The 57,340-nt window shown below is 65.6% G+C and carries 50 protein-coding genes and 2 tRNA genes (1 of these 52 cut by a window edge); 32 read left to right on the top strand and 20 right to left on the bottom strand.

What is annotated here, in order from left to right:
- Positions 1-872 carry the 5' portion of a prolyl oligopeptidase family protein gene (locus tag CXQ90_RS18720; RefSeq protein ID WP_104140859.1) on the bottom strand. Its footprint begins 1,477 nt before the window's first position, so the window shows 872 of its 2,349 coding nt (coding positions 1-872); the start codon lies at positions 870-872; its stop codon lies off the left edge, out of view.
- A gap of 61 nt (positions 873-933) precedes the next feature.
- Between CXQ90_RS18720 and CXQ90_RS18715 the strand changes: the two genes are divergently transcribed.
- Positions 934-2,910 carry an FAD/NAD(P)-binding domain-containing protein gene (locus tag CXQ90_RS18715; RefSeq protein WP_104140858.1) on the top strand — a complete coding sequence of 659 codons (1,977 nt, stop codon included), beginning with the start codon at positions 934-936 and terminating at the stop codon, positions 2,908-2,910.
- Between the two features lie 164 nt (positions 2,911-3,074).
- Here CXQ90_RS18715 and CXQ90_RS18710 read toward each other — a convergent pair whose 3' ends face one another.
- The 4 genes from CXQ90_RS18710 to CXQ90_RS18700 form a co-directional block, all read right to left on the bottom strand.
- Positions 3,075-7,652 carry an ExeM/NucH family extracellular endonuclease gene (locus CXQ90_RS18710; protein WP_104140857.1) on the bottom strand — a complete coding sequence of 1,526 codons (4,578 nt, stop codon included), beginning with the start codon at positions 7,650-7,652 and terminating at the stop codon, positions 3,075-3,077.
- 290 nt (positions 7,653-7,942) lie between these two features.
- The gene (locus CXQ90_RS18705) at positions 7,943-8,809 is read right to left on the bottom strand and encodes a VOC family protein (RefSeq protein ID WP_104140856.1); all 867 of its coding nucleotides are present in this window, start codon (positions 8,807-8,809) and stop codon (positions 7,943-7,945) included.
- Between the two features lie 105 nt (positions 8,810-8,914).
- Positions 8,915-9,046 (bottom strand): hypothetical protein, encoded by a 132-nt coding sequence (locus tag CXQ90_RS23065; RefSeq protein WP_258064597.1) that lies wholly within the window; start codon positions 9,044-9,046, stop codon positions 8,915-8,917.
- Positions 9,047-9,307: 261 nt separating this feature from the next.
- Positions 9,308-9,395 (bottom strand) — tRNA-Ser (locus CXQ90_RS18700).
- A gap of 114 nt (positions 9,396-9,509) precedes the next feature.
- Between CXQ90_RS18700 and CXQ90_RS18695 the strand changes: the two genes are divergently transcribed.
- The 8 genes from CXQ90_RS18695 (at position 9,510) to CXQ90_RS18660 (ending at position 16,497) form a co-directional block, all read left to right on the top strand.
- On the top strand, positions 9,510-10,493 hold the full coding sequence (locus CXQ90_RS18695; protein ID WP_104140855.1) for an NAD(P)H-quinone oxidoreductase: 984 nt from the start codon (positions 9,510-9,512) through the stop codon (positions 10,491-10,493).
- A 145-nt stretch (positions 10,494-10,638) separates the two neighbouring features.
- On the top strand, positions 10,639-11,247 hold the full coding sequence (locus CXQ90_RS18690) for a PadR family transcriptional regulator (RefSeq protein ID WP_104140854.1): 609 nt from the start codon (positions 10,639-10,641) through the stop codon (positions 11,245-11,247).
- A gap of 163 nt (positions 11,248-11,410) precedes the next feature.
- Positions 11,411-13,711, top strand: coding sequence for a carbon starvation CstA family protein (locus CXQ90_RS18685; protein WP_104140853.1), 2,301 nt, complete (start codon positions 11,411-11,413; stop codon positions 13,709-13,711).
- Positions 13,712-13,724: 13 nt separating this feature from the next.
- Positions 13,725-13,916, top strand: coding sequence for a YbdD/YjiX family protein (locus CXQ90_RS18680; RefSeq protein WP_104140852.1), 192 nt, complete (start codon positions 13,725-13,727; stop codon positions 13,914-13,916).
- Positions 13,917-13,927: 11 nt separating this feature from the next.
- Positions 13,928-14,383: a GNAT family N-acetyltransferase gene (locus CXQ90_RS18675; RefSeq protein ID WP_258064602.1), complete on the top strand. Its 456-nt coding sequence runs from the start codon at positions 13,928-13,930 to the stop codon at positions 14,381-14,383.
- A gap of 38 nt (positions 14,384-14,421) precedes the next feature.
- On the top strand, positions 14,422-15,099 hold the full coding sequence (locus CXQ90_RS18670) for a bacterial proteasome activator family protein (RefSeq protein WP_104140850.1): 678 nt from the start codon (positions 14,422-14,424) through the stop codon (positions 15,097-15,099).
- 7 nt (positions 15,100-15,106) lie between these two features.
- On the top strand, positions 15,107-15,550 hold the full coding sequence (locus tag CXQ90_RS18665) for a hypothetical protein (protein ID WP_104140849.1): 444 nt from the start codon (positions 15,107-15,109) through the stop codon (positions 15,548-15,550).
- 101 nt (positions 15,551-15,651) lie between these two features.
- Positions 15,652-16,497 carry an aldo/keto reductase gene (locus tag CXQ90_RS18660; protein WP_104140848.1) on the top strand — a complete coding sequence of 282 codons (846 nt, stop codon included), beginning with the start codon at positions 15,652-15,654 and terminating at the stop codon, positions 16,495-16,497.
- A 67-nt stretch (positions 16,498-16,564) separates the two neighbouring features.
- Here CXQ90_RS18660 and CXQ90_RS18655 read toward each other — a convergent pair whose 3' ends face one another.
- The 4 genes from CXQ90_RS18655 to CXQ90_RS18640 form a co-directional block, all read right to left on the bottom strand.
- On the bottom strand, positions 16,565-16,744 hold the full coding sequence (locus CXQ90_RS18655; protein WP_104140847.1) for a hypothetical protein: 180 nt from the start codon (positions 16,742-16,744) through the stop codon (positions 16,565-16,567).
- A gap of 39 nt (positions 16,745-16,783) precedes the next feature.
- Positions 16,784-17,761 carry a hypothetical protein gene (locus CXQ90_RS18650; RefSeq protein ID WP_258064596.1) on the bottom strand — a complete coding sequence of 326 codons (978 nt, stop codon included), beginning with the start codon at positions 17,759-17,761 and terminating at the stop codon, positions 16,784-16,786.
- A gap of 77 nt (positions 17,762-17,838) precedes the next feature.
- Positions 17,839-18,228 (bottom strand): hypothetical protein, encoded by a 390-nt coding sequence (locus CXQ90_RS22200; protein WP_146068932.1) that lies wholly within the window; start codon positions 18,226-18,228, stop codon positions 17,839-17,841.
- 349 nt (positions 18,229-18,577) lie between these two features.
- Complete coding sequence (locus CXQ90_RS18640) at positions 18,578-18,751, bottom strand: CsbD family protein (RefSeq protein ID WP_104140894.1); 174 nt, start codon at positions 18,749-18,751, stop codon at positions 18,578-18,580.
- 158 nt (positions 18,752-18,909) lie between these two features.
- Here CXQ90_RS18640 and CXQ90_RS18635 point away from each other — a divergent pair, with 158 nt between their 5' ends.
- Positions 18,910-19,173, top strand: coding sequence for a GlsB/YeaQ/YmgE family stress response membrane protein (locus CXQ90_RS18635; RefSeq protein WP_104140844.1), 264 nt, complete (start codon positions 18,910-18,912; stop codon positions 19,171-19,173).
- A 141-nt stretch (positions 19,174-19,314) separates the two neighbouring features.
- Positions 19,315-19,560 (top strand): hypothetical protein, encoded by a 246-nt coding sequence (locus CXQ90_RS18630; RefSeq protein WP_104140843.1) that lies wholly within the window; start codon positions 19,315-19,317, stop codon positions 19,558-19,560.
- Between the two features lie 731 nt (positions 19,561-20,291).
- On the opposite strand, the gene CXQ90_RS18625 is transcribed toward CXQ90_RS18630, so the two are convergent.
- Positions 20,292-20,912: a PAS and ANTAR domain-containing protein gene (locus CXQ90_RS18625; RefSeq protein ID WP_104140842.1), complete on the bottom strand. Its 621-nt coding sequence runs from the start codon at positions 20,910-20,912 to the stop codon at positions 20,292-20,294.
- A 255-nt stretch (positions 20,913-21,167) separates the two neighbouring features.
- Between CXQ90_RS18625 and CXQ90_RS18620 the strand changes: the two genes are divergently transcribed.
- A complete protein-coding gene (locus tag CXQ90_RS18620; RefSeq protein WP_104140841.1) occupies positions 21,168-21,722 on the top strand; it encodes a cysteine hydrolase family protein in 555 nt (184 codons plus the stop codon).
- A gap of 67 nt (positions 21,723-21,789) precedes the next feature.
- Here CXQ90_RS18620 and ftsW read toward each other — a convergent pair whose 3' ends face one another.
- Positions 21,790-23,013 (bottom strand): putative lipid II flippase FtsW, encoded by a 1,224-nt coding sequence (gene ftsW / locus CXQ90_RS18615; RefSeq protein ID WP_104140840.1) that lies wholly within the window; start codon positions 23,011-23,013, stop codon positions 21,790-21,792.
- A gap of 108 nt (positions 23,014-23,121) precedes the next feature.
- Between ftsW and CXQ90_RS18610 the strand changes: the two genes are divergently transcribed.
- Positions 23,122-24,393 (top strand): FAD-dependent oxidoreductase, encoded by a 1,272-nt coding sequence (locus tag CXQ90_RS18610; protein WP_308470563.1) that lies wholly within the window; start codon positions 23,122-23,124, stop codon positions 24,391-24,393.
- A 4-nt stretch (positions 24,394-24,397) separates the two neighbouring features.
- Positions 24,398-25,309 (top strand): RNA polymerase sigma-70 factor, encoded by a 912-nt coding sequence (locus tag CXQ90_RS18605; RefSeq protein ID WP_104140838.1) that lies wholly within the window; start codon positions 24,398-24,400, stop codon positions 25,307-25,309.
- A 69-nt stretch (positions 25,310-25,378) separates the two neighbouring features.
- On the opposite strand, the gene CXQ90_RS18600 is transcribed toward CXQ90_RS18605, so the two are convergent.
- A tRNA-Thr gene (locus CXQ90_RS18600) sits at positions 25,379-25,451 on the bottom strand.
- 362 nt (positions 25,452-25,813) lie between these two features.
- Between CXQ90_RS18600 and CXQ90_RS18595 the strand changes: the two genes are divergently transcribed.
- Complete coding sequence (locus tag CXQ90_RS18595; protein WP_258064601.1) at positions 25,814-26,473, top strand: HAD family hydrolase; 660 nt, start codon at positions 25,814-25,816, stop codon at positions 26,471-26,473.
- A 29-nt stretch (positions 26,474-26,502) separates the two neighbouring features.
- Here the strand turns inward: CXQ90_RS18595 and CXQ90_RS18590 are convergent, their stop codons facing one another.
- The 3 genes from CXQ90_RS18590 to tmk form a co-directional block, all read right to left on the bottom strand.
- Positions 26,503-28,077 carry an alpha/beta hydrolase gene (locus CXQ90_RS18590; protein WP_104140893.1) on the bottom strand — a complete coding sequence of 525 codons (1,575 nt, stop codon included), beginning with the start codon at positions 28,075-28,077 and terminating at the stop codon, positions 26,503-26,505.
- Between the two features lie 62 nt (positions 28,078-28,139).
- Positions 28,140-29,282 carry a DNA polymerase III subunit delta' gene (locus CXQ90_RS18585; protein ID WP_104140836.1) on the bottom strand — a complete coding sequence of 381 codons (1,143 nt, stop codon included), beginning with the start codon at positions 29,280-29,282 and terminating at the stop codon, positions 28,140-28,142.
- Entirely contained in the window at positions 29,279-29,935 is a 657-nt protein-coding gene (tmk, locus tag CXQ90_RS18580) for a dTMP kinase (protein ID WP_104140835.1), read from the bottom strand. Before tmk ends, CXQ90_RS18585 begins: the two co-directional genes overlap by 4 nt.
- A gap of 86 nt (positions 29,936-30,021) precedes the next feature.
- Between tmk and CXQ90_RS18575 the strand changes: the two genes are divergently transcribed.
- Both CXQ90_RS18575 and CXQ90_RS18570 read left to right on the top strand, forming a co-directional pair.
- Complete coding sequence (locus tag CXQ90_RS18575; protein ID WP_104140834.1) at positions 30,022-31,206, top strand: PLP-dependent aspartate aminotransferase family protein; 1,185 nt, start codon at positions 30,022-30,024, stop codon at positions 31,204-31,206.
- Positions 31,207-31,215: 9 nt separating this feature from the next.
- On the top strand, positions 31,216-31,572 hold the full coding sequence (locus CXQ90_RS18570) for a DUF2516 family protein (RefSeq protein WP_104140833.1): 357 nt from the start codon (positions 31,216-31,218) through the stop codon (positions 31,570-31,572).
- A 64-nt stretch (positions 31,573-31,636) separates the two neighbouring features.
- On the opposite strand, the gene CXQ90_RS18565 is transcribed toward CXQ90_RS18570, so the two are convergent.
- Complete coding sequence (locus tag CXQ90_RS18565) at positions 31,637-32,458, bottom strand: class I SAM-dependent methyltransferase (RefSeq protein WP_181038626.1); 822 nt, start codon at positions 32,456-32,458, stop codon at positions 31,637-31,639.
- Positions 32,459-32,602: 144 nt separating this feature from the next.
- Here CXQ90_RS18565 and CXQ90_RS18560 point away from each other — a divergent pair, with 144 nt between their 5' ends.
- A complete protein-coding gene (locus CXQ90_RS18560) occupies positions 32,603-33,349 on the top strand; it encodes a phosphoglyceromutase (protein ID WP_104140832.1) in 747 nt (248 codons plus the stop codon).
- A gap of 92 nt (positions 33,350-33,441) precedes the next feature.
- Here the strand turns inward: CXQ90_RS18560 and phoU are convergent, their stop codons facing one another.
- Positions 33,442-34,104 carry a phosphate signaling complex protein PhoU gene (gene phoU / locus CXQ90_RS18555; protein WP_104140831.1) on the bottom strand — a complete coding sequence of 221 codons (663 nt, stop codon included), beginning with the start codon at positions 34,102-34,104 and terminating at the stop codon, positions 33,442-33,444.
- A gap of 203 nt (positions 34,105-34,307) precedes the next feature.
- Here phoU and CXQ90_RS18550 point away from each other — a divergent pair, with 203 nt between their 5' ends.
- A complete protein-coding gene (locus tag CXQ90_RS18550; protein WP_104140830.1) occupies positions 34,308-35,591 on the top strand; it encodes a cell wall metabolism sensor histidine kinase WalK in 1,284 nt (427 codons plus the stop codon).
- Positions 35,588-36,268 (top strand): response regulator transcription factor, encoded by a 681-nt coding sequence (locus CXQ90_RS18545; protein ID WP_104140829.1) that lies wholly within the window; start codon positions 35,588-35,590, stop codon positions 36,266-36,268. The genes CXQ90_RS18550 and CXQ90_RS18545 overlap by 4 nt, the downstream gene beginning before the upstream one ends.
- 86 nt (positions 36,269-36,354) lie before the next feature.
- Here CXQ90_RS18545 and CXQ90_RS18540 read toward each other — a convergent pair whose 3' ends face one another.
- Positions 36,355-36,900, bottom strand: coding sequence for a hypothetical protein (locus CXQ90_RS18540; protein WP_104140828.1), 546 nt, complete (start codon positions 36,898-36,900; stop codon positions 36,355-36,357).
- Positions 36,901-37,228: 328 nt separating this feature from the next.
- Here CXQ90_RS18540 and CXQ90_RS18535 point away from each other — a divergent pair, with 328 nt between their 5' ends.
- From CXQ90_RS18535 to rlmB, 6 genes are all read left to right on the top strand, one after another.
- Positions 37,229-37,711: a CarD family transcriptional regulator gene (locus CXQ90_RS18535; protein ID WP_026266570.1), complete on the top strand. Its 483-nt coding sequence runs from the start codon at positions 37,229-37,231 to the stop codon at positions 37,709-37,711.
- Positions 37,712-37,842: 131 nt separating this feature from the next.
- Positions 37,843-38,625, top strand: coding sequence for a 2-C-methyl-D-erythritol 4-phosphate cytidylyltransferase (ispD, locus tag CXQ90_RS18530; RefSeq protein WP_104140827.1), 783 nt, complete (start codon positions 37,843-37,845; stop codon positions 38,623-38,625).
- A gap of 53 nt (positions 38,626-38,678) precedes the next feature.
- Positions 38,679-39,164, top strand: a complete 486-nt coding sequence (gene ispF, locus CXQ90_RS18525; protein ID WP_104140891.1) for a 2-C-methyl-D-erythritol 2,4-cyclodiphosphate synthase — start codon at positions 38,679-38,681, stop codon at positions 39,162-39,164.
- A 54-nt stretch (positions 39,165-39,218) separates the two neighbouring features.
- Positions 39,219-39,545 (top strand): hypothetical protein, encoded by a 327-nt coding sequence (locus CXQ90_RS18520; RefSeq protein ID WP_104140826.1) that lies wholly within the window; start codon positions 39,219-39,221, stop codon positions 39,543-39,545.
- Positions 39,546-39,575: 30 nt separating this feature from the next.
- A complete protein-coding gene (gene cysS, locus CXQ90_RS18515) occupies positions 39,576-41,030 on the top strand; it encodes a cysteine--tRNA ligase (protein WP_104140825.1) in 1,455 nt (484 codons plus the stop codon).
- 92 nt (positions 41,031-41,122) lie between these two features.
- On the top strand, positions 41,123-42,115 hold the full coding sequence (gene rlmB / locus CXQ90_RS18510) for a 23S rRNA (guanosine(2251)-2'-O)-methyltransferase RlmB (protein ID WP_104140890.1): 993 nt from the start codon (positions 41,123-41,125) through the stop codon (positions 42,113-42,115).
- A 523-nt stretch (positions 42,116-42,638) separates the two neighbouring features.
- On the opposite strand, the gene CXQ90_RS18505 is transcribed toward rlmB, so the two are convergent.
- The gene (locus tag CXQ90_RS18505) at positions 42,639-43,448 is read right to left on the bottom strand and encodes a carbon-nitrogen hydrolase family protein (protein WP_104140824.1); all 810 of its coding nucleotides are present in this window, start codon (positions 43,446-43,448) and stop codon (positions 42,639-42,641) included.
- A 115-nt stretch (positions 43,449-43,563) separates the two neighbouring features.
- Here CXQ90_RS18505 and glgX point away from each other — a divergent pair, with 115 nt between their 5' ends.
- Genes glgX through CXQ90_RS18490 form a run of 3 tightly spaced genes read left to right on the top strand, consistent with a single transcriptional unit; the run spans position 43,564 to position 46,541 of the window.
- Positions 43,564-45,681 carry a glycogen debranching protein GlgX gene (gene glgX / locus CXQ90_RS18500; RefSeq protein ID WP_104140823.1) on the top strand — a complete coding sequence of 706 codons (2,118 nt, stop codon included), beginning with the start codon at positions 43,564-43,566 and terminating at the stop codon, positions 45,679-45,681.
- Between the two features lie 6 nt (positions 45,682-45,687).
- The gene (locus tag CXQ90_RS18495; RefSeq protein WP_104140822.1) at positions 45,688-46,179 is read left to right on the top strand and encodes a ribonuclease domain-containing protein; all 492 of its coding nucleotides are present in this window, start codon (positions 45,688-45,690) and stop codon (positions 46,177-46,179) included.
- A 5-nt stretch (positions 46,180-46,184) separates the two neighbouring features.
- Positions 46,185-46,541 (top strand): barstar family protein, encoded by a 357-nt coding sequence (locus tag CXQ90_RS18490; protein ID WP_104140821.1) that lies wholly within the window; start codon positions 46,185-46,187, stop codon positions 46,539-46,541.
- Positions 46,542-46,575: 34 nt separating this feature from the next.
- On the opposite strand, the gene glgP is transcribed toward CXQ90_RS18490, so the two are convergent.
- Positions 46,576-49,194 carry an alpha-glucan family phosphorylase gene (gene glgP / locus CXQ90_RS18485; RefSeq protein ID WP_181038625.1) on the bottom strand — a complete coding sequence of 873 codons (2,619 nt, stop codon included), beginning with the start codon at positions 49,192-49,194 and terminating at the stop codon, positions 46,576-46,578.
- 130 nt (positions 49,195-49,324) lie between these two features.
- On the opposite strand from glgP, the gene CXQ90_RS18480 reads away from it, so the two are divergent.
- Genes CXQ90_RS18480 through CXQ90_RS18470 form a run of 3 tightly spaced genes read left to right on the top strand, consistent with a single transcriptional unit; the run spans position 49,325 to position 56,921 of the window.
- On the top strand, positions 49,325-51,397 hold the full coding sequence (locus CXQ90_RS18480; protein WP_104140820.1) for an alpha-1,4-glucan--maltose-1-phosphate maltosyltransferase: 2,073 nt from the start codon (positions 49,325-49,327) through the stop codon (positions 51,395-51,397).
- 6 nt (positions 51,398-51,403) lie between these two features.
- A complete protein-coding gene (gene treS, locus CXQ90_RS18475) occupies positions 51,404-53,200 on the top strand; it encodes a maltose alpha-D-glucosyltransferase (protein ID WP_104140819.1) in 1,797 nt (598 codons plus the stop codon).
- 1 nt (position 53,201) lies between these two features.
- On the top strand, positions 53,202-56,921 hold the full coding sequence (locus tag CXQ90_RS18470) for a 1,4-alpha-glucan branching enzyme (protein ID WP_104140818.1): 3,720 nt from the start codon (positions 53,202-53,204) through the stop codon (positions 56,919-56,921).
- Positions 56,922-57,340: the final 419 nt, after the last annotated feature.

The following is a 57,340-nucleotide window of genomic DNA, read 5'->3' as shown; positions in this document are numbered from 1 at the left end:
GCGCTGAGGTTGACATCCGTGGGCACATCGATGGCCACCCAGGAACCGTCCCGGAGCACCGACGTGCTCCGGTTGAAGAAGTCGATCCAGTCCACCGCGAACGTCCGTTCAAACCCGGGCGTGGAGTCGTGGGCCACGATGGCCATCATGTGGTCCTCGGGGATCTCGAAGATCCGGGGTGCATCGGCCAGCGACTGGCCCCGGCGCAGCTTCACGCCGGTGCGTGCGTAGGAGGACGCCGTCCGGGGCAAATCTTCGGCGGTACTGGCGATCAGCAGCGTGTCCGCGTCCAGCCACGAGGCGTTGCCCTTCGCCGTCGGCAGGTCAAAGCCGCCGGCGGCGGCGTCCACGAAACTGAGGGACTCGACGTCGAACTCGCGGTAGCGGTTGGCGTCGCCGCCGTCGGGGGAGAGCGCCACGAGGGCGCGCCGGTAGGGCTGGCCAGGCTCGGGACGGAGGAAGTTCGCCCCGTGGAAGACCCATTCCTCGCCCTCCGCGGCGGCGAGCGCGTCGACGTCGAGCAGCACCTCCCATTCGGGGGCGTCGTTGCAGTAGCTTTCCCAGCTGGTCCGGCGCCACAGTCCCTTCGGGTTCTGCCCGTCCTTCCAGAAGTTGTAGTACCAGTCGCCGCGCTTGTTCACCATGGCGATCTTGTCCGTCGAATCGAGCACCTCAAGGATCTCCCCTTCGAGGCGCGCATAGTCCGCGTCCTCCAGCAGATCCTCGGTGCGGGCATTCTGCTCACGGACCCAGGCCAGCTGCTGCTCACCGTAGATGTCCTCAAGCCAGATGTTTTCGTCGGTGGGCTCCGGCGCGGCTCCGGGGGGAACGGCGCCGGACGCGGGGGCGGAATCAGCTGCGGTGGTGGTCATCGCCCCATCCAAACAACATCCCGGCTCAGCTAGCAAGTCACATGCCGATACTCTGGATGCCGTGGTCACAACGCAAAGCATCCGAACGGCACTGATAGGCGCCGGTCCCAGGGGTGCCAGCGTGCTGGAACGGCTTCTCGCCAACTGGGCCGCCGCAGGTCCGTCCGGGTCCGACCCGGCTGCTCCTTCGGTCCCCGGAAGCGCTGAGGCGGCGCCCAGGCTGCACATCGATGTGATCGATCCCTACCCCGCCGGCCCGGGCCACGTCTGGCAGCCCGGCCAGTCGCGGCTGTACCTGATGAACACCCAGTCGTTTTACCCCACACTCATCCCGGAGGACCCCAGCCTCGCCGCCCCGGTGGCCGGCACCACGTTCGACCGCTGGCGGGCCCGCCAGCAGCACGACCCCCTCCCGTCGCTGACCGAGGATGAACGCGCGGAGCTCGCGGTGCTGGGGTCCCGCGACTTCCCCAGCCGCGCGCTCTACGGCCGGTACCTGCGCTCCACGTTCGAGGAGCTGCTGGCCGCACTGCCCGACGGCGTCACCGTCGCGGTCCACGAATCGTCGGCCACCGCAGTGCGCCCGGCGCCGGACGGCACGTTCGACGTCGTGCTGGCCGGCGGCGCTACCCTCGCCGTGGATTCAGTGGTGCTCGCACTGGGCCACCTGGCGTCCCGCCTCAGCCCCGAGCAGCGCCAGCTGCAGGCGGCGGCCGGCCAGCTGGGCCTCCGCTACCTTCCGCCTGCCGTCCCTGCCGACGTCGACTGGTCTGTCATCCCCGCGCAGGAACCGGTGCTGGTCCGCGGGATGGGGCTGAACTTTTTCGATGTCATGGGCCAGCTCACGGAGGGCCGCGGCGGGAAATTCGTGGACGCCGGCGACACCCTGGAGTACCTGCCCTCGGGCCAGGAACCGCTGATTATCGCGGCGTCCCGGCGCGGAACCCCGTACCGTTCCAAGGCCACCCTCGACGGCTACTATCCGGCGTTGGTCACGTTGAGGTACTGCACGGAGGGCGCCCTGAAGCGGTTTGCGGCGGCGGGAATCATCCCGGCCTTCGACCACGATCTCTGGCCCCTCCTGCACCGTGACGCGCTCTGGGCCTACTACACCACGCTGGTGCGCTCGCAGCCCGGCGTGGTGCAGGATCCGGCGACGTTCCTGGATGAGCTCGATGAGGCCCTTCACCCGCACGCGCACAGCACGGGCAGGTGGGAAGACGACTTCAACGCCGTCATTGCCGGGCATGTTCCCCCCGCCAACAGGCTGGACCTGCGCAGCCTCGCGGCGCCGCTGGCCGGCCGGTCCTTCGGGTCCCGGGCGGAGCTGGACGCCGCCGTCGTCGACTATCTTCTCGACGACGCCCGCCGTTCGGCGCTGGGCGAGGACGACCCCGTCAAGATGGCCATCGGCGCGCTGCACCACGGACGCGCCGTGCTGAAATCAGTGGTGGCCGACGGCGGCATCACCGACGAGTCGTGGGTCGCCGGGCTGCGTGGCTGGTTTGAGTCGTTCGTGGAAGGCCTGGCCAGCGGCCCGCCGGCGCTCCGGGCGGAGCAGCTGGCGGCGCTCGCCCGCGCCGGCGTGGTCAGCTTCGTGGGGCCGGACCCCAAGTTCAGGTTGGACCGGGGCAAGGGCGTCTTCACGGCGGCCTCGCCGTGGGTCCACGACGGCGCCGCGGAGGCGCGGACCATGGTCGAGGCCCTGGCGCCGGCCAACCGCGTGGCCGTTAACGAGTCGCCACTGCTGGAGCAGCTGCTGGCGGACGGTCTGGTGCGCCCGCGGACCATGATGACGGTCGAGGGTACTCCGGTGCAGGCCTCGGGGCTGGACGTCAGCCCACATCCCTACCGCCCTGTGGCCGCCAACGGCGACGTCGCCGAACGCCTTTTCGTGCTGGGCCTGCAGCTCTCGGCCGCGCAGTGGGGGACGGCCATTGCGGCCGAAGCCGTCCAGCAGGCCGGACCCGTCTACGCGAGCGGCCAGCGAACCCTGCGCGACGCGGACGAGATCGCCCGCGCCATCCTCGGCGCCTGAGCCAACCCTCTCCCGCTTCCTACCGGACGCGCCGGGACCCTCTGTCACTTCCTGCCGTCCGAATCAGAACCCGCTGGCTCCGCGCCAGGAGCGGAAACAGGAATGCTCCCCTGCTGCATGACCTGGGCCAGCAGCGGGGGAGCATTCCTATTTGGGGACGGAGACTAGCCTCTCAGGCATTTCCGGTACTCGCTCCACGCGACGGCGTACCGGATCCAGCCGGCGACGTCGTACCACTTGGCGGGCGGAACGGGCTCCGTGCATAACGGCGGGACCGGCCCGTCTGCAACGACCTGAACGGCGGCTTTGACCACTGTCCCCGACTCGGCCGCGGTGAGCGTCAGCGTGCCCGCCCCGGCGGCGGCCTGGGCCGGCACCGGGAGGTTTACTGTGGCGGCCCCGGAAGCCACGGCAACCGTGCCCAGCGGGGTGGACGTGCCGTCAGCGTCCGTGAACACCGCAGTCAACGACTTGTTGGCCGGGCTGCCCAGCGAGGTCAGATCCAGCTTCGAGACTCCGAGCGTCATGGCGTCGCCGCCCTTGACCGCCGCCGGCGTCGTGTTGACCACGGACACGGTGCGCCGGGCAAAGTCCGGGGACACCGGATTGTGGTCCTTCAAGTATTTGATCCAGGCGTCGCGGTCCACGAGGCCTGAGTCCTTGGTGCCGGCGCCGTCCTTGAAGATCCGGAAGTTGTCACCGCCGGTGGCCAGGAAGCTGAACGTGCCGATCCGGTAGGACTTGGCCGGATCAACCGGTTCGCCGTTCACCCGGATCGCCGTGATGCGGTCTCCCGCGGCGCGGGCGGCGTCGTAGGTGTAGTTGACGTTCTTGGACAGGCCCAGCTGCTGGTACGCGCGGCTGGGGACGCTGCCGTCGGCGTTGGTCTGCCACTGCTGCTCCAGGAGCGTCTTGAACTGTGCGCCGCTGAGGGATGTGGTCCACAGGTTGTTCACGAACGGCAGGACCGAATTGGCTTCGGCGTACGTGATGGTGCCGTCGGGTGCGAAGTACAGCTCGTTGCGCAGGCCGCCGGGATTGACGACGCCGATTTCGGCCCCGCCCAGTTCCGGCGCCTTGAGCGCATCCACGAGGGAGTCCGCCACGAGGTTGCCCAGGGTGGACTCGCTGGCGCGGTCGTCCCGCTTCGCCGGAGTGGTGTCCGTGGCGGGGGTGAAGGCCGTGGTGATATCGGCGGTCACTTTGCCCACCGGCTGGTTGCCGATTTCCGCGGCCTCTGCGAGAGCCTCCTTGACGATCGCATCGACGGCGGCGACCCTCGGATAGGCCGCCACGAGGTCCGCGGCGGCGTCCGTGGTGCGCCGGACGTTGCCCGCCTTGTAGCCGGTGACGGCCTTCGTCCTGGTGTCGACGGTCAGCTGGATCTGGCCGATGTTCTCGCCGTAGTTACCGGTCTGCACAATGGGGCGGGTCTTGCCCGGAACACCGGGAACCGGTGCGTCCCAGGCGTATTCCTTGTGCGTGTGGCCGTTGAAGATGGCGTCCACATCGGCGGACGTTGCTGTCACCAGCTTGGCGAAGGGGCCGCCGGCTGCGACCTCCTGCTCCAAAGTGGCGCCGTCCGGCGTTCCGGACCCGGCGCCGTCGTGGTTTTCCACGACGATGACGTCGGCCAGGTGCTCAGCCTTGATTCTGGCCGCGACGCGGTTGATGGCGTCGACGGGGTCGCCGAACTCAAGATCAGTGATCCCGGCAGGAGTGACGAGGGACGGCACTTCCTGCGTCACGGTGCCGATGACGGCCACCTTGATGCCGCTCATCTCGAGGACGGTGAACTCCGGAAGAGCGGGTTCCGAGGTGCCCTTCTTGTAGACGTTGGCGCCGAGGTAGGGGAACTTTGCGTTGCTGCCGCCAGCAGCGATGCGGTCGCGCAAGTCGGCCCAGCCGCCGTCGAACTCGTGGTTGCCCACTGCGGAGGCCTTCAGCTCCAGCGTGTTCAGGACGTCGATGGTGGGCTGGTCCCTGGCGACGGAGGACGCGAACAGCGAGGCCCCGATGTTGTCACCAGCGGAGAGGAAGGCGGTGGCCCCGGGCGCGGCGGCGGCGCGCAACTTCTCGATGGTTCCGGCGAACAGCACCGTGTTGGTGTCGATGCGGCCGTGGAAGTCGTTGATGCCGAGGAAGTTCAAGTCCACGGTGGCCGGTGTGACAGGTGCGGCAGGCAGGTCCAGGCCCACCACCACGGGGTCGTGGTCGCTGGCCCGGTACGGGTCCGGAACATAGTAGTTGGTCACATTGTTGTTATACCTGCTGTATTCCAGCGCCACTGACTCCACGGAGTTGATGTTCCAGATGTCGGCTCCCGTCACCACTGCATCGGCGGCCGGGGAGGCCAGGATGTGGTCCAGTGAACCCACCAGCCCGCCGAAGAGATACGAGTGCTTGGCGCTGCCGTCGGCGTTCCTGGCTTTCCCGTCCTGGTTCACGTAACCGGCTGCGGCGAGGACGTTCATGGGATCTTCTTTGGCGTAGGCATTGAAGTCGCCCATCAGGAAGACCTTGTCCGTGCCCTTGGACGTTTTCAGTCCGTCGGCGAAGGCCAGCAGGGACTTGGCCTGCGCCGTGCGGGCCATGTTGGAGGCGCCCTGGCCCTTGTCAGCGTCATCAGGAGTCGCTGCCGACCCCTTGGACTTGAAGTGGTTGGCGATCGCGATGAACTTCTTGTCATCTGCGGCGCCCGCCGGCTTGAAGACCTGGGCCAGCGGCTTCCGGGCAGCGGCAAAGGCCGCGGTGTCGTTGTGAATCATGGATTCGCCGACCGGTTCCGCTGCGGCCTTCTTGAAGATGAATGCCGTGCGGATCATGTCCTCGTCCGCCAGCGGGGGAGCGTTGGCGGGGGTGCGGACATAGTCCCAGATACCCGGGGTGGCTATGTTCAGCGCCTCCACCAGCTTGGCCAGGGCGTCGTCGCGGTTCTTGCCAAACTGGGCCGAGTTTTCAACCTCCATGAGGGAGACCACGTCGGCGCCGGTTTTGGTGATGGCCGCGACGATCTTGTCCTGCTGGCGCTGGAGGTTCGCGGCGTTCGCGGCGCCCCGGACGTTGCACCCGTCCTTGACGGTAATCGGGTTACCGTCGCGGTCCGTGTAGAAGGTGCAGCCGGGGATCTGGTCCCCGGTGGTCGGAAAGTAGTTCAGCACATTGAACGAGGCCAGCTTCAGGTTGCCTCCCACAGCCGCCGGGGCAGCCCCACGGGTAGGGCCGAAGCTTGCGGGCTGGACGGTGTCCGCGTTGGCTGGCCTCAGGTGGGTCAGTGGCTGGAACTTCCAGGCGTTGTTGGCGAAGCCGAGCACCACGTTGGTCTTGAAGGTCACCGGAGAACCCACGCGGACGTGATCCGAGACGGTCAGGTAGGGCAGCGGCTGGGCCTTGGACGCGGCGTCCTTGAGGAAGTTGGTGCTGGCGCCGTCGTCGAGCTTGATGGCGCGGGCGGCATTATCAGCAACAGTGGCCGCGTATTCGGCGGAGCCGTAGGCAGCGACGGCGGTGGGCTGTTCCAGCGGTGTAGTTCCGCCGGCCAGGCCGACCTCGCCGTACTGGTTCAGCGCATAGTTGTCGGTGACCGTCACGGGCCCCTGCGGTGCCAGCAGCATCGCCTCGAGGGATTCGCGGAAGGCTTCGCCGGCCGGAAGGGCAAAGCCGGTGGCCTTGACCTCCGGCCCCGCCTCGGTGAGCTTTTTCAGGTCTGCGGCGGCCGCAACGGTTACCTGGGTCATGTTAAAGAATTCCGAGACGGTGCCCGTGATTTCGACGTAGTCGCCGATTTGAACAGAGCTGACCGTGGACGGCGAGTAGACGAAGACAGCGTCCGACGCCGTGTGGTTGGCCGGCGTCAGGTCCCCGCCGGTTCCGGCGGTCTGGAGGTAGAAGCCGGCAAAGCCGCCGGTCGGAAAAGTCGCCGTGACCTTGCCGCGCGTGGTGACGGACGATCCGGCGAGCGGGCTCGCCGAGCCAGTGCCCTGGATTTCTGCGATGGTCCTGACAGCGGGCGGCGTGACCGGCCCCGGATCCACCGGCCCCGGATCCACCGGCCCGGGCTCCACCGGGCCGGGGTTTCCGGTGCCATTGGCCGCCTTCGGCGTGATGCCGGCGCCGAGCGTGAAGTCCGCGGAGTTGTTGTTGCTGTCCGCGCCGTTGCTGCGGTTAAGGCTCTTCACGTCCCCGGTGCCCGCCGGTGCGGTGGAAGCCTGCGTTTCAAAGGTGTTGGAGGAACCATAGCCGAGGAGATCGGCCACATTTTCCGGCTCAACGACCGAGCCGGTGGCAAGGGGGTTGATTGCCGTGGGCTGTGTGGCGAGGACGACTGTTCCGCCCCCTGCGGCGGGGTTGAATCCGGTGGCCACGACGTCGGCAGCGGGGAGGTCCAGGCCCGAAGTTCCGTTGCTGCCGCCCTTGAGCAGGTAATAGCCCCGGGCGGGAACGGTGCCCGTCAGCGGGGTGACGGTGCTCGGAACACCCGTGCCTCCGCTGGAGCGGTACTGGAGGGACCAGCCGTCCAGTGACACCGCGGCTTCGGAAGCGTTGTAGAGCTCGATGAATTTGTTCTTGTAGGCAGCCCCGGTGCTGCCGCCGTTGACGTAGGCCTCGTTGATGATGACGGGTGATGATCCTGCAGCGGCCGGCGAGACCTCCACTGCAACGGCGGGGACAGCCATCAGCGGGGCAATGAGCCCCGCGGACAAGGCTGCGCCCAGCGTGAATTTCCAAGGTGTACGGTGCATCCGCTCTGGCTTTCACTAAGGTGTCCCTGGTAAGGGACCCGATGGAATTGACGGGGTAGAACCAACAGAAGTGCCGGCTCCGCGTTGTGGTGAAGCGGTTTCCGGCACATCACAGCAGGGCTGGATGAACGCAAGGTTGATGGTGCGTGCATGTGGCGGAACGCTCCCCAGGGGAACGCCCGCTCCCGGCCAGCACAAAGACTACCGGCCGGTAGCTTCCAGGGAAGCGACCGGCCGGTATGTGTTCGGTGAATTTACTTTGGGGCGGAAGGGCTCACGCCCCGGCGATCTCAGGCGCCCGCGGTCTGTGCGCCTGCGGTGGGCTGCGCGACGGCCTCGGCCGACTGTTCAGCCACGGCATCGGACTGGGCCTCAGCGCCCTGGCCGGTGTCCTGGATGATCTTGAACATGGCGCCGGTGGGATCAGCCAGGGTGGCCAGCCGTCCGAAGGGCGTATCGTCCGGTCCGTCCACGAGGGTTGCACCCATGCCAACGGCCTGCTCGATGGACGCGTCGGTGTCCTCCACGGCGAAGTAGATCTGCCAGTTGGACGGGACCTCGGCGGGAAGATAGCCGGACGCATCCATGATGCCGGCCTTCGCCTCCCGGCCAGCGCCCAGGGTGGTGTAGCGGAACTCGGGCGTATCACTCATGACCTCGGTGTCCCATCCGAAGACGTCCTCATAGAACTTCACGGCAGTTGCGTAGTCCTTGGTGTGAAGCTCGTGCCAGGCAGGTGTGCCGGGTTCGGCGACAAGCTCGTAGCCGCGCATTTCACGCGGCTGCCAGACGCCGATCGCGGCACCGGAGGCATCTCCGAAGAATGCCATGTGGCCCTGTTCCGGAATATCCATGGGCTCCATGTAGACCTGGCCGCCGTTGGCCGTGACCGCGGCGGCCGTGGCGGCGGCATCATCGGTGCGCAGGTAGGTGGACCACATGTCCGGCATGCCTGCCTGGTCTTCCTGCTTCTGCATGATTCCCGCAACGGACTTGCCGTTCTTGGCAGCCGTGATGTAGCCGCCGTATTTTTCCTGGTCCCCGGTCTGGAATTCCCAGCCGAACAGTTCGGCATAGAAGCGCTTGGCTTGATCGGGATCGGAGGTCATGAGGTCAATCCAGCATGGTGCGCCGGGCGTGATGTCAGGTGTAGGCATGATCAGCTCCTGGTGTGGTGCGCAGAGAAGTTTCTGCACGTCGTGGCGGTCATGGAGACAGGATCGACACTATGCCGGGGGTGTGACAGTTTCAATGGTCAGGCGTCAGCGCTGGTCCGAATACGACGTTGCCGGTTCCTGGTCGTCGTCCGCTTCGACCCACTCAATGAAGTCTTTCAGGGACATGCACCAGTAGTAATCCGAGTACCTCAGGCTCTGCTTGTCAGATCTACTCATGACGGCGAACCTCCCCCAAATCGCTGCGATGCTGAGGCTCTTTCCCGCTTTCGGAGGAAGGAGTAATGCTGATTCCAGTGAACGCCCTCGGCAGGGGTCTGCGCATGCGTGGCGCGTACTCGTTTTCTGCTGAGCAGGTACTCGGTCTACCTGCTTTTGGAGCAGCCGGCTGCGGGTCTACTTGCCTACGCAGAAGGGCCGGCCGGACCAACCTTTCGATTGGCCCAAACCGGCCCTACTTTGTGCTCTGACTGCACTGCGCGGAAGGTAAGAGATTCGAACTCTTGGTACGGGGTTACCGCACACTGGTTTTCAAGACCAGCTCCTTCGGCCGCTCGGACAACCTTCCCTAACTAGTAGTGTTTCATAGGCAGTTGGCTGCAACAAAAACCGCTGTGTGGCGGTTGCTGCCGGTGCACACTAATTTTGGGGCAGTAATCAGCTAGGAAATCGGGAGTTCTCCATGAAAGCCGTCTACATCTCGGAGCCGGGCGGGCCCGAAAAGCTGGAAGTCCGCGACGTGCCCGCCCCGGTTCCGGGCGAGGGCGAGGTCCTGATCGACGTCGTGGCCGCTGGCCTCAACCGCGCCGACGTGCAGCAGCGGAAAGGCTTCTACCCGCCGCCTCCCGGCGCCTCGGACATTCCGGGCCTGGAAGTTTCCGGCCGCATCGCCGGATTCGGTCCGGGAGTCACCAAACCGTTTTCCATCGGAGACAAGGTGGTGGCCTTGCTGGCGGGCGGCGGCTACGCGCAGCAGGTCGCGGTCCGCTCCGAGCAGGTGGTGAGGATTCCCGACGGCGTCGACCTGGTTACCGCAGCGGCCCTCCCGGAAGTGTCCGCGACTGTGTACTCGAACCTGATCATGACCGCGCAGCTGCAGGCCGGCGAGACCGTCCTGATTCACGGCGCCACCGGCGGCATCGGCACCATGGCCATCCAGTTCGCGAAGGCCATCGGCGCCACTGTCGCCGCAACGGCCGGTACCGACGAGAAGGTCAGCACCGCCAAAGCCTTCCTCGGGGCCGACATCGCCATTAACTATGCCGAGGAGAATTTTGCCGAAAGCCTCCGGACCCAAAACGGCGGCAAGGGTGCGGACGTGATCCTGGACGTCGTTGGCGCCAAGTACCTGCAGCAGAATGTCGATGCCCTCGCAGACTACGGCCGCCTCATCGTCATCGGCCTGCAGGGCGGAGCCAAAGGCGAACTGGATCTGGGACAGCTGCTGCGGAAACGCGCCGCCGTCGTCGCCACAGCTCTCAGGCCGAGGCCGGTCGAAGAGAAGGGCGTGATCATGACGGCCGTACGGGAGTCCGTCTGGCCCCTTATCGCGGACGGGCGGATCCACCCCCTCGTGGCAAAGACGTTTCCGCTGGACCAGGTCCGGGCAGCCCATGAGTACTTCGACACCGGCGACCACGTGGGCAAGATCCTGCTGGTCATGTAGCCGGCGGGCGCCGGCGCCAGCGGCACCGACTGCACCTTATGCATACCCGGTATTGCCCTGACCCTTACGGTCCGATTAGGCTCGGCCCATACGCGGTATGCACAGGGGCCTGGGCGTGCCGCGGCCTTCCTAGCCAAGGAGCAAGATGTCCATCCGCCACAGCCTCCTCGCCCTGTTGCAGGACCAGCCGCGTTACGGCTACCAGCTCCGGGTCGAATTCGAGGACCGCACCGGGTCCACCTGGCCGCTGAACATCGGGCAGGTCTACACCACCCTGGACCGCCTCGAACGCGACGGCCTCGTCAGCAACGACGGCGGCGACGGCGAAGGCCACGTGGTCTACAGCATTACGGCCGCCGGCAAGGCCGAGGTCCGGGGCTGGTTCGCCTCGCCGGTGGAGCGGAGCAATCCGCCGCGGAACGAGCTCGCCATCAAGCTGGCGCTGGCCATCACGCTGCCCGGCGTGGACGTGGCCGCCATCATCCAGGCCCAGCGCGTGGCGTCCATGCGGGCCCTGCAGGATTACACGAAGTCCCGGCGCGATACAGCCGCCAGCCAGCGCCCGGGAGACACGGCCTGGCTGCTGGTGCTGGATTCGCTCATATTCCAGACCGAGGCGGAGGTCCGCTGGCTGGATCTCTGCGAGGCCCGGATGGTCCAGCTCTCGGCGGCCGGAACCCAGGGTGCAGCACGCAAGACGGCCAACGGGGTCACGGAAGAGTCCGCCTTGCTCAACGCGGAGACACGGCGTTGAACCATGACGTCCAGCGGCGCCAACAGCCCCCGTTCACCGCCTCGGCTGCACCGCTTAGCGCTTCGTCCGGCGGCACCTTGCAATTGTGCGTACCGATTGTTGGCGCCCATTGGTAGGGTGCGCTTGAGAGGGTTATCACAATTTTTTATCTCGAGGAGGAGACATGAGCAGCATGCCTGGCGGCAGGGCTCGGACGACGGACGAGGATCTGGAACTGACGCCGGATCCATCGCTGCCGCCGACCGCCGTGGACGATGCCGTCCGTGAAGCGGAAGAGAAAAAGTGGACGCCCACGAAGATTGCGATCTGGGCGGCGATAGCGCTGCTCGGCGGCGTTGCCTGGTTCATGCTCGCGATCATCCGGGGTGAAACGGTGAACGCGATCTGGTTCGTGTTTGCCTCGGTGTGTACCTACCTCATCGGCTACCGCTTCTACTCGAAGGTGATCGAACGCTATATCACCAGGCCCAACGACCGCCGTGCCACCCCAGCCGAATACAAGGCAGACGGTAAAGACTACGTCCGCACGGACCGCAACGTCCTGTTCGGCCACCACTTTGCCGCCATCGCAGGTGCCGGTCCTCTCGTGGGACCCGTCATCGCGGCCCAGATGGGCTACCTGCCGGGCACTATCTGGATCATCATCGGCGTCGTACTTGCCGGAGCCGTCCAGGACTACCTGGTCCTGTTCTTCTCCATGCGGCGCGGAGGCCGCTCGCTGGGCCAGATGGCCCGCGAGGAACTCGGCGTCCTCGGCGGCACGGCCGCCCTCATCGCCACGCTGCTCATCATGGTGATCATCGTCGCGATCCTGGCGCTCGTCGTCGTCAACGCCCTCGGTGAAAGCCCATGGGGCGTCTTCTCCGTGGGCATGACCATCCCGATCGCGCTCTTTATGGGCGTGTACCTGCGCTTCATCCGGCCCGGCAAGGTCTTGGAAGTTTCACTCATCGGCTTCGTCCTGCTCATGGCCGCCATCATCGGCGGCGGGATCGTCGCGGAGACCGAGTGGGGTGCGGCCTTCTTCCACCTGGACAAGGTCACCATCGCGTGGGGCCTCATCGTCTATGGCTTCATCGCCGCGATCCTTCCCGTGTGGCTCCTGTTGGCTCCCCGGGACTACCTCTCCACGTTCATGAAGATCGGCGTCATCGTCATGCTGGCGCTGGCCATCATCGTGGTCCGCCCCGAAATCACCGTCCCGGCCTTCAGCGAGTTTGCCAGCCGGGAAAACGGGCCAGTGTTCCCCGGGGCCCTGTTCCCGTTCCTGTTCGTCACCATCGCCTGCGGCGCGCTGTCCGGCTTCCACGCACTGATCTCCTCCGGCACCACACCGAAACTGATCGAAAAGGAACGCCAGACCCGCCTCATCGGCTACGGCGGAATGCTGATGGAGTCCTTCGTGGCCATCATGGCCCTGGTCGCAGCCATCTCGATCGACCGCGGACTGTACTTCGCCATGAACTCCCCGGCGGCCGTCACTGGTGGCACCGTGGAAACGGCCGCTACCTGGGTCAACAGCCTGGGTCTTGCCGGTGTGAACCTCACGCCGGAGCTTCTGTCGCAGACGGCGGTCAATGTCGGCGAGGAAAGCATTGTGTCCCGTACCGGCGGTGCGCCGACGCTGGCTGTGGGGCTCGCGCACATCATGCAGCAGTTCATCGGCGGCACGGCCATGATGGCGTTCTGGTACCACTTCGCCATCATGTTCGAGGCTCTATTCATCCTGACCGCAGTGGACGCCGGCACCCGCGTGGCCCGCTTCATGCTGCAGGACTCGATCGGCAACTTCGTCCCCAAGTTCAAGGAACACTCCTGGCGCCCGGGAGCGTGGCTCTGCACGGCTGTCATGGTCGGAGCCTGGGGTGCGGTGCTGCTGATGGGCGTCACCGACCCCCTGGGCGGCATCAACACACTGTTCCCGCTGTTCGGCATCGCCAACCAGTTGCTTGCTGCCATTGCCCTTTCGGTCTGCATGGCCATCGCGGCGAAGCGGGGCTCCTTCAAATACCTGTGGATTGTGGCGCTTCCGCTGGCATTTGCCGCTGTTGTGACTATCACCGCCAGCTTCCACAAGATCTTCTCCCCTGTCCCGGCCGTTGGCTACTTCGCCAACAACGCCGCCTTCTCCAGGGCACTGGCGGACGGCAAAGCGGAATTCGGCACCGCAAAGACCGTGGCCGCCATGGAGGCCGTGGTCCGAAACACCATGATCCAGGGGTGGCTGTCGGTGATCTTCGTGGTGCTGAGCATCATCGTCATCATCACGGCGCTGATCGCCACCGTAAAGGCGTTCCGCAACGAGGCTGCCGGCGTTGCCCACCAGGACCATGAGGACCCGCCCGTGGCGTCCAGGGGCTACGCTCCCGCCGGGTTGGTTCCCACGCCGGCCGAGCGGGAACTCATGGCCGAATGGAACAAACTCCCTGCCGAGTCGCGGCTCGAAGAGTCCGCCCACCACTGATGCGGAGACGGCCATGAGCACCTTAGTCGAAGGGTTCCGGGGCTTCGCCCGGTACCTCGGCGGCGTGATGGGGGCGGACGCCTACCGGAAATATCTGGAGCACCATGCCGCCTCCGGTCACCGGGCGCAGCCCATGACCGAGCGGGAATTCTGGCGGGACCGGACCGACCGCCAGGACAGCAACCCGCAGGGCAGGTGCTGCTGACATTGGCAGCCGTGCCCGCCGGGGTCTCGGTGCGGCGGATCGGACCGGAGGACGCCGCAGCGCTGAACGCGCTTGCGGAACATGACAATGTCTTTGACGAGGATCCGGCCACGGCGCCGTCGGGCGCATTGACGCCCGACGGCGCCCGGGACTTCCTGGCGGACCCTTCGGTGCTCTTCTGGCTGGCCGAGTCGGGCGGTCAGGTGGTGGGGTTCCTGCACTGCTACGTGCAGCGCCGCCGGAGTTCGGGCCCTTGGGCGGAACTGTTGCTGATGGAGATGGGAACGCACGCGGACTGGCGCCGGCGGGGGATCGGGCGGGCCATGGTGGCGGTGATGGAAGCGTGGATGAAGGAGCACGGAGTGGCGGAAGTGTGGGTCCCGGCCAACACCTACGCTGTTGGTTTTTACCGCAAGTGCGGCTTCACTGCCGATGAAGGCGAAATCCTGGTCAAGGAGCTTCATTGAGTGGACTCCGCATTCCGGGCTCGTGAGAGTATGAACGCATGAGCGATCCGAAAGACACTCAACCCCGGGCGGCCGAAAATGCCGGTGGTGCCCCGAACGACGGCTTCCAGCCAAGCGACGACGTACTCGTGGAGGGCACAACCCTCGACGGGGACGCTGTCCCCGCGGACGGCGACACACCTTCGGAGCCGGCCAAACCCAGGGGAACAAGCCTGCAGGACCTCGTGGATGAGCCCGCCAAAGTGATGCGGATCGGCACCATGATCCGGCAGTTGCTGGAAGAAGTGAAGGCTGCGCCTCTGGACGACGCCGCGCGGGGCCGGCTGGCGGAGATCCACGAGCGCTCCATCAGGGAACTTGAGGACGGCCTGGCGCCTGAGCTCGTGGCGGAGCTGGCACGGATCAGCCTGCCCTTTCCGGATAACGCCACGCCGTCGGACGCCGAACTTCGGATCGCCCAGGCCCAGCTGGTCGGCTGGCTGGAAGGCCTGTTCCACGGCATTCAAACGGCCATTGCGGCCCAGCACGCTGCCCGCGAGCAGGCCATGGCCCAAATGCAGCTGCGGCAGCTTCCGCCGGGGACTGTCATTGCACCCGGCGTGGTGATCGGCGAAAACGGCGAGCCGCAGCGTGCAAAGGCCCCGCAGCCCGCGGCCGGCACCGCTCAGCCGGGTCGGAAGGAAGACTCCGATCACGGCCCCGGACAGTACCTGTAGGTCTTCTTTGGGCTTTTTCACGGCCGCCAGGCAAGGGCGGAAAGACGACGCCGAACTCGGCAAGGGCCTGTGGCGCCGCGCCCACGACCGCTTTCACCGCGGACTGGACCGCTACCACCAGGTGTTGGAGGGCGTGGAGGACGAGCAGCTCTATGTGGAGCTCGTCGAGGTGGCGAACGAGCTGGCGGAACTGTCTGGCCGTGTGCGCACCGTGTGCGTGGAGGCGCAGCGGCGCTCCCCAAGCGACGGCCTTGATATTCCGCATGCGCTGTCCGGCGTACACCGCGCGCTGTCGAAGGCGGGGAACTCGCTGGCTGCCACTGCGGAGGCAGCGGCGATGCTCCGCCTCGCCGTCGGTCCCGTTCCGGTGGGTGCCGCGTCCGTACGACGCCGTGCCGAAACGGTCTTGGAGCAAGTGGCCGACGCCGAGCGTCTCTTGGCCGAGTCCTGACTCGGGAACCCCGGATATTCCTGGTTCCGCGGCATTAAGCGCCTAGCTTAGCCGCGCCGTACGTGCTGCGCCGGAATGCCGATTGTTGGCAGGATGGGCAGATGACTTCTTCACCAACACTGACATTCAATGACGGCAAGACCATTCCCCAGCTCGGCTACGGCGTGTGGCAGGTTGAAGACGACATCGCCGAAAAGGTTGTCTTCCAGGCCTTCCAGGCGGGCTTCCGCCACATCGATACGGCCAAGATTTACGGCAATGAGTCCGGCGTTGGCCGGGCGATTGCGGGCTCCGGCCTGTCGCACGAGGACATTTTCATCACCACGAAACTCTGGAACGCGGACCAAGGCTACGAATCGACGCTCGCCGCGTTTGAGGAGTCCATGGAGCGCCTCGGCCTGGAGACGCTGGATCTGTACCTGATCCACTGGCTGCAGCCGAAGCAGGACAAGTACGTGGACACTTGGAAGGCCCTGATCGAGCTTCAGAAGCGCGGCCGGGTCAGGTCCATCGGCGTCTCCAACTTCACCGTCGAGGGTCTCCAGCGCATCATCGACGAGACCGGAGTGGTGCCGGCCATCAACCAGGTGGAGCTGCACCCGTTCTTCAACCAGGCCGGGCTCCGGGAGTTCCACGAGTCCAAGGGCATCCTGACGCAGGCTTGGTCGCCGCTGGGCCAGGGCGGCGAGCTTCTCGAGGACCCCACCATCGCCGGCATTGCCGACAAGCACGGCGCCACGCCGGCCCAGGTGGTTATCGCCTGGCACCTCGCGGTCGGGAACGTGGTCATCCCGAAGTCCGTCACCGAGGCCCGGATCCGCGAGAACTTTGAGTCCCTGAACGTCACCCTGGACGCCGAAGACGTCCAGGCGATCAACGGCCTCGACCGCTCCGCAGAAGGCACCGGGCGGATCGGCCCTGACCCTGCGGTCTCTGACTTCGCCTAGCCTGGCTGCTGGCCCCGTCCCCGCTGATCAGTCTCGCTGATCAACGTGCGGACGGGGCCGTCGTCGTTTAAGCCGCCAGCCGGTCCTGCCGCGTCTCCACGGCATCAACTACTGCCCAGCCGTCCTCGCCGGACATGCTGCGGCTGGCAAACCGCTCAGCGTCAGCGGCGGTGTCGAAGACCTCAGTCCGGGCCCGTCCGCAGTCGGCATCAAAATACGTTACGTGGAATTCCTGGTTCATTTCCATGACTCCATGGTGCAACCGGGGTCTGACATTATTCGTGCATCAGTCCGGTGTGTTGCGGAGTCGGAGCACCCGCTCCTTCGCCAGCATGGCCGACCTCTGGCTCTTCTCCGCTGCCCTGGCCGCCTGCTTTGCCTCCGCGGCGGCCACGATCCGCTCCTTCCGTGCGGCTTCCAGCGAGACCTCCAGCGTCTGCAGCCGCTGCCGGGCCTCGGTCACCGCGGCGGTCAGCCGGTCGAAGGCCGCAGACGCCTCTTCCTTGGCCTCCGCGCGCAGCTCCGCCTCGCCGGCAGCTTCCGCGGCGGCCGCCTCGGCTTCGTCAAGGGCTGCCAGCGCCCTGTCCAACACCGACGGCGACGGCCGGCGGGGCGCCTGGCGCACCGCCTGCAGGCGCGGTTTCTCCGGGGTGTCCGGCTGCCCGGACGCGTGCGGCGGCACCGGACGGCCGCCCGTCGATGCGGCTCCTGCAGCTGAGCGTGCGGTCGGTGGCTTGGCCGGCAGTTTGCCGAGGGCGGAAGGAACCGCGACTGCCCTGCTCAGATCAACCTGATCCACGCCGTCGGCGGACAGAACCCGCAGCAGCATCCCGCTCTGCACCGCGGCGGCCGCCGCTGGGTCGGCGGTAGCCGCGCGGAGGGTTTCCTCCACTTCCGTGGCCACAGCTCCGCTGATTTTCCGTCCCCGCCCCTCAGCAGCCATTCGGGCGGCCGAAACCGCCTCGCCAAGCAGCTTCCGCCGTTCGCGTGCCAGCTCACGGAGGGCGGCGGCGTCGAGCGAAGCCTGCGCATCCTGCATCGTCTGGCCGAGGTCCCTGAGCTGCTGTACCGCCTCCGGCCGGTGGTGAGTCAGCATGTTAACGGTCCACGCCGCAACGGAGGGCTTGGGCAGCTCCCGGATCGCTTGGGACAGCGGGCGGTCGGAGGGCGCAGCGTCCTTGGCGGCGACCGTCCGTGCGGGCACGAACTCGTCGAAAGGAAGCGCGTACAGTCGCCGCGCGACGTCCTCCAATAGCTCCACCATGCCAGCCATCATAGGGCCGCCGGCGGCATGTCAGGAGCGGGCCTCTTCGTGCAGCCTTTGAGCCAGGCCGGCTTGGATCAATGCGGGACCAGTGTTCCGCCTCCCCGGGCCCGGTGCCACCGGTCGGTCATGTTCCGATACACCCTGAATAGACTCCTGTACAGCCCGATGGCCAGGCCATTCAGGAAGAGGAGCACCACTTGCACGGCACCTGCCACGAGCAGGAGGAGGGCAAGGATGATGAGAGCGGGCATGAACATGAGGAAAATAGCAATAATTGCCCCGATATAGGCGAGGGCATAGCCGACGATCGTCGCCTGATCCACTGGAATCCGATCAACAGCCAGGTGAGTGGCGTGTGTGGTGCTGCGGTCTCCCTCTGCAGCTTTGGGTGATGCGGTCACCGGAGGGTAGCGGCCGGGGACCACTTTGCGGGACAGATATGCCGCACGCTGATGGTGCTGCACATGCGCGACGCTGCGCTGTGGCGTTCTCTGAAAGCTCTGCGCCCGAATGGCAGCCTAGGCCCCGACCAGCATCCTGTCCCGGCCCATCAGGCGTTGATCTGCTGTCACCGACCCCCTGGTCTTTGGTGTTAAGTCTTAAGTTCGGTCCTGCGTGGCACTGACCGGCTTGCTGATACGGCTTGTTATAGCACCGCCCCGACGGCCTGACAAGCAATTTCGCGGGGGTGGACGGGCAACTCGCGCCGGCAGGCCGGTCCCGCGCTCTGCCGGGGATTTTCGTGCCGAAAGCGAAGCCGAGAAGGGTGCGGCGCCGGTGTGGAGCTGCACCCTTCCTGAGCCCGGACGGCGATTACTTCTTGAACGCGTCCTTGACCTTTTCGCCGGCCTGCTTCAGGTCGGATTTGGCTTGGTCGCCCTGGCCTTCGGCTCTGAGGTTCTCGTCGCCTGTAGCCTCGCCGGCGGCCTCCTTGCCCTTGCCTCCGAGTTTCTCGGCGGTGTTTTCGATCTTGTCATCCAGACCCATGGTGTATCCCTTCGCCACTGGCTTCCGTCGGCGCATTCGCCGGCGGCTAACCATTCCATCCTAAATCAAATGCTTGCCAGTTACTAAGCATGCTGATTAACTCATAATACGGCTGGCGCCATGCCAGCGGTATGCGTGTTGTTGGAAGGAAGTGCGCCATGGGATTTCTCGGATTTCTCCTGCTGGGCCTGATTGCAGGGGCCATAGCCAAAGCCATTCTTCCGGGGAGGCAGGGCGGCGGGTGGCTGCTGACCCTCGTCCTGGGCGTAGTCGGGGCGATACTCGGCGGCTGGATCGGCTCCTTGATCTTCGGCGGGGGGCTTGGTGAATTCTTTGACCTTAGGACCTGGCTCTTGTCGATTCTGGGCGCTGTCATCGTGCTGCTGATCTTCGGTGCCGTCACCCGCAGAAGCCGGGTCTGACTAGTACCCGCGGACTAGGGCACGTGCCGCTTGGGCGGTGCACTTTAGGGTCGGTCGTTCCACGTGGTGTGGATGCGTCCGCGTTCCGGTCTCGACGATCGTGGCGCACACCTGCCCGGACGAAGGAACGAGGAGGTCCTGATGGAGCAAAATTCGAACGAGTCCACACTTCGGCGACAGGTCCTCGACGTCATAGTCGACGTCCTCGCGGCCGACGCCACGTGCCCGGACGCGCGGGCCAGCCTTCTCCAGCATCTGGAAGACAACCCGGGCAGCCCGGAGATGGGGCTTCTGGCCCACCTCAGCGCCCTGTACGAAACGGATCATGCTGACTGCCACCTGCAAGTCTGGCGCCAGCAGGACGGCGAAGAGGCAACCGCCATCTAGGGGCGGGGCCCGCGCTTTTGGGCAGCGCGTCGACACGCAATGACGCTTCTGCGCTGTCTTTTTCCGGAGTTCGGTTCCAGATTTCTTCCCGGCTTTACGGCGGCGCCTCGGCCACCCCCTTTATTAGGGCGGCCAGTGGGCCGTGGACCGTCATGGCTCCGGATTTTCCCAAGGCGGACAAGCGAGAGTGAAGACTTCCGGGACGCATGTAACCATCATCTGAATCCTGGAGTTGCACGGACGCGAGGCGCCCCCGAAGGGACGGCAAGCGGCTCAGGTAGCTATACGGCCACGGCCAGGAAGAAGCAACGATGACTGCGTGCCAGGTACTTCGATGTCCTAATCCGTCGGCCGATCGTTTCGTGTCGGCCGACTCGAGGGTCACAGCGCTAGTGTGCGGAGAACATAAGCGTGCGCTGGACGCAGGCGAACGCTGGGATTGCACGGGGCGCGAGGGCAGCATCCTCATGGGACCTGACCTGGCACCGGCCCTTGCGGATTACCTTGTTGGCGGACGGGGTAACGGAGTTACGTTGACGATCGAGAGAATGGACGACGACCATCCGTTCGCCGTGTGGCTCTCGCATGCTGAAGCAGCCAGGCTCGGTGAGCTCCTCAGCGCCCCCAGCGACCCGCCGCCGGCGCAGGGTGAAACTGCCCCCGCGTCAGGACGCCGGCCGAGACACGCTCGCTGAGTGCGGCCTGCATCGGGCCGCGAGTGTTCCGGGAGGCTACGAGATCCTCCAGTGTTGCAGCGTCGTCCGGAGGCTACCCTGACCCGCGGCAGCGACAAGCTCAGCCGCGACGGCGGCGAGTTTGGTGTTGGTGTGCTGGCTTCGGGCGGCGAGGATGTTGAAGGCGTCGCACGCCTGGACGTCCAGGCGGCCCATGATGATTCCCTTGGCCTGTTCAATGGTTGCCTTGTTGGCGTATGCCCCAGCCACTGCCGCTGCGGCTTCCCGGGCGGCTTCCGCCGCCACTGTCCGGGTAAGGTCCATCACCACGCCCTGAATCGCCGTGACCGGCCCTTGGTCGTCGGCGGCGCGCGCCAAGGTCAGCACACGATGCTCCCGGCCCTGGCAGTCGATGATGCGATGGAAGAGAGCTCCCTGCCCTCCACTCGAACGGATTTCGTTGAGAAGTTCGAGGACTGGTTCGCGGTCGTCCGGATGCTTGTGGGCCATGCTCAAGGCCTCGGTAGGGACGACTTCCCCGCGGGCATAGCCGTGGATGGCGAACAGTCCGTCGGACCAGTCGCAGCGCCCGGATGCCAGGTCCAGCCGGAACGTTCCCGAGGGGCATTCCTTTCCCGCACCGAGCGGGAACGAGTAGGTCTTCAGATTGTGCTGCATGATGGTGCCCGTTCGTCCAGATAATCGAGTCTGGCGCCACCACCCTAGGGAAAGCCGGTGAACCTGGACGCATGAGGGGGAAGCGGCACCCCCACATGAGGTGCCCTCCTCGGACCCGGCTATCCGGACCGCATGGACAGCCTCACGGCAGGGGATTGTCAGCCCGCAAAACGCTGGCCGGACAGGAGCCGCCGTGGTCGCACCGGATTATCATGATCGAGTGGCAGGGCCCGCAAACCAGCAGAGGAGACCGTCATGACCACGCTGCCAGATCGCCCCAACACCGCTTTGATGGTTATTGACGTCCAGATGGGCGTTGTGGCCGAAGTTCACCAGCGCGACTCGGTTATTCACAACATCGGCAAGCTCGTCGAAAAGGCACGGGAAGCGGGCGCCCCAGTCGTCTGGGTCCAGCACTCCGACGAGCAGCTGGAGCGGGGGAGTGACGCTTGGCAATACGTTCCTGAGCTGGCACGTCAGGAGGCGGAGCCGTTGGTGCACAAGTCGTTTGCAGACTCCTTCGAAGACACCGATCTGGAGGACGTATTGGCCAAGGCCGGAGTCGGGCGCGTGGTCGTCACGGGCGCCCAAACGGATGAATGCATCCGGTCCACGATCCACGGGGCCTTTGTTCGCGGCTACGACGTCACGCTCGTCGGCGATGCACATACGACGGAAGATCAGAGCCCGTGGGGCGCCCCGCCGCCGGACAAAGTCATTGCGCACACGAACCTCTATTGGAAGTACCACACGGCCCCCGGCCGCACCGCACAGGTCACCGACGCAAAGGACGTAACGTTCACGGCCTGAGACGTGAAACCGGCACCACGGCCCGCCCCGCCCCTGCTGGCACCACGCGTCCCCTGTGCCGCCGTTGTTACAGGGCAGCCACCCTAGGTTTCTTCTGCCGCGGCCGGGGGACTGTTACTGGTTCCGTGCGGGTGACGGCAAGGATCATGCCGATCCCTGCGAGCGAGGAGACCATGGCGGAGCCGCCGTAGGAGATGAACGGCAACGGCACTCCGATGACGGGAAGCAGTCCACTGACCATGGCGATGTTCACGATGGCCTGGCCGATGATCCAGGTGATCACGCTGGAGGAGACGATGCGGGCGAACGTGTCGTGGGTCCGGGTGATGACCTTGAAAACGGCGATGGCGAGCACGGTAAAGAGCCCGAGGATCAGGAGGGTGCCAGCCAACCCGAGTTCTTCACCGAGGATGGTGAAGATGAAGTCGTTGTGGGCTTCAGGAATCCAGTTCCATTTTTGCCGGCTCTGGCCGAGTCCTACCCCGAACCAGCCGCCGGAGGCCAGTGCATACTGGCCGTTCAGCGCCTGGTAACCCACGCCCTGGGCGTCGTCCGCCGAGCCCATTCCGAGCCAGGACGAAATGCGGCTGACCCGGTTGCCGCTGGTGGCCGCCAGGACCAGTGCCGCTACCGTGCAGAAGGCTCCGGCGATGCCGAAGACCTTCATCCGTACGCCGCCGTAGAACATGGCAGCGGCGAGGATCATCATGATGATCATGGCCGTGCCGAGGTCACGGCCGAGAGCGACGAGTCCGACAATGAGGACACCGGCAGGAAGGACCACCGGGACCACAGCGTGCTTCCACTCCCGGAGGAATGCCTGTTTGCGGGAGAGGACGGCTGCCGACCAGACAATGAGCGCGAGTTTGGCGAACTCTGATGGCTGAACGGTCAGGCCGCCGAAGCTGAGCCAGTTCCGGTTGCCGTTCACGGTCATGCCCAGGGGAGTGAACACCAGGGCGAGGGCCACAATGGCGGCCACGAGCAGGGGCCAGGCAAGTTTCCGGATATGCCGTGCACGGAGGCGTGCCAGGACGAACATTATAAGCACGCCGCCCACAGTCCACATGCCTTGCTTCAGGGGCAGGTCGTAGGGGTTGAGCCCGTTAGCGACGGACTCGACGGATGATGCCGAGGCCACCAGCACCAGGCCGATCGTTGCCAATGTCACCACCACGGCCAGGATGATGGGCCGGGTGCGGTCTCCCGATTCATCTCCGAGCCAACGGCCGACGCGGGCGAACACGTCCCTGCCCTCGGTCATACGCGTCGGCGGATACTTGGCGGTCACTTACTCATCACTGTTCCCTTCCCTCGGGCCAGCCTTGCGCCGGGCCGATCCGGGAAGCGAAACCCACTGGGAAACCATACCGCCCCATCGGCGCGGGGCGTGACTCCAATGCATTCACGCATGCGGCTGCCCGATGGACGATGCCGTGTCACATTTCGGGCCGGAGCGGTGTCTTATGTTCAGACGTTCAAATTAGCGATGGGAGCTACAGTGTCTGCACGTTGTCGGGTAGTTATTATCGGCGCCGGATATGCCGGGGTCATGGCCGCGAACAGGCTCGCCGGAAGTCGGAAATCGTATAAATCCATAAGTGTCACCGTCCTCAACCCGGTTGCCGACTTCGTGGAAAGGATTCGCCTTCACGAGGTTGCGGCCGGAAACCGGGTCTCAGCGACGGTGCCGATGCGTTCGCTTCTGCACGAGCGTGCTGAGCTGGTCGAAGGGACGGCTTGGCGTATCGATCCTGAGCACCACAAAGTGCATCTCTCAGGCGGCGGCGCCGCGCTCGACTACGACGTTTTGCTGTATGCCGTAGGCAGCACCCAGGCATCCAGCAGGATTCCGGCCGGCGCGTACGGGCTGAGGGATTCCGCCGACGCAAACCGCTTGCGCGCCCGGCTTTCGGAGCTGGATCCGGCCGCAACCGTCAGCGTCATCGGGGCAGGCCTGACCGGGATCGAAGTGTCTGCCGAAATTGCCGAAAGGTATCCGCAGCTACGGGTACGCCTCATTTCCCGCGGAGCCATTGCGGAAAGCCTCTCCGGACCCGGCCGACACGCGGTTGTGAAAAGGCTGTCAGCGCTCGGCGTCGAATTAGTAGAGAATACCGAGGTGCAACGGTGCGATGATTCTTCGATTCAAACTTCGGGCGGCGACACCCCGCGGTCTGACTGCACGATCTGGACCGCAGGATTCAGCGCTCCGGGCCTGGCACGTGACAGCGGGCTGCCTACCGACGCCCTCGGAAGGCTCGTGGTCGACGAGTCGCTGTGTTGCCCGCAGCACCCGGACATCTTCGGGGCAGGTGACGCGGTCCGGGCCGCCCCGTCCGTGGCGGGACATCTGCGGATGAGCTGCGCGTCGGCCCTGCCGCTTGGCGCCCACGCGGCCGACAGCATCATCGCCCGCCTCGAAAACCGGGCACCGGCCCCACTTTCGGCGGGATACATGCTCAGGTGCATCAGCCTGGGACGCAAGTCCGGGCTTGTTCAGACCGTGCACGCCGACGACCGGCCCCGCAGCTTCGTCATTCGGGGTCGCCTCGCCGGAGTGGCGAAAGCGCAGATCTGCGACATGACGCTTGCCTGGATCCGGGGCGAGCTTCGCCGGAACGGTTCGTACAGCTGGCCGAAGGGCCCCCGGCCGGCAGCGGCGAGGTAAGGCCATGGGAACCGCAGGAGTATTCGAGGAACACCGTTCCCTGCTCTTTACGATTGCCTACGAAATCACCGGAACGGCGACGGACGCTGAGGACGTCGTACAGGACAGCTTTCTCAGGTGGTCCGAGGTTGACGCGGATACCGTCCAAAACCCGCGGGCTTACCTGGCCAAAACCGTGACACGCCAGGCGCTGAACTTCCTTAGGGCAGCCCAACGCCGACGTGAAGACTACATCGGACCGTGGCTCCCGGAGCCCGTCCTCACGTCCCCGGATGTCGCCGACAATGCTGTCCTGAGCGAATCGCTGTCCTTTGCGATGCTCGTGGTGCTCGAAACCCTGTCCCCCGACGAGCGGGCTGTTTTCGTCCTCCGCGAGGTTTTTGATTTTCCCTACGCGGAGATCGCCGACGCCACGGACAAGTCGCTGGCGGCGGTCCGGCAGATGGCAAGCCGGGCCAAGGCGCATGTGCGCGCGCGGCGACCCCGCTTTGAGGTGGATGCCCGGCGCCAGCGAGCCGTCGCTGACCGGTTCCTCACGGCCCTTCTCGGCGGCGACATGCAGTCCCTCATGGATGTCCTCGCCCCCGGGGCTGTCCTCCTTTCCGACGGCGGCGGGAAAGCTACCGCAGCCCGCAGGCCCATCATCGGTGCCGACAACATTGCGCGTTTCTTGGCCGGCATCGCCAAAACCCCCGTCCCTGACATGCGGGTCGAGCCGTCATCCCTGAACGGGATGCCAGCCCTCGTCATCTACAGCGGAGCCAGGGTTGACCTCGTGGCCCTGATTGATTCGAACGGCGAGCACGTCACCGGGGTCTATCTGGTAAGGAATCCGGACAAGCTCGGCGCCGCCACCGAGGCACCAAGCTTCCGCACGCGCTCCTCCGTCGAACAGGGGCTCGCAGAACCCAAGTGATCACCGTGACGGCTGCAGCAAAAAACCCCGTGTTCCCGCTGAATCAGCGAGAACACGGGGTTATTTTCGAGCTTCCTATCAGAATCGAACTGATGACCTTTTCATTACGAGTGAAACGCTCTACCGACTGAGCTAAGGAAGCACCGCACCAAACAACCGGAAAACCCGGCCGGTTCATGCAAGAGTCAACTGTAATAGAGTCCCTGCGTCCGGGTCAAAATGACACGGGCTCCAGCCCGAGATTGACGTTGGCAGGATGTTCATTCCGTCGTCGGATCGGGTTCAGGCCGCCACCAGAAAGAGCGGCGATGCTGGCGGAAACAGAGTGGTGCAGTATTTGGGCCACGTCGGCAAAGGAGCTTGGCCATGACATTAGACAGCGCAACAGCCATGAACGCAGCGGTCTTCAACGGGGGAGTGTCAGGAGTGACTCTGGGCAGCGAACGGTCCCGTGGCCGGGATGCCGAGCCCCAAGGGCAGGAGGTCCGGCTGGCGGTACTGGCCATGGTGGGAACAACAGTGTTCGACGGCGGACTGATGGAACGGGCGATGTCCCGCACGCTGGCGGAACAGGGCATCCCGGAAGGCTCCGCGGAATTTGAGGGCATGCTGGGATACGCACGCGAGCATTCCGGAATCTCCCGAATGACCGTCTTCAGCGAACTGTTCGATGATCCGAAGGCTGCAGTAAACGCCAACAGGATGTTCGAGCTGAACTGCGACGAGCTGATAGCTGCGGGCGGAATCCGCCCTGTTCCGGGGGCCGAGGAATCCATCGGCTGGCTGCGCGATGCCGGCATCAAGGTCTGCCTGGCCACCGGATTTGGGCGCCACACGCAGAACATGGTGCTGGAGTCCCTCGGCTGGATGGGTCTTGCCGACCTCAGCCTGTGCCCGGCTGATGCGGGCCGCGGCCGGCCCTTCCCGGACATGGTCCTGACAGCCGTCCTGGCCCTCGACATCGACGATGTCCGGAAGGTGGCCGTGGTGGGGGATACGAGCGCGGACATTCATACGGGCCTGCGTGCCGGCGCCACAGTGGCGGCAGGTGTTCTCACCGGGGCGCACTCGGAGGCAACGCTGCGGGCAGCGGGCGCCACCGCCGTCGTCCCGTCCATCAAGGACTTTCCGGCGCTGCTCGAGCGACGCGCAGCCGGCCTCTGACGAGCGCCCGCGTCAGCAAGCGGTGCTCGTCAGCAGACGGTGTTGTCCGCCGGTTCCTTGCCGTCCACGAGATACTTGTCCACGGCGTCACCGATGCAGCTGTTGGACCGGCCGTAGGCCGTGTGGCCCTCGCCCTTCCACGTCAGCAGCGAGGCATTGCCCAGCTGCTTGCGTAGGGCGCTGGCCCATTCCACCGGCGTGGCGGGGTCGCCCGTGGTGCCCACCACGACGATCGGCGCAGAACCGCTGTATTCGACGGCGGCAGGCGTACGGGTGCTCTTGTACGGCCAGTCCGCGCAGTTCGCTCCGCCGTAGGCAAAGAAGTAGCCCAAGGTGGGGGAGGCTTGCCGCAGCTGCTGCTCTTCGGCCCGCATCGCCGCGGTGTCGCTGCTCGTGGGATAGTCCAGGCAGTTGATCGCGCCGAAGGCGAAGGCGGTGTTCGACGTGTATTTGCCGTTGGGGCCGCGGTCCGCGCCAAGGTCGGCCAGCCGAAGCATGGGGCTCACGTCACCGTTCATGGCTGCCTCTAGCGCTTGGGTGAGGGCCGGCCAGCTTTCGTTGCCGTACATCGGAACAATGAGGCCGCTGACGAAGGTGTTTGCGCCCACAACCCTGCCGTCCTTGGCAGTGCGGGGAGTCTGTTTCACGGACTCGATGACGTCGTGGATCTGCTGGATTCCGTCCTCAACGGTGCCGCTGAGGGGGCAGCCGTTTTCTCCGAGGCAGTGGGCAACGTACGCGTGGAGCGCCTTGTCGAAGGCCTTCGCCTGGCCGATGGTGAGCTCCTCGGCGCTGAGCGAGGGGTCCAGCGCGCCGTCGAGGACCATGCGTCCCACGTTGTCCGGGAACAGCGAAGCGTAGGTGGAGCCGAGGAACGTCCCGTAGGAGAACCCCATGTAGTTGAGCTTGGAATCGTTGAGCACGGCGCGTAGGACGTCCAGGTCCTTGGCCGAGCTGACAGTGTCAATGTGCGCCAGCACAGGGCCGGTGCCCGCGGCACACTTGGCAGCTATCGCCTTGTTGTCGGCGACGAGGGTTGCCAGTCCGGCGTCGGTTTCCGGCGTGTAGATCTTGGCGCGGGCATCGTCGCGTTCCTTATCGGTCATGCACGTGACGGGAGCAGAACGCTTGACGCCGCGGGGATCGAAGCCGACGACGTCGTAGTTGGAGCGCACCTTCTCGGAGAAGTGGCTCGCGCCGGCATCCCGGACGAAGTCATAGCCGGAAGCGCCCGGGCCGCCGGGGTTGACCAGCAGGCTGCCCTGCTTCTCGCCCCCGGTGCTGGATATCTTCAGGACGGAGATTTCGATGGTCTCGCCGTCGGGCTTGGCGTAGTCGAGGGGAACCTTGATCTTGGCGCACTGAAGCTTGTCCTCGCAGGGCTCCCAGACCACGTTCTGGGAGTAGTAGTCCTTCAGTCCCTCCGGGGCCGCCGCCGCGATGGACGGGTCCGCCTGGCCGGTGGAGCTGCCCTGCGACGAGCCGTCCTTGGACTGCCCCAGGAAACTGCACGATGCCAGCAGCATGACCAGGGCCATGGCGCCGACGGTCCGCAGCCCGGTCACCAGGGATCGGGATCGCGCGGACAGGGGCGGTGCAGACATCATGCGGTTCTCCTTGGGGCAGCGGCGTCAGGCATCGTGGGACGGGGTTGGCGGTGGTGCGGCTAGATCAGGCTGGCGGCCATTGACTCGATGGTCAGCAGCGGAGCGACGTTTGTGGTGGTGATGCGTTTGCGGGCCTTGTTGATGGCATCCATCCTTGCAAGGGTCACCTCGGGGCTCGACCGGCCGGCAAATTCCTCCAGCTCGCTTCTCAGCTCAACGTTCACCAAATCCACGGCGTTCCCCAGCTGGATGATCAGAACGTCCCGGTAGAACGACAGCAGATCCGTCAGTGTCCGGTCCAGGGAGTCAGTCACCGAGCGTTTTGCACGCCGCTTCTGGTCGTCCTCGAGCTGCTTCACCTGGCTGCGCATGGCTGGCGGCAGGGTTCCGGTCTCGGGGGCGCCAAGCGTGGCAAGCAGGGCGGCTTTCTCGGCGGCGTCACGCTCCTCATTGGAGCTATTGGCCTCCTCGGTGGCGATCTTCACCAGTTTATCAGCCATCATCACAGCGGCCGTAATTCCCCGGAGGCCTAGCGGGAACCGGACGGTTTCAAGCCGCCGTTCCCGGGCTTCGGCGTCGCGGGCCAGGCGCCGGGCAATTCCCACGTGGCTCTGTGCGGCGCGGGCCGCGCGTTCGGCCAGCGCGGGATCCACGCCGTCGCGCTTGACCAGAAGGGCTGCAACGTCCTCGGCGGGCGGGAGCCGCAGGGCCACAGCCCGGCACCTTGACCGGATGGTTACGAGGACGTCGGCCGGGGAAGGGGCGCACAGCATCCAGATGGTGCGCGGTGTAGGTTCCTCGATCGCCTTCAACAGCACGTTGGTGGTGCGCTCGGTCATGCGGTCGGCGTCTTCGACGACGATGATCCGCCAGCGTCCCGACGACGGCCGGTTGCCTGCGGTGGAGACGAGCTCCCGGGCCTCGTCAATGGTGATGGTCACCCTTTCGGTGCGCACGAAGGTGACGTCGGAGTGGGTCTCGCCGAGGATGGTCAGGCACGCAGGGCACTCGCCGCAGCCGCGGCGGGAGACGTCGTCCTGGTCGCAGTTCAACGCCGCGGCGAAGGCCTTGGCGGCGTTCGAACGGCCCGAGCCGGGCGGTCCGGTGAACAGCCATGCGTGGGTGGGCCGTTCGCCCGTGGCCGCCTGCCTCAACTGGGCGACGACGGCGTGCTGGCCCTGAAGGTCGTCCCAGACGGTCATCCGAGCCCCCTGCCGGATGATGCCAGGAGTTTCTCGACACGGTCCAGGATGATGGCCGCGAGCTCCTCGACGGGCAGCCGCGCCTCGAGCACAAGATAGCTGTCCGGACGGGCGGCGGCGAGATCCAGGAAGGCCTGCCGGATCCGGGCATGGAACTCGTCAGCTTCCGATTCCAGGCGGTCTTCCGCGGCGTTGCCCGCGGTGCGGCGGCTGCGGCCGTCTTCCGGGTGGACGTCCAGCAGCACTGTGAGGTCAGGCTGCAACCCGGACGTGGCCCACTCGTTGACGGTCCGCACGGCGTCGGTGCCGAGGTCCCGCCCTGCTCCCTGGTAGGCCACGGACGAGTCGATGTAGCGGTCCGTCAGCACCACCTCGCCGCGTTCCAGGGCGGGCCTGATGACCTGGCTCGCGTGGGCGGCGCGGGAGGCGGCGAAGATCAGGGCTTCCGTGTGGGCGTCGATGTGGCCGTGGCCGTGGTCCAGCACCAGGGAACGCAGCTTTTCCCCGATCGGCGTTCCGCCGGGTTCCCTGGTCTGCAGCACGGTCAGGCCGAGTGATTCGAGCGATCCGGCCAGCCGGGCAGCCTGTGTTGACTTGCCGGCGCCGTCACCGCCTTCAAAGGCAATGAATAGACCGGGACTCTGCGTGTTCACTGGTCCAGCCTACCGATAATCACCGACAGGGAAGGCCCGCTGTAACCGCTTTTCGGCAGGGCAGTCGGCCAACGTACGCTTTGACCATGAGTCTTTCCGAACAGCATGCCGCGTCCCTTTCGGCGGAAACGGTGGTTGTGGCCGCCGGCCGTCCTCCCCGCGAACACGATGCGCCCGTCAACCCGCCGATCGTGCTGTCCTCCACGTACTTCGGCACCGGTGCCCTTGACGACGGTGACCGCGGCTACGGCCGCTATTCCAACCCCACCTGGGACCCGTTCGAAGAGACCCTGGGCCAGCTTGAAGGCGCCTCGCTGCCCGGTCTCCTCTACGCCTCCGGACTGGCGGCGGTTAGTTCCGCACTCTCACTCGTTCCCGCAGGCGGGGTGCTGGTGATGCCGTCCCATAGCTACGCCGGTTCGCTGGTGATGGCCGCCGAGCTGGCTGAAAAGGGCTTGCTGGAGCTCCGCACGGTGGATATCGCGGACACGGACGCCGTCCGGGCACAGATTTCGCCCACGGACGGAAAATCCGCTGACATGCTGTGGCTGGAGAGCCCCACGAATCCCATGCTCGGGATCGCCGACATCAGGGCGCTCACCCAGGCAGCCCACGACGCCGGTGCGATCGTGGTCACGGACAACACCTTTTCCACGCCGCTGGTGCAGCAGCCCCTCAAACTGGGGTCCGACGTCGTTCTTCACTCGGTGACCAAATATCTGGCGGGCCATTCCGACGTCGTGCTGGGCGCCCTGGTGACCTCAAACGCCGACCTGCGGGAAGCACTGCTCCACCACCGCATCATCCACGGTGGCATCGCCGGGCCGTTCGAAGCCTGGCTGGCGCTGCGCGGGCTGCGGACGCTCGCGCTGCGGATCGGTCGCTCGCAGGACTCCGCGGCGTTGCTGGCAGAGCGGCTGAATGCCCACCCGGCGGTCGAGAGCGTCCGGTATCCGGGCCTGACCTCAGACCCGGGACATGACCGCGCCAAGTCGCAGATGACCGGATTCGGTTCCATCCTCTGCATCCAGGTCGCACCGGCGGGGGGACTCAGCGGCGCCGACGCCGCGGACAAGCTGGTCCGCGCTATGCAGCTCTGGCTGCCCGCGACTTCGCTCGGCGGCGTCGAGTCACTCATTGAACGACGACGCCGACACGTGGCTGAGCCGGTCAGCGTCCCGGAGAATCTGGTCCGGTTGAGCGTCGGAATCGAAAACGTCGAGGACCTTTGGGCCGATTTGCAGCAGGCTTTGGACGGTTTGGACAGTTAGGCTGGGTTGGTGGACGGAAGAGTACTGATCTTTTATGTAGAGAACGCGGTTTACTACATCCTGGGGCTGGTGGCGCTGGCGCTTGAAGTGTGGGCCTTCTTCGACTGCGTCCGCCACAAGGCCAACGCCTTCGAGGCTGTAGGCAAAAGGACCAAGACGTTCTGGCTGGCGCTGACCGGCGGCAGCCTGGCTATCGGCGCGCTGTCGGTGCTGGGCGGCGGGAGTGGCGGCCTGATCGGACCCCTCGGCCTGTTTGGCCTGGCCGCTGTGGTGGCGGCATCCGTGTACCTGGCGGACGTCCGCCCTGCAGTCAAGGACGCCGGCCGCGGCGGAAGCCGCAACATGGGCCCCTACGGCCCCTGGTAAGCCCAACCGGCACCCTAAGCTCGCAAGCTCGCTCAGGGAACGCTGCCGTCGAAACCCGGCCCCCTTAATCCGGCGCCACGGCTTCCCAGCCGACCGTTAGTTCCCCGAGGCGCCACCGCGCCGGTCCGTCGTGGACCGGCCATCCGCCGTCGAGCAGGGCCCGGCACATGGCCGTCCACCGCTGGCGGTTTCCGTACGACGCAAACGGTGCCGACTCCAGCCACGCCCGGTCCATGGCCTGCAGCAGTCCGTGGACCCGTTCGCCGGGAACATTACGGTGGATGAGTGCTTTGGGCAGGCGTTCGGCGATCTCGGACGGCAAGTCGAAACTGCCGAACCGCACTGACATGCTCAGGCTCAGCGGGCGCTCGGCGTCCAGTGCAATCCACGCGACCCGGCGGCCGATCTCGTCGCACGTGCCGTCGATGAACAGCCCGCCGGACGCCAGCCGGCCCTGCACCAGCTGCCAGATCCCGTGGACGTCCGCTTCCTCGTACTGCCGCAGTACGTTGAACGCGCGCACCAGGACAGGCTGCCCCTGCACCGGGAGCTCGAACCCGCCGGTCAGGAAGCTCAGGCCGGGACGCTCCAGGGCCTTCGCCGCGCGCACGCGTTCCGGCTCGATCTCGATTCCGCAGACGCGCACATCCGCCCGGACGGCCCCGAGCCGTTCAAAGAGTTCGACGGCGGTGGCGGGGGAAGCGCCGTAGCCGAGATCCACCACCAGCGGGTTGGCCGCTGCCCGGAGCCGCCAGGCCTGCGGCCCTGCCAGCCAGCGGTCCAGGCGGCGCATGCGGTTGGGGTTTGTGGTGCCGCGGGTTACGTTGCCGACTGGCTTTCCCCGGTTGCTACGGTTCGCCGCCACCCGCTCTGCTTTCTGCACCACCGCCCCAGCCTACCCAACGCGGGGCCGTCTCTCCGCCGTTCAGTATCCGTTCGGCAACCGTTCCATGTCCGCGCAAGAGCGGCTGCGGGGTGGCGGAATGTAACGCTCGGCGCTGGCCGGTTCTGCTCGGCTAGGATGAAAATCATGACTTACAAGCTTATTCTGCTGCGCCACGGCCACAGCGAATGGAACGCCAAGAACCTGTTCACCGGCTGGGTGGACGTTGACCTGAACGACCAGGGCCGCGAGGAAGCAGCACGCGGTGGAGAGCTGCTGGTTGAGAACAACATTCTCCCGGACATCCTCTACACGTCGGTCCTGAAGCGGGCCATCAACACGGCCAACATCTCCTTGGACAAGGCCGACCGCGGCTGGATCCCCGTCAAGCGCGACTGGCGCCTGAACGAACGCCACTACGGTGCCCTGCAGGGCAAGGACAAGGCCCAGACCCTCGCCGAATTCGGCGAGGAGCAGTTCATGCTGTGGCGCCGGTCTTACGACACCCCGCCGCCGCCCCTGGACGACAACAGCGAATTCTCTCAGGCCCACGATCCCCGTTACGCGGACCTGGGCGACGCTCTCCCGCGCACCGAGTGCCTGAAGGACGTCCTGGTCCGCCTCATGCCCTATTGGGAATCTGACATCAAGGAAGACCTCAAGGCCGGCAAGACCGTTCTGGTCACCGCCCACGGCAACTCGCTGCGCGCTCTGGTCAAGCACCTGGATGGAGTCAGCGACGAAGCGATCGCCGGGCTGAACATCCCCACCGGCATCCCGCTGGTGTACGACCTGGACGAGGACTTCCAGCCCATCAACCCGGGCGGCACCTACCTCGATCCTGAGGCCGCCGCGGAAGCCATCCAGGCCGTGGCCAACCAAGGCAAGAAGTAGAGCTTTCCAGCGAACGAACGACGGCGGTTGGTCACCTCTCACGTGAGAGGTGACCAACCGCCGTCGTTTGCTGCGCTAAAGGCGTGGAGCCTTTAGCCGTGCTCGATGCTGTTCGGGTGCCAGGCGCCAGTCACGAGGTACGTGACCTTCTGGGCAACGGAGACGCCGTGGTCCGCAAAGCGCTCGAAGTACCGGCTGGCCAGGGCAACGTCAACAGTGGTGGCCGGGGATTCCTGCCAGTCGCTGCGGGCAATTGCCTTGAAGACGCTGAGGTGGAGGTCGTTCACCACGGAGTTGGCCTTCATGATGTCGCGGGCAACTTCGAGGTCGCGGGTCTCGAGCAGCTCCGTGAGCTTGGTGGCAATCAGGATGTCCTGCTCCGCGAAACTCTTGAACGTTTCCGTGAGCGACGCCGGGATGACGGTCGAGGGGAAACGGAGTCGCGCCAGCTGCGCGATGTGGCGGGCAAGGTCGCCCATGCGCTCAAGCGATGCACTCATGCGCAGCGATCCAACGATCATGCGAAGGTCGCTGGCCACCGGGCCCTGCAGCGCAAGGATGTCGATGGCGCGCTCGTCGAGGCTGTTCTGCAGGAAGTCGATGCGTGCGTCGGCCGCGATGACATCCTGCGCCAGATCGACGTCGGCGACCTCGAAGGAGTTCGTTGCTTTCACGATCGCTTCGCTGACAAGCTTTGAAATTTCGATGAGCTCTTCGCCTACCTGGGCGAGCTCCTCCTGAAAAACCTTACGCACGTAGGCGTCCTTTCCTTGGAAACTCCGCCCCGCCGCGGCGGTCAGAATTTCGTTTCACCGTTCCGGCAGTCCAACTGGCCACTATTCCAGTGACCGGTGAACTGTTACGCACCTCTAGATGAACGTTAGCTGAATCCGCACCGTCTTGGCTGCAGATCGGCTATTCGGGCGTCACGGAAGCATAAGCTGGAGCCGTGGATCCAATGCTTATAGGTGTCATCGCCGGCCTGCTCGGCCTGTCGTTCGGCGTCTTTGGCGTGCTCGCGTTCCGCGTCAGCGAACAGCAGCGGAAACTAGTGGACGTCGAATATGACGAGCCAGCCCTGCCGCAGGGATCCGCTGAGGTGCTCGCCGTCGTCGGGCAGGCTTTTGTTGTGGTGGATGCGGTCGACGGCGTCGTCCGCGCCAGCCCTGCCGCCTATGCCTACGGCCTGGTGCGCGGCCATACGGTTGTGCACAGTGAACTTCTGGACATGACGGCCAACGTTCGCCGCGACGGCGTCATCCTGGAGAAGCAGCTCGAGCTCCCGAGGGGACCGCTCGGCCAGGGGACCATTATCGTGCAGGTGCGGGCAGCCATGCTGGGCGAAGAATATATCCTGCTGCTGGCCGATGACCGGACCGAGATCACGCGGACCGAAGAGATCCGCAATGACTTCGTGGCCAACGTCTCGCACGAGCTGAAGACTCCGGTGGGGGCCATTTCGCTCCTGGCCGAGGCACTCGAATCCTCGGCGGACGACGAAGAAGCCGTCCGCAGGTTCGCCAAGCGCATGCACAAGGAATCCGCCCGGTTGGCGGCACTCGTGCAGGACATCATTGAACTTTCCCGGCTCCAGGGCGCAAATGTTGCACAGCGGGGCCATGCCGTGGACATCAACGACGTCATCTCGGAAGCCGTGGACCGTTCACAGCTCCCGGCCGAGAGCAAGAACATCCAGATCGTCATCGGCGGCCGCGTAGAGGCCAGGGTCTACGGCGACCAGGACCTTCTTGTCACGGCCCTGCGCAACCTGATCGACAACGCCATCCGCTATTCCCCGGAGAACACCCGGGTGGGGATCGGCGTGCGCTCCAAGGAGGGCCTGATCTCCGTCTCGGTCACCGATCAGGGCGAGGGCATGTCGCCCGAAGACCAGGAACGGGTGTTCGAACGCTTCTACCGCGTGGATGCGGCGCGCTCACGGCACACCGGAGGAACCGGGCTGGGACTGAGCATCGTCAAGCACGTCATTTCCAACCACGGTGGCGAAGTCACCCTGTGGTCACAGCCCGGCCAGGGCTCCACATTCACGCTCCGCCTGCCGGAGCTCGAGGGGCAGGACACCGACTCCGAGGCCCGTCCGCCCCGGACGCGCACCGCCGCGGGGGAGGCGCGCGACGCCAAGGCGGCCGGTCGCGCCAAGGTGCCGGACGGCAGCCAGCCGCACAACGTCAAGGAACCACGCGACGCCGCAGGCGTCCACGAACGAGGAGCTAACGCTTGAGCAGGATTCTTATAGTTGAGGATGAGGAATCGTTCAGCGATCCGCTGTCCTATCTGCTGGGCAAGGAGGGGTTCGAGGTCGAGGTTGTGGACAACGGCCTGGACGCCATCACAGAATTCGACCGCAACGGGGCCGACCTCGTGCTCTTGGACCTGCAGCTGCCGGGACTGTCCGGTACGGAGGTCTGCAGGCAGCTTCGGCAGCGTTCCACCGTCCCGGTGATCATGCTGACGGCCAAAGACTCAGAAATCGACAAGGTAGTGGGCCTCGAACTGGGCGCCGACGACTACGTCACCAAGCCCTACTCCTCACGGGAGCTCGTGGCGCGGGTCCGGGCGGTGCTCCGGCGCCAGGGCGAACCGGAGGAACTGGTGTCCTCCACCGTCCATGCCGGGCCGGTGCGGATGGACATCGAACGCCATGTGGTGAGCGTCGACGGCGAGCAGGTGTCCCTGCCGCTCAAGGAATTTGAACTGCTGGAGATGCTCCTGCGGAATTCGGGCAGGGTGCTGACCCGGGGCCAGCTGATAGACCGCGTATGGGGTTCCGACTACGTGGGCGACACCAAGACCCTGGACGTGCACGTCAAGCGGCTCCGCAGCAAGATTGAGCCCGATCCGTCCCTGCCGCGCTTCCTGGTCACTGTCCGCGGACTGGGCTACAAATTCGAGCCGTAGCCGCAGAAATCCAAAGAAGGAGGGGCTCCCGGCCGGGAGCCCCTCCTTCTTTCGTATTCAGCTATGCCGCGGTCCGCCAGTTGGCGTCAGTGGCCTTCGCTGGGAGCCGCGGTGGTTGCGGTCTCGCTCGGCGTCGGAGTTCCGGTGGGCGTGCTGCCGGCCGGAAGGTACGATTCGTATTCCTTCAGGGTGCCGTCGACCACAGGCACCTTGAAGCTCTTGCTGACGTTCGTTCCGTCTTCAGTGACTTGGACGTCCACGAGGGATCCGGGCTTGCCGCCGGTGGTGCTCAGGGTGGCCGCATCCGTGGAGTCGTTCAGCAGCGTGTAGGAGTTCTGCTTCACCGAGACCTCGGTCTGGGAACCCTCCGCACCCTTGAGCGTGACCTTGACGTCCTTGGAGGACGAGTTGTAAACAGCGCCGATCAGCCGGCCGGGCTCGTTTTCGCCCGTGGAGACGATGAGCATGTTGCGCAGCTGCACCGGCCCGACGTCGGCGCGGGTGCCGTCGGAGGCCGCGTACTGCTGAGAGGTCTGCTGGGCGTTGACGTAGCCGCAGCCTGTCAGGGCCAGCAGGCCGACGCTCAGGGCGGCAGCCGCCATTGCCAACTTGCCCCGCTGGCCCCGGTTCATCGCAGTGAAACGCACGTCACGCACTCCTTGAAAAGTCTTGAAACAGTTTTCAGGCATAGCCTATCGGCAAAAGGACCCAAATACGGATTCGGCCGGGACACATACGTGCCCGCTTCGGCGCCTGGTAGGGCCGCGCCGGGAGGCTCCGACTACCCGCGCGTAACGCTTGTCGGCACGTCGCGGATACACTATTATCCGCGTTCGTCAAGGGGTTTGGACGGTTGATTCGGCCCATTTTCCGCGGATTTGCGCGGTTCCTGACCCGTATCCGTGCCAGTCATATGCCTTAATCGTGATAAACTGGTCTGCGGGAAAGGGGAAAGTCCACATGGTTTTTGAGGTCGGCGAGACAGTAGTTTACCCTCACCACGGTGCAGCAAAAATTGAAGAAATCAAGATGCGCACTGTCAAGGGCGAAGAGAAGATGTATCTCAAGCTCAAGGTGGCTCAGGGTGATCTGACCATTGAAGTTCCAGCAGAGAACGTTGACCTCGTTGGGGTACGCGACGTAGTGGGCAAGGAAGGCTTGGAGCACGTTTTTGACGTGCTTCGTGCCGAGTTCACTGAGGAGCCCACCAACTGGTCACGTCGTTACAAGGCAAATCTGGAGAAGCTTGCTTCCGGTGACGTCATCAAGGTTGCAGAGGTCGTCCGCGACCTGTGGCGCCGGGATCACGACCGGGGCCTTTCCGCAGGCGAGAAGCGAATGCTGGCCAAGGCCCGGCAGATTCTGATCTCAGAATTGGCTTTGGCTGAAAAGACCGACGAAGAGAAGGCAGCAAGCGTTCTCGACGAGGTCTTGGCTTCCTAAGAATTGAACCCCGGTGGCATGGTGCCACCGGGGTTTCTTTTTGCCCAAATCCCAACGCCAGGTAATGCGGTGGCCGGTTATGCCGTGCCGGGTTATGCCGGGCCGGGTGGCCGCGACGTAGGCTAGACCGCATGAACAATGCACCTACGCGCCCCGTCACCGCCGTGATCCTGGTGGCGGCAGGATCCGGGCAGCGGCTCGGCTACGGCATGCCCAAGGCCGCTGTTCCGCTCGGCGGCGAGCCCATCCTCCTGCACGCGCTCCGCGGCATTGTGGCCTCCGGGGTCGCGAGCCAGGTGTGCATCGCGCTGCCGGCCGGCGACGACGGCCTCCGGCAGTTGTGCGAGGACTTCCGGGTGGAGCTCGTTGACGGCGGCCCGCTCCTGACGACGGTCGACGGCGGAGCCACCAGATCGGATTCCGTCCGGTCCGCGCTGGCTGCCCTCGAGGACGGCACCGAGGCGGTGCTCGTGCACGATGCGGCCCGCGCCCTGACGCCCGAGTCAGTCTTCCACCGCGTGGCCCAGGCCCTGGCCGCCGGGGCATCGGCCGTCATCCCGGTCATTCCCGTCGTGGACACGGTCAAGACGGTCGCCGCCACCGACGGCCGCGACGCGGACATCGCCCCTGAGGTCGTCACCGGAACGGCACCCCGGGAGGAGCTGCGGGCAGTCCAGACTCCGCAGGGCTTCAACTGTGAGACGCTCAGGCAGGCGCACCAGGCAGCGCTCGGGTTCGACGAACGCCAGGCAGCCGCCGTGACCGACGACGCCATGCTGGTTGAACTCCTGGGCGTGCCGGTGCATGCCGTCCGCGGCGCCAGCCAGTCCCTGAAAATCACCACCCCGCTGGACCTGATCATTGCCGAAGGTCTTCTCGAGGGTCCCTTGGGCGTCCGCTGGGTCGAGGGCTGAAGGCTGTGGGCGCAAATAACCCAGCTGAAGCAGTGAATCAGACCAACATGAAAATGATCCTGCCCCGCACCGGAATCGGCATTGACGTCCACGCCTTCGCTCCTGAAAACGCACCGCAGCCGCTCTGGCTGGGCGGTCTGTTCTGGGAAGGCGAGCGGGGGCTGGCAGGCCACTCCGACGGGGACCCCGTGGCCCACGCTGCCGCCGACGCATTATTCTCCGCTTGCGGCATCGGTGACCTCGGCACCCACTTCGGCACCGACCGCCCGGAACTGGCCGGCGCCTCGGGTGTCACTCTGCTGGCCGAAGCCGCCCGGATCGTCCGTGCCGCCGGGTTCGAGATCGGCAACATCGCGGTGCAGTTCGTAGCCAACCGGCCAAAGTTCGGTCCGCGGCGCGAAGAGTCGCAGCGGGTCCTCAGTGACGCCGCCGGCGCCCCTGTGAGTGTCACCGCCACCACCGGCGACGGGCTCGGATTCACCGGCCGGGGCGAAGGCATTTCAGCCGTCGCGACCGCCCTGGTGTACCCCGCCCCTTAGCGGAATCACCTAGGCTGGAAGCAGCACCAGTACCGCAATACCAGGAGACCCGCCGTGAAAAAGCTGCTTCCCGCCGTCGTCATCGCAGGGCTGCTCCTCGCAGGCTGCGCCGGAAGCCCCAAGATGAGCGTGGAGGAGAGCTGCACGTTCCTCAAGGGGGATACCTTCAAGCCGACCGGCAGCCAGGTGCAGCAGGCTGACCAGATCGCCAAGCATTACCAGGAAGTTGCCGACAAGGTTGCCCCGGAGCTTGCTGACCCGATCCAGAAGATGGCTGACGTCATGAAAAAGGTGGCCGGCACCTCGCTCGGGGACAAGAGCGCGGAGCAGCTCGCCGAGCTTAAGGAACAGAACAACCGGATCGGCGATGTCTGTAAGTAGCCGGACAATGCCATCGGCTAATCTGGAGCGGTGACCCTCCGTTTTTACGACACCGCATCCGCCGAAGTCCGCGACTTCGTTCCCCTGGTACCCGGCAAGGTAAGCCTGTACTACTGCGGGGCGACGGTGCAGGGGATGCCGCACGTGGGGCACATCCGCTCCGCCATCGCGTTCGACCAGCTCACTCGCTGGCTCGAGTACCGCGGGTTCCGGGTCACTGTTGTCCGCAACGTGACCGACATAGACGACAAGATCCTTGCCAAGTCCGAGGCGTCCTTCCACCCGGATTTCGAGCAGGAACCCGGAGCGGTCCCGGAAGAGGAATGGTGGGCGCTGGCCTACCGGTACGAACAGGAATTCCTCAAGGCCTACGACACGCTCGGTGTATCCCGGCCCACCTACGAGCCACGGGCCACCGGCCACATCCCGGAGATGCATGCCCTCATCCAGCAGCTGATCGACCGGGGCCACGCGTACCCGGCCCTCGACGGCTCGGGCGACGTCTACTTCGACGTGCGCTCCTGGAACAAGTACGGCTCGCTGACGCGGCAGAAGCTTGACGACATGCAGGGGGCGACTGACGCCGACCCCCGCGGCAAGAAGGATTCGCGCGACTTCGCGCTGTGGAAGGGCCACAAGGAAGGCGAGCCGACGACGGCAAGCTGGGTTTCGCCGTGGGGCGCCGGCCGTCCGGGCTGGCATCTCGAATGCTCGGCGATGGTCACCAAGTACCTCGGCACGGAATTCGACATCCACGGCGGCGGCCTGGATCTGCGCTTCCCGCACCACGAGAACGAGATGGCCCAGTCGCAGGCTGCCGGCCACGCATTCGCCAACTTCTGGATGCACAACGGCATGGTCACTTACCAGGGCGAAAAAATGTCCAAGTCCGTGGGCAACACCGTCAGCCCGGCGGAAATGCTGGAACTCGCCCCGCCCCGCGTGGTCCGCTACTACCTCGGCCAGGCGCAGTACCGCTCGGTGCTGGACTACCAGCCAACGTCCCTACAGGAAGCAGCCGCCGCCGTCGAACGCATCGACGGTTTCATCGCACGGGCGGTCCGTGCGCTGTCCGCGGACGGCTCCCTGCTGTTCGGCAGCCACAGCACGGTGCCGGACGCCTTCGTCGCCGCCATGGACGACGACCTCAACGTGCCGCAGGCCCTCGGAGTCCTGCACGACACCGTCCGCGCAGGGAATACAGCACTCACCGCCGGTGACTTCGCGGCAGCACGGCAGGCGCTCACCAGCGTGACTGACATGCTTCGCGTCCTGGGCATCAGCGACGCCGCGCAGCCCGCCGTCGACAATCAGGCCACCGCGGCCCTCGGGACACTGGTGGAGGCCCAGCTCGCGGCCCGCGCCGATGCCCGCGCCCGGAAGGACTGGGCTGCATCGGACGCCATTCGGGACACCCTGTCGGCCGCCGGCGTCGTGGTTGAAGACAGCGCGGACGGCGCCACCTGGAGCCTTCAGCGCGGCTGATTCCTTCGGCAGCGACCCGCCCCGGTCAACGATTTAACTTGAGTCAGTAGACTGGAGGTCAGACTTACTCAATACAACCAAGGGTGGAACTCATGGCCAACAACGGTCGCCCGGGCGCAATCCGCAAGCTCAAGAAGGGCCCCACCACCGGAACCGGTGGCCACGGCCGCAAGGCACTCGAAGGCAAGGGGCCTACCCCCAAGGCCGAAGATCGCCCGTATCACAAGGCGTACAAGAACAAGCAGCTCTCGGAGCGCTCCGAGGCCAAGCGCGCCGGCGGCGGCCGCAGCGCCGGCGCACGGTCCGGCCCCAAGGGCCGCGCCACCGAGGAAGTGGTGACGGGCCGCAACTCCGTCGTCGAGGCGCTCCGCGCCGGCATCCCCGCGAAGGCACTGCACGTGGCGATCCGCATCGAGATGGACGACCGCGTCAAGGAATCGCTCAAGCTTGCCGCCGAACGCGGCATCCCGCTGCTGGAAACCGGCAAGCCGGAACTTGACCGGATGACCGACGACGCCGTGCACCAGGGCCTCGTGCTGCAGATCCCGCCGTACGAATACCAGGACGCCTACGACCTCGCCGAGCAGACCGTCGACCGGTGGAAGAAGGGGCACGTCTCAAACGCGCCCATCTTCGTTGCCCTCGACGGCATCACGGACCCCCGCAACCTCGGCGCCATCATCCGCTCCGTCTCGGCCTTCAGCGGCCACGGCGTGATCGTCCCGGAACGCCGTTCCGTCGGCGTCACGGCCTCCGCGTGGAAGACCAGCGCCGGCGCTGCCGTCCGCGTGCCCGTGGCCCGCGCGTCCAACCTGAACAATGCCCTGAAGCAGTTCAAGAGCATGGGCATCTTCGTCCTGGGGCTCGACGGCGACGGCGACGTTTCGCTGCCGGACCTCACCTTGGCCACCGAACCTGTCTGCATCGTGGTGGGCTCCGAGGGCAAGGGCCTCAGCCGCCTCGTCCGCGAGAACTGCGACCAGATCGTCTCCATCCCGATCGACTCCGCCATGGAATCGCTCAACGCCTCCATGGCCGTCGGCATCTCCCTCTACGAAGTATCCCGCCAGCGCGCCGTTAAGTAGTTTCCTGCGGCGGCGTTCGCCGCAGCGGCCGCTTTGCCCCGTCGGGTCCTCCCAAGGGTCCGCCGCAGCGGCCGCTTTGCCGTCGCTTAGACACCTCCCGACGCTTCATGCGGCCGCGGGCGGCCTTATGCAGCTTTGGTCGGCGATGCGCTCCTTAGCAAAACGGCCGCTACGGCTAGCGGTCAAGGCCACTTTCCGTCGTCGGGCCTGTTGAGACGCCTTCAGAACAGGACGCCAACGCTCTGTCACGTTTCGCTCAAAAACTGGGAACTCTCTCGCAGTTCCTGCGGGGAAACGGGAAACGCTCCTGCATAACTGTGCGGGAGCATTTCCTGTTAATGGTGAGCGAAACTGTAGGTGAATGCCTCCGAAAACCAGCGGGCGGCGATGGCTTGCTAAGGAGCGCATCGCCGACCATAGCCGCAGAAGGCCGGCCGCGGCCGAGACGGCGACGGGAGGTGTCTAAGCGACGGCAAGGCGTCGTTGTCCGCGGCACCTGTCAGCGAAAGTGCGGAGGCCAGGCTCAGAACTCTCGGCGGTTGGCCAGGACGGGGAGCTTGGTTTGGGCTTCCTTGACCACGGCGGGATCCAGGTCGGCGAACAGCAGGCCGGGGGCGCCGTCGAGCTCTTCCAAGACTTCGCCGAAAGGCGATACGACGGCGGTGTGCCCCACTCCGGTGGGCGCCGCGCCGCGCTGTTCGACACCTTGCGTTGCGGGATCGCCTTGGCCGCACGCAAGGACGTAGGTAGTGGTGTCCACGGCACGGGCCCGGGCCAGAAGTTGCCACTGCTCCACCTTGCCCGGCCCCGAACCCCAGGAGGCGCAGACGATGTTCGCAACGGCACCGCGGCCGGCGTTGGCCGTGAAAAGGGCCGGGAAACGAACGTCGTAACAGGTGGCCAAACCGAAGGTGAGGCCGCCGGCGTCGAACGTTACCGGGCCCGTTCCGGCATCCACGGTGTCCGACTCCAGGAAGCCGAAGGCATCAAAAAGGTGAACCTTGTCGTAGCTGGCTTCCACGCCGGGACCGGTGACCAGCAGGGTGTTCCGGACTTTCGCCTGCCCTCCGGAGGCTGATGCTCCGGGCGTGAACATGCCGACGACGATCACCATCCCCAGCTCAGCGGAAATGGCGCGGACCCTGTTGGCCCACGGGCCGTCCAGCGGCTCGGCGATGTCGATGAGTGAATTCCCGAAGGCGCGCATCGTGGCCTCAGGGAACACGACCAGCTCGGCGCCGCCTTCCTTGGCGCGGCGGGCAAACTCCTCGACCAACACGAGGTTGGCGGCCAGGTCCCGGCCGGTGATGATCTGGGCAAGTGCAACCCTCACGGGTACCTCCATATCGGTGCGTACTACCAGTATGCCGCCGCTCGGACTCCGCCCCGCCGCGTGTAACATCCCGGAATAGATCAGCTATTTGTTTGTGCCAGCTAAGCTTTAACCGATGGTAATGCCCCTCTTAGACACAGCCTCGACCGTGGACGCCTCCCAGGCCTTCCCCCTCGGCGTCAGTTCTCCGCGCTCCAGGCCTGCCGAGAACGGTTCGAACCACGGGCGCGCCAACGTGGCGGTCTACGCTCCCAGCGTTCTCACACTGGAAGTCGCGTACCAGGCCCCGGGCGGCAGCTGGCGGATCCAGCCGCTGCCGAACGTGACGAATGGCGTCCATCACGGCATTGTTGAGGGAATTCCGGTCGGCTCGCGGTACGGCTTCCGCGCCGCCACGGACGGCCAGGTCCTGCCGGTCTCGGTGCCCACCGTGAACTTTGACGAAGACGACGACGGGCAGCCGCTGCTGCTCGACCCCTACGGCCGCGCCGTGGACCAGCGCAACGGTTTCCTGACGAGCGTCAGGATGTCCAGCGACTTCGACTGGGGCGGCGGCGACGACCGCCCGCACACGCCGTGGCGCAACACCATCATCTACGAGGCCCACGTCCGGGGTCAGAGCAAGCTGCACCCGGATATCCCGGAGGCGCTGCGCGGAACCTACGCCGGCATGGCCCATCCGGCCATGATTGAGCACCTGACCGGCCTCGGTATCACGGCCGTGCAGCTGCTGCCGGTGCATTTCCACCTCGACGAGCCGCACCTTCAGAACCTCGGCCTGACCAACTACTGGGGTTACAACACGGCGGCATTCTTCGTTCCGCACCCCGCTTACGCCACTCAGTCGGCGCAGGACTCCGGCCCCCAGGCCGTTCAGGACGAGTTCAAGGGCATGGTCAAGCTGCTCCACGCGGCGGGCATCGAAGTCATCCTGGACGTTGTCTACAACCACACCGCCGAAGGCGGGCCCGACGGCCACACCTTCAGCTTCCGCGGCTTGGGCGAGCAGAAGTATTACCGGACGGACGGCCACGGCAGATACATCGACACCACAGGCTGCGGGAACACGCTGAACTTCGGCGAGCCCCGAGTGGTCCAGCTGGTGCTGGATTCGCTCCGGTACTGGGTGGACGAATTCCACGTCGACGGCTTCCGCTTCGATCTCGCCGTCACGCTGTGCCGGAACGCCGCCAACGAGTTCGACCCGAACCATCCGTTCCTTGTGGCCGTCGCGGCGGACCCGGTGCTGTCCCGGGTCAAGCTGATCGCCGAGCCCTGGGACGTTGGCTACGGCGGGTGGCAGACCGGCCGCTTCCCGGGCGGCTGGGTGGACTGGAACGACCACTACCGCGACGCCCTGCGCTCTTTCTGGCTTGCGGACCGTGCGGCGATCGATGCCGGCGGCCAAGGCGGATCGGTGGCCAGGCTGGCAGACGCCATGTCCGGCTCGGCCAGCCTCTTCGAGCCGTCAGGCCGTTCACGGCTCGCGTCGCTGAACTTCATTACCGCCCACGACGGTTTCACCATGACCGATCTGGTGTCCTACGACCGCAAGCATAATGAGGCCAACGGCGAGCAGAACCGGGACGGCCACGGCGACAACCGCAGCTACAACCACGGTTTTGAAGGGCGTACCGAGGACGAAGCCATCGTCGCCGCGCGCGCCCAGACCCGGCGCAACCTGATGGCGTCGCTCATGATCTCCCTCGGGGTTCCGATGATCACGGCCGGCGATGAGCTTGGCCGCACCCAGCAGGGCAACAACAACGCCTACTGCCAGGACAACCCCATCGCCTGGCTCGACTGGACCAGCACGCCGGAGTCGCACGCCATGCTGCGCAGCACCAAGCGCGTGATCCGCCTCCGGAAGGAATTCCTGGCCGGCCAGCCCCACGATTACCCCGTCCGGGACGCACAGTCCTACCTGTACTGGTATGACGAGGACGGCCAGCCCATGTCCATGGAACGGTGGAACGATCCCCGACACCGGGTGGTGCAGCTGCTGCTGGGTTCCGACGACGGCCAGGTGGCTGGACTCATTGTGGTGAACGGCGGCCGCGAGGATTCCAACGTCACCCTTCCGCAGGTGACCAACGATGACGGCACCGGCAAGCGGGTCTTCGAACTGCGCCTCACTACGTCCGAGCTCCACGACCGCCGGCAGGGCAGCCTCGTCTCCTCCGGCGAGCGGGACAGCGTGCCGGCGAATACCATCAGCATCTACCGCACCTAGGCCACGGTGTACCGCAACAGCAAGAGCAGGCTGCTGGCCGTTGGGACGCTGCTGATCGGGCTCGCCTTGGCGGCCCTCGTGGCGTGCAGCGTCGTGGCATCACCACCCACGGTGCAGCCTCCCGCGGCCACGGCGTCGCAAGGAGCGTCGTCACCGGCGCGCCCACAGGCGCCAGGAGCGTCCGGCAGCGCGACGTCCGTTGCCAACCCCTCCGGGCTGGCAGTCATCCGGGAATCCCAGCTGCCGGCCGAAGGGCGCCGCACCCTCGCCTTGATCCGGCAGGGCGGCCCCTTCCCGTACAACCGCGACGGCGTGACGTTCGGCAATTTTGAACGCCTCCTGCCGCGCAAATCGGGCGGGTACTACAAGGAGTACACGGTCCCCACGCCCGGCGAGTCGGACCGGGGCGCCCGCAGAATAGTGGCAGGCAAGGACGGCGAGAAGTACTACACTCCGGACCACTACGAGTCGTTCAAATTCATAGCAGAAGGCAAATAGCACCCATGAAGATCTACTCCGCCGACACCTGGACCGTTGACGAGTTGCGCGATCAGGTTGCCGACGCCGGCCGCCGCACCCTGGTGATTCCGGCCGCGGATTCGAAGAAGGCCGTGCTGGCGACCTTCGGCGAGGCACTGGACTTTCCGGAACACTTCGGCGTGAACCTTGACGCCCTCAACGACTCGCTGCACGACTTCGCGGACGCCATCTCCGACGACGGCCAGGAGCCCCTGACCCTCATCTGGCAGGTGCCCGCCGCCTTCCGCAGCGACCGGTCCTTCGGCATCATCTGCGAGATCCTCCAGGACGCCGAAAGCTACGCCAACAAGGACCTGTCAGTCATCGCCGTGTTCCTCTAGATGGTGACAAAGTCTGCCGCGCAACCCTTGCAGACTAGGCGTTGACGATCAGCCCCAGTTCGGCCTTGGAGGCCAGGGCTTCGTGCTTGGGCAGGAGGCGGACGGTGTACCCGAAGGATCCGGAACGGTCGATCACGATGGACCCGGTGAAGAGGTAGCGGCCGCTGCCGAGTTCATCCTTGGGTTCCAGTTCCACGAAGGTCACGTTGGCGAGTTCGTCGTTTTCCTCCGCCTGGCCGTAAGCAACCTCCACGGACACGTCGCTCGGCGACAGGTTGTGCAGCCCCACGTAGGCGTTGACCTCCAGCGTGTCACCGATCTGCGGTTCCTCGGACACGCCCATGGAGTCCACATGCTCCACGTGGAGTTGTGGCCAGGCCGCGCGGACCTTTGAGACCCAGGCTGCGAGCTTCTTGGCCTGGGCGAAGGAATCGGCCACCGCGTGCCGTCCCGAGATCGCGGCGGGCGTGTACAGGATATTGACGTAGTCCTGCAGCATCCGTTCGGCCGAGACGGCCGGACCCAGGTGGGCCAGGGTGTGCTTGATCATGGACACCCAGTGCGTGGGAATCTTCTCCTGGCCGGAGTCTGACGGACCCGCGGCGCCGGCCGATTCGGAGACGGTGTTGCCGTAGAAGCGCGGCGCCACCTGCGTCTCGAGCAGCTCATACAACGCAGCTGCCTCGATGTCGTCACGTTCCTCGGCGGAAGCGCCGTTATTGGCGGTCGGAATCGCCCAGCCGTTCTCGCCGTCGTACATCTCGTCCCACCAGCCGTCGAGTACCGACAGGTTGAGCGAGCCGTTGATGGCCGCTTTCATTCCGGACGTGCCGCAGGCTTCCAGCGGACGCAGCGGATTGTTCAGCCAGACGTCGCAGCCCGGGAACAGCGTCCTGGCCATGGCGATGTCGTAGTTCGGCAGGAACACGATGCGGTGGCGGACTGCGGGATCATCGGTAAAGCGGACCAGATCCTGGATCATCTTCTTCCCGGCGTCGTCCGCCGGGTGCGACTTTCCTGCAATGACCAGCTGGATGGGGTGCTCCTTGTGCAGCAGGAGGGCCTTCAGCCGTTCGGGCTCGCGCAGCATCAGCGTCAGCCGCTTGTAGGTGGGCACACGCCTGGCGAACCCGATGGTGAGGACGTCCGGGTCCAGCACCGAGCCGGTCCAGCCCAGCTCGGCGTCCGCAGCGCCGCGCTTCTTCCAGGCGGCACGCAGCCTGCGCCGGACGTCTTCGACGAGGGAGACGCGCAGCTCGCGGCGCAGCGCCCAGACGTCGGCATCGCTGACGTTGTAGGCGAGGTCCCAGCGGCCGTTGACTTCCGCCTCCGGGCCGAAGCGCTTCCGGGCGAGATTTGAAATCCGGGCATCCACCCAGGTGGGGACGTGCACGCCGTTGGTCACGGAGGTGATGGGCACCTCGGAGTGGTCGAATCCCGGCCAGAGCGCAGAGAACATGCCCCGTGAGACCTCACCGTGGAGCTTGGCCACGCCGTTGGCGCGCTGTGCAAGCCGGAGGCCCATGACGGCCATGTTGAACAGGAAGGGGTTTCCGTCGGCGAAGTCTTCCCGGCCGAGGTCCAGGATGCGCGAGAGGGGAACATCCGGTGCAAGGCCGGCTTCGAAGAAATGCTGTATCTGCGCTGTTTCGAAGCGGTCGATGCCGGCCGGAACGGGCGTGTGGGTGGTGAACACGGTGGACGCGCGTCCGGCGGCGAGGGCCTCGTCGAAGGTGAGGGCCTGCTCCCCGGCCATCAGCTCCTGGATTCGCTCGATGCCCAGGAACCCGGCGTGGCCTTCATTGGTGTGGAACACCTCCGGCGCCGTGGTGCCTGTAAGCCTCTGGTAGACACGCAGCGCCTTCACGCCGCCCATGCCCAGCAGGAGCTCCTGCTGCAGCCGGTGGTCGCCACCTCCGCCGTAGAGGCGGTCGGTGATGCCGCGGGCGGCGTCGTCATTGCCCGGGACGTTGGAGTCGAGCAGCAGGAGGGGGACACGCCCGACGTCGGCACGCCAGATGTGGGCAAAAAGGCGCCGCCCGCTGGGCAGCGGCAGCGCAATCTGGATGGGCTTGCCGTTGCCGTCCGCGGAAGGCTCGCGCAGCAGCGTCAGCGGCAGGCCGTCCGGGTCAATTACCGGATAGGTCTCCTGCTGCCAGGCGTCGCGGGACAGGGATTGTTTGAAGTAGCCGGCCTGGTAAAGGAGGCCCACGCCGATGAGGGGAACACCCAGATCCGAAGCGGCCTTCAGGTGGTCGCCGGCGAGGATGCCGAGGCCGCCCGAGTACTGGGGCAAAACTTCAGTGATGCCGAATTCGGGGGAGAAGTAGGCAATGGACGCAGGGGCGTCCTGACCCAGGCTCTGGTACCAGCGGGGCTCTTGAAGGTACCGGTCGAGGTCATCCGCCGCCGCCTGCACCCGTGCCACCACATCCTGGTCAGTGGCCAGCCGGTGCATCTCCTCGCGGCCCACAAGTCCCAGGAAACTCACCGGGTCGCTGCCGCTTTCAGCCCACACTTTGGGGTTGAGTGCCTGGAAGAGTTCGCGCGTCGGCCGGTGCCAGGACCAGCGAAGGTTTGTGGCCAAGCGGGCAAGCGGCCGAATCGGTTCGGGAAGAACGGTACGGACGGTAAATCTGCGGATTGCCTTCACCTGCGCCACACTAACCGACAAGATGAACGGCAGGAACCGCTTTGGATTACTTTCCGGTAAATGACGAATCAGTTCACAATATAGATCGCAGACTTAGCAATTCGCCCCGTTTCTCGCTAACGTCGAGCCTGTGACGACACACACGCGAACCAGTGCCCCAGCAAAGCAAACGCCGAAGAGCTCGATTACGGACGGCCTCCGGTTCGGCCGTTTCCCGATCACGGACGTTCAGCCTGTTGTCGAAGGGGGGAAGTTCCCGGCGAAGGCCCTCCCCGGCGAGGGAATCGTGGTCAGCGCCCGGTCCTTCCGCGAAGGCCATGACCAGCTTGGCGTGAGCGCGGTCCTCCTGGACCCGAAGGGCGAGGAGCACCAGCGGGTGCGCCTGCAGCCGCCGCCCGGGGACCGGGGCAAGGGCACGGACCTCTGGGAAGGCATCCTGACGCCGGCCTCAACCGGCAACTGGTCGTTTGTCATCGAAGCCTGGCACGACCGCTACGGCACCTGGCACCACAACGCCGAGGTCAAGGTCGAGGCGGGCATCGATGTCGAGCTCATGCTCGACGAGGGGACCGCGTTGCTGTCCCAGGCTGCCGAGGATCCTTCGCGGGACGCCGACGACAGGCGAACCCTCCGGACCGCGGCCTCGGTGCTGTCCGACACGTCGCTGTCTGCCGAGGAGCGGCTGGCGGCGGGCTTCGGCGAGGACGTGGCCGCCGTTGTTGGCCGCGAGCCGATCCGCGAGCTGGTCACCGTCTCCGAAGCCTTTCCGCTGCTGGTCGAGCGGGACCTCGCCGGCCGCGCTGCCTGGTATGAATTCTTTCCCCGTTCGGAAGGCGCCGTCCGGGACCATTCGACGGGTGAATGGACGTCCGGCAACTTCCGGACTGCGGCCAAGAGGCTGGACGCCGTCGCCGGCATGGGGTTCGACGTCATCTACATGCCGCCCATCCACCCGATCGGCGTGCAGCACCGCAAGGGTCCGAACAACACCCTGATCGCCGGTCCGCACGATCCTGGTTCACCCTGGGCCATCGGCTCGAAGGAAGGCGGCCACGACGCCATCCACCCGGACCTCGGAACCTTTGAGGACTTCGACGCCTTTGTGGCACGGGCCCACGAACTCGGCCTGGAGGTGGCACTCGACCTTGCGCTGCAGGCGGCGCCGGACCACCCCTGGGTGCAGACGAATCCGGAGTGGTTCACCACGCGGGTGGACGGCAGCATCGCCTACGCGGAAAACCCGCCGAAGAAGTACCAGGACATCTACCCCCTCAACTTCGACAACGATCCCGAGGGCCTGTCCAAGGAAATCCTGCGCATTGTCGAGCTCTGGGTCAGCCACGGCGTGAAGATCTTCCGGGTGGACAATCCGCACACCAAGCCTGTGTGGTTCTGGGAATGGCTCATCGGGAAGGTCAACAAGAAGAACCCGGAAGTCGTGTTCCTCGCTGAGGCCTTCACCCGGCCCGCCATGATGCATGCGCTGGGCAGGGCAGGCTTCCAGCAGTCCTACACGTACTTCACCTGGCGCAATACCAAGAAGGAACTCGAGGCGTACTTCCAGGAGGTCAGCCACGTGTCGCCGGCTTACTTCCGGCCGAACTTCTTCGTCAACACGCCGGACATCCTTACCGAGTACCTGCAGTACGGAGGGCCCGCCGCGTTCAAGATCCGGGCCGCACTCGCCGCCACCGCCAGCCCCCTGTGGGGCGTATACGCCGGCTACGAGCTGTACGAGCACGTGGCCAGGCCAGGGGCGGAAGAGTACATCGACAACGAGAAGTTCGAGTACAAGGCCCGCGACTGGGATGCGGCCAACGCGTCCGGCCGGACCCTCGCGCCGTACCTGACCCGGCTCAACGAAATCCGGAAGGCACACCCGGCGCTGGGCGACCTGCAGAACCTGACGCTGCACCACAGCACCGACGACGCGACGATCGTGTATTCCAAGCACAAGACCCTTCCGGACGGCACCAAGGACACCATCATCGTGGTGGTCAATGTGGACCCGCACAGCACGCGGGAAAGCACGATTTCCCTTGATCTCGCCGCTCTGCATCTCGACCCCGATGACCTCACCGCGAACGGCGGCTTCCGTGTCGATGACCTGATCTCGGGCGAGTCGTGGGAATGGGGCGAGTACAACTATGTAAGACTCGATGCCCATGTTGAACCCGCGCACATTCTGAACATCCGGAGGTAGCCACAAGTGAGTTTCAGCCCGCAGAACCCGGCTCATCACTTCACACCGAAGAGCTCGTTCGAGCTCAACGCGCCAGGATTGCAGCACGATCCCCTGTGGTACAGGAAGGCGGTGTTCTATGAAGTGCTTGTCCGGGGTTTTGCGGACGCCAACGGCGATGGCTCAGGCGACTTCCATGGCCTCATCGAGAAACTCGATTACCTGCAGTGGCTGGGGGTGGACTGCCTCTGGCTTCCGCCGTTCTTCCAGTCACCGCTGCGGGACGGCGGCTATGACATTTCGGATTACAACTCCGTACTGGACGAGTTCGGCACCATCAGTGATTTCAAGCGGCTGGTGGCCGAGGCGCATGCCCGCGGAGTCCGGGTCATCATTGACCTGCCGCTGAACCACACCTCCGACCAGCACCCGTGGTTCCAGGAATCCCGGAAGGATCCGGACGGGCCGTTCGGTGACTTCTACGTGTGGAGCGACACTGATGAGAAGTACCAGGACGCCCGCATCATCTTCGTGGACACGGAGGAGTCCAACTGGACCTTCGACCCCATCCGGCGCCAGTTCTTCTGGCACCGTTTCTTCAGCCACCAGCCGGACCTGAATTTCGAGAACCCGAAGGTCATAGACGCACTGTTCGACGTCGTCCGGTTCTGGCTGGACCAGGGGATCGACGGCTTCCGGGCCGACGCCATCCCGTACCTGTTCGAGGAAGAGGGCACGAACTGCGAAAACCTGCCCGCCACCCATGACTTCCTGCGCAAGCTGCGGAAAATGGTGGACGACAGCTACCCGGGCAGGGTGATCATCGCTGAGGCCAACCAGCCGCCCAACGAGGTGGTGGAATACTTCGGCACCGAGGAAGAGCCCGAATGCCATATGGCGTTCCACTTTCCCATCATGCCGCGGCTGTACTACGCGCTGCGTGATCAGAAGGCAGCCCCGATCATCGAGACCATGCACGACACGCCGGAGATCCCGGACGGCGCCCAATGGGGAACGTTCCTCCGGAACCACGACGAACTGACGCTGGAAATGGTCACCGCGGATGAACGCGCGGCCATGCTCGGCTGGTACGCCCCGGACCCCCGCATGCGGGCCAACATCGGCATCAGGCGCAGACTGGCGCCGCTGCTGGATAATTCCAGGGCGGAGATTGAGCTCATCAACGCCATGCTGCTGTCCCTGCCGGGCAGTCCCTTCCTGTACTACGGGGACGAAATCGGCATGGGCGACAACATCTGGCTCGAAGACCGCGACGCCGTCCGCACGCCCATGCAGTGGAACCCGGACCGCAACGCGGGATTCTCCAACGCCGACCCCGGCAAGCTGTACCTGCCGGTGATCCAGTCGCTGGTCTACAACTACGCCATGGCGAACGTGGAGGCTGAGGCGGCGCACTCAGGGTCCCTGCTGCGCTGGACCCGGCAGATCCTGAGCGTCCGGCGCAACCACGCCGCGTTCGGGCTCGGCGGGTTCAAGCACGTTGAAGCCGACCACGACGTCGTCCTGGCCTACCTGCGCGAATTGCCGGAGGGCAACGCGGCAGGTGAACCGCCGGAGTCCATCCTGTGCGCCTTCAACCTCTCGCAGCATCCGGTGGCTACAACGCTAAGGGTCCCGCAGTTTGCTGGCCGCGGACTCCGGGACGTCTTTGGCGGGCAGCCGTTTCCGGGCATCGGTGAGGACGGGAACCTGACACTGACCCTGGGCAGCCACGATTTCTTCTGGCTGCGTGTCCGCGCGGCGGCGTCCAACCCGGCGTCCCCGTTCACTCAAGCGATGCCGATCCTGTCCATTGAGGGCTGACATGAGCCAATCCACTCTGACACCCACGCTCGAAGCACTGCTCCGCAATTGGCTGCCCCGCCAGCGCTGGTTCCCGGTGAAATCTGCCGAATTTTCGCTGGCTCCGGTGGGCGGACTCATCCTCAACGACGCCTCTGGCAAGGTGGGCCTCGAGGTGTTCCTCGCCGCTGTGGTTTCCGAAACGGCCGACGGCGGTCGCCGCACCGACGTGGTGCAGGTGCCGCTGAGCTACCGGAGCGAACCGCTGACCGGCGCCGAGAGCGCGCTGATCGGCGAAAGTGACGACGCCGAATTGGGCCACCGCTGGATTTACGATGCCGTCCATGACCGTGTGTTCATTGCGGAATGGCTGGAACTTATGCGCACGGAGGGGGAGGCTTCCGCCGGCTTGGCCCGCGGGCATCTGTCGGGTGCCGGCCAGCCCCTGCCGCGTGCCTCCGGGACGGTCAAGGTCCTCTCCGGTGAACAGTCCAACAGTTCGGTGATAGTGGACGACGGCGTCTCCGCGGTAATTGTGAAGTTCTTCCGGGTGCTTTCCGCCGGACGCAATCCTGAAGTGGAAGTCGGGGCCGCCCTGTCTGCCGCCCGCACTACCGAGGTGCCGGCCACGTTGGGCTGGGTCACCGGCGGATGGGATGCCCCGGCCGGCCGCGCCCAGGGTGAACTGGCGGTCGCCCACGAGTTCCTGGCCGGCGGACGCGATGCCTGGCGGCTCGCCGTCGATGCCGCCGCCGGGGGAGTTGACTTCACCGCAGAGGCGCATGCCCTGGGGCACGCAACAGCCATGGTCCACCGCAGGCTCGCGGAAACGCTCGGCATTTCCGCCGAAGCCGTCCCGGGCGGTGTCATCGCGCCCGGAGTAGCCCAGCGCGTCCGCCAGGCGTGGACGGAGGCCCGTGCCGCCGTCGGGCCTCACGAAGAAGAGCTGGAAAGCCTGCTCAGCCACCTCGAGGGAGTCCCGGCCGGTGCGCTGCAGCGCATCCACGGCGACCTTCATCTGGGCCAGATACTTCAGGTTCCGGGCAGCGGAGGCGTACAGGACCGGTGGGCCATCCTCGACTTCGAGGGCGAGCCCCTGCGGCCCATCTCGGAACGCAACTTTCCCGATGTGCCGCTGCGGGACGTTGTGGGCATGCTGCGCTCCTTTGACTACGCCGCGGGTGCCGCGGAGCGTGAGCGAACCGATGCCCGTGTGCCCGACTCCTGGGTCGACGACTGTGCCGAGGCCTTCCTGTCGGGATATTCCGAAGTCACGCCCGGCACGATCGACCGGAGGTCGCCGCTCTTTGTGGCATTGTGGCTGGACAAGGCGTTGTACGAAGTCGTTTATGAATTGCGCAACAGGCCCGACTGGCTGGCCATACCGGTCAATGCGTCCAGACGGCTCCTCAGCAGTAAAGGCCCCGGCGAACCGGCCGGAGCCGCAGCGGAAGGTAAAAAGATGACAGGCTCTGCACATACCGACAGCCACCACGCGCCGCTACACGTGGACGCGCACACCCTCTCGCAGGTGGCGGCCGGCGAGCACCACGCGCCGCACTCGGTGCTTGGCGCCCACCTCGATGACTACGGCCACGTAACCATCCGCACCGTAAAGCACCTGGCCGAAGCCGTTAACGTGGTGACAGCCGGGGGCTCCTTGCCCATGACCCACGAGGCCGACGGCGTGTGGGTTGCCGTCGTCGAGCCCCTGCAGGCTGGCCACGTGCCGGACTACCGCCTTGAGGTGACGTACGAGGGTGCGGAGCCGGTGACCCTTGACGATCCGTACCGCTACCTCCCTACGGTTGGCGAAGTCGATCTGCACCTGATCGGGGAGGGCCGCCACGAGACGCTCTGGACGGTGCTGGGCGCGCATGTGCAGCACTACAAGTCCTCCCTGGGCGACGTTGACGGCGTGTCGTTCGCCGTGTGGGCTCCCAACGCCGAAGCCGTGCGGGTCAAGGGCGACTTCAACGCGTGGGACGGCCGGGAAAATTCACTGCGTTCCCTCGGATCCTCCGGTGTTTGGGAACTGTTCATCCCCGGTGTTTTAGCAGGGGCGTGCTACAAATTTGAGATCAAGACCAAGGGCGGCTACTGGGTGGAGAAGGCCGACCCCCTGGCCTTCGGTACGGAAGTGCCGCCGCTGACCGCCTCCAGGGTGGTGGAGTCACACTACCGGTTCGAGGACGAGGACTGGATGAAGGCCCGAGCCGAGCGCGATCCCCACAACTCGCCCATGAGCGTCTACGAGGTGCACCTCGGATCCTGGCGGCTGGGCCTGAGCTACCGGGAGCTGGCCAAAGAGCTCGTGGAATACGTGAAGTGGCTGGGCTTCAGCCACGTGGAATTCATGCCGGTGGCCGAGCACCCCTTCGGCGGTTCCTGGGGCTACCAGGTCACGTCCTACTTCGCTCCGACTTCCCGCTTCGGACACCCTGACGAGTTCCGCTACCTGGTGGATGCCCTCCACCAGGCCGGCATCGGGGTCCTCCTGGACTGGGTGCCGGCGCACTTCCCGAAGGACAGCTGGGCCCTTGCCCAGTTCGACGGGCAGCCGCTGTACGAGCATGCCGACCCGAACCTCGGGGAGCACCCGGACTGGGGCACCCTGATCTTCGACTTCGGGCGCACCGAGGTCCGCAACTTCCTGGTTGCCAACGCGCTCTACTGGCTGGACGAGTTCCACATCGACGGCCTGCGCGTGGATGCCGTTGCGTCCATGCTGTACCTGGACTACTCCCGCGAAGACGGCCAGTGGCAGCCGAACCGGTTCGGCGGCCGGGAAAACCTTGAGGCCATTTCCTTCCTTCAGGAAACCAACGCCACGGTGTACAAGACCCATCCGGGAGCGGTCATGATCGCGGAGGAGTCCACTGCATTCCCCGGCGTCACGGCACCCACCAGCCACGGGGGCCTCGGCTTCGGACTCAAGTGGAACATGGGCTGGATGCACGATTCGCTCAAGTACTCCTCTGAGGATCCGGTCAACCGGAAATGGCACCACGGCACGGTCACGTTCTCGATGGTCTATGCCTTCACCGAGAACTTCCTCCTGCCCATCAGCCACGATGAGGTGGTCCACGGCAAGGGGTCCATGCTCCGCAAGATGCCCGGCGACCGCTGGCAGCAGCTGGCCAACCTCCGCGCCTTCCTCGGGTACCAGTGGGCGCACCCCGGCAAGCAGCTCATCTTCATGGGCACCGAATTCGGCCAGGAAGCCGAATGGTCCGAACAGCACGGACTCGACTGGTGGCTGGCCGACATCCCGGCGCACCGGGGCCTTCAGCTGCTGACCAAGGACCTGAACGAACTGTACAAGTCCACTCCCGCGCTGTACTCGCGGGACAACGAGCCCGGCGGATTCCAGTGGATCAACGGAGCGGACGCGGACCGCAACGTCCTGACGTTCGTCCGCTGGGACACCGAGGGAAACCCGTTGGTCTGCGCGGTCAACTTCTCTGGCGGGCCGCATAAGGCATACGCCCTGGGAGTGCCGTCGACCGGTGCCTGGACGGAAGTGCTCAACACGGATGCAGCCGAATATGGTGGATCGGGTGTTCTCAACGGCGGGCCCATGGTTGCGGAGGACGAGGGCATAGACGGTCAGCCGGCAACCCTGACAGTCACGCTGCCGCCACTCGGGGTTGCCTACTTCAAGCCCGCTGGTCTTGCAGCAGGTGCAAGCGGCTCCGCCGCCGAGGCTGGCGCGGCACTGCCAGGCGGACCGCTGGTCTAGGCGCAACTGCTTTGGCGCCGCGCAGGTTTCGGCGACGCGCGGCGGTACGTTCGCAGAGGTTGGCGGATGTCGCCGGCGGACCCCGCTGACATGTGACGAGAAGGCCCGGAATCCCCGTGATTCCGGGCCTTTTTGGCCCCTCCCTGAGCCGGGTTGGCCCCAGCGCAAAGTAGTGGTAGAGTTTATTTCCGCGCCGCTCCCCGGAGTTGGTCGGTTCAGCAGCTAGGATGCCCACAGCATCGACAAGCCGCAGATGCCGATTTGACACGGAGGAAGCAGGCGGGTAAGTTTGAAAAGTTGCTCCGGAGCGATCCTTGACCGTGTGGTTGTGGTGGTGCCGGGTGTGTCTGTTGTTTGAGAACTCAATAGTGTGCCAAGTTTGTTGATACCGGTTTATTTTATATGAATTGGTTGAATTT

Source organism: Arthrobacter sp. ZGTC131, assembly GCF_002929275.1.
Taxonomy (GTDB): domain Bacteria; phylum Actinomycetota; class Actinomycetes; order Actinomycetales; family Micrococcaceae; genus Arthrobacter.
This window is presented reverse-complemented; position numbering and strand designations above follow the sequence as displayed.

Excerpts from the sequence above, each read along its gene's own strand:
- CXQ90_RS18655 (WP_104140847.1), bottom strand. The coding sequence starts at position 16,744 with ATGGAAATGAACCAGGAATTCCACGTAACGTATTTTGATGCCGACTGC.
- CXQ90_RS18650 (WP_258064596.1), bottom strand. The coding sequence starts at position 17,761 with ATGGTGGAGCTATTGGAGGACGTCGCGCGGCGACTGTACGCGCTTCCT.
- CXQ90_RS18595 (WP_258064601.1), top strand. The coding sequence starts at position 25,814 with ATGGTGGGAACAACAGTGTTCGACGGCGGACTGATGGAACGGGCGATG.
- CXQ90_RS18575 (WP_104140834.1), top strand. The coding sequence starts at position 30,022 with ATGAGTCTTTCCGAACAGCATGCCGCGTCCCTTTCGGCGGAAACGGTG.
- CXQ90_RS18550 (WP_104140830.1), top strand. The coding sequence starts at position 34,308 with ATGCTTATAGGTGTCATCGCCGGCCTGCTCGGCCTGTCGTTCGGCGTC.
- CXQ90_RS18470 (WP_104140818.1), top strand. The coding sequence starts at position 53,202 with ATGAGCCAATCCACTCTGACACCCACGCTCGAAGCACTGCTCCGCAAT.
- CXQ90_RS18590 (WP_104140893.1), bottom strand. The coding sequence starts at position 28,077 with ATGTCTGCACCGCCCCTGTCCGCGCGATCCCGATCCCTGGTGACCGGG.
- CXQ90_RS18490 (WP_104140821.1), top strand. The coding sequence starts at position 46,185 with ATGAAGATCTACTCCGCCGACACCTGGACCGTTGACGAGTTGCGCGAT.
- CXQ90_RS18540 (WP_104140828.1), bottom strand. The coding sequence starts at position 36,900 with ATGAACCGGGGCCAGCGGGGCAAGTTGGCAATGGCGGCTGCCGCCCTG.
- CXQ90_RS18625 (WP_104140842.1), bottom strand. The coding sequence starts at position 20,912 with ATGCAGCACAATCTGAAGACCTACTCGTTCCCGCTCGGTGCGGGAAAG.
- CXQ90_RS18670 (WP_104140850.1), top strand. The coding sequence starts at position 14,422 with ATGAGCGATCCGAAAGACACTCAACCCCGGGCGGCCGAAAATGCCGGT.
- rlmB (WP_104140890.1), top strand. The coding sequence starts at position 41,123 with ATGGCCAACAACGGTCGCCCGGGCGCAATCCGCAAGCTCAAGAAGGGC.
- CXQ90_RS18635 (WP_104140844.1), top strand. The coding sequence starts at position 18,910 with ATGGGATTTCTCGGATTTCTCCTGCTGGGCCTGATTGCAGGGGCCATA.
- CXQ90_RS18660 (WP_104140848.1), top strand. The coding sequence starts at position 15,652 with ATGACTTCTTCACCAACACTGACATTCAATGACGGCAAGACCATTCCC.
- CXQ90_RS18680 (WP_104140852.1), top strand. The coding sequence starts at position 13,725 with ATGAGCACCTTAGTCGAAGGGTTCCGGGGCTTCGCCCGGTACCTCGGC.
- CXQ90_RS23065 (WP_258064597.1), bottom strand. The coding sequence starts at position 9,046 with ATGAGTAGATCTGACAAGCAGAGCCTGAGGTACTCGGATTACTACTGG.
- CXQ90_RS18630 (WP_104140843.1), top strand. The coding sequence starts at position 19,315 with ATGGAGCAAAATTCGAACGAGTCCACACTTCGGCGACAGGTCCTCGAC.
- CXQ90_RS18690 (WP_104140854.1), top strand. The coding sequence starts at position 10,639 with ATGTCCATCCGCCACAGCCTCCTCGCCCTGTTGCAGGACCAGCCGCGT.
- CXQ90_RS18605 (WP_104140838.1), top strand. The coding sequence starts at position 24,398 with ATGGGAACCGCAGGAGTATTCGAGGAACACCGTTCCCTGCTCTTTACG.
- CXQ90_RS18710 (WP_104140857.1), bottom strand. The coding sequence starts at position 7,652 with ATGCACCGTACACCTTGGAAATTCACGCTGGGCGCAGCCTTGTCCGCG.
- CXQ90_RS18535 (WP_026266570.1), top strand. The coding sequence starts at position 37,229 with ATGGTTTTTGAGGTCGGCGAGACAGTAGTTTACCCTCACCACGGTGCA.
- CXQ90_RS18685 (WP_104140853.1), top strand. The coding sequence starts at position 11,411 with ATGAGCAGCATGCCTGGCGGCAGGGCTCGGACGACGGACGAGGATCTG.
- CXQ90_RS18585 (WP_104140836.1), bottom strand. The coding sequence starts at position 29,282 with ATGACCGTCTGGGACGACCTTCAGGGCCAGCACGCCGTCGTCGCCCAG.
- ispF (WP_104140891.1), top strand. The coding sequence starts at position 38,679 with ATGATCCTGCCCCGCACCGGAATCGGCATTGACGTCCACGCCTTCGCT.
- CXQ90_RS18560 (WP_104140832.1), top strand. The coding sequence starts at position 32,603 with ATGACTTACAAGCTTATTCTGCTGCGCCACGGCCACAGCGAATGGAAC.
- CXQ90_RS18620 (WP_104140841.1), top strand. The coding sequence starts at position 21,168 with ATGACCACGCTGCCAGATCGCCCCAACACCGCTTTGATGGTTATTGAC.
- CXQ90_RS18705 (WP_104140856.1), bottom strand. The coding sequence starts at position 8,809 with ATGCCTACACCTGACATCACGCCCGGCGCACCATGCTGGATTGACCTC.
- CXQ90_RS18610 (WP_308470563.1), top strand. The coding sequence starts at position 23,122 with ATGCATTCACGCATGCGGCTGCCCGATGGACGATGCCGTGTCACATTT.
- ispD (WP_104140827.1), top strand. The coding sequence starts at position 37,843 with ATGAACAATGCACCTACGCGCCCCGTCACCGCCGTGATCCTGGTGGCG.
- CXQ90_RS18695 (WP_104140855.1), top strand. The coding sequence starts at position 9,510 with ATGAAAGCCGTCTACATCTCGGAGCCGGGCGGGCCCGAAAAGCTGGAA.
- CXQ90_RS18640 (WP_104140894.1), bottom strand. The coding sequence starts at position 18,751 with ATGGGTCTGGATGACAAGATCGAAAACACCGCCGAGAAACTCGGAGGC.
- glgX (WP_104140823.1), top strand. The coding sequence starts at position 43,564 with ATGGTAATGCCCCTCTTAGACACAGCCTCGACCGTGGACGCCTCCCAG.